Annotated in this window: 55 protein-coding genes and 3 tRNA genes (1 of these 58 only partly in view); 18 read left to right on the forward strand and 40 right to left on the reverse strand. The window is 66.6% G+C overall.

The window, feature by feature from the left end:
- The coding region (locus tag MKD50_RS26215) for an acetyl-coenzyme A synthetase N-terminal domain-containing protein (protein ID WP_305882092.1) at positions 1-238 on the reverse strand (238 nt) is incomplete at its 3' end.
- A gap of 309 nt (positions 239-547) precedes the next feature.
- On the opposite strand from MKD50_RS26215, the gene MKD50_RS26220 reads away from it, so the two are divergent.
- From MKD50_RS26220 to murI, 4 genes are all read left to right on the forward strand, one after another.
- Positions 548-1,507 carry a DMT family transporter gene (locus MKD50_RS26220; protein ID WP_252669347.1) on the forward strand — a complete coding sequence of 320 codons (960 nt, stop codon included), beginning with the start codon at positions 548-550 and terminating at the stop codon, positions 1,505-1,507.
- Between the two features lie 100 nt (positions 1,508-1,607).
- Entirely contained in the window at positions 1,608-2,156 is a 549-nt protein-coding gene (locus MKD50_RS26225) for a TIGR00645 family protein (RefSeq protein ID WP_062800812.1), read from the forward strand.
- Positions 2,157-2,356: 200 nt separating this feature from the next.
- Entirely contained in the window at positions 2,357-3,880 is a 1,524-nt protein-coding gene (locus MKD50_RS26230; RefSeq protein ID WP_252669349.1) for a fumarate hydratase, read from the forward strand.
- A gap of 100 nt (positions 3,881-3,980) precedes the next feature.
- Positions 3,981-4,790, forward strand: coding sequence for a glutamate racemase (murI, locus tag MKD50_RS26235; RefSeq protein ID WP_115703864.1), 810 nt, complete (start codon positions 3,981-3,983; stop codon positions 4,788-4,790).
- A gap of 25 nt (positions 4,791-4,815) precedes the next feature.
- Here murI and MKD50_RS26240 read toward each other — a convergent pair whose 3' ends face one another.
- Positions 4,816-7,128, reverse strand: coding sequence for an AAA family ATPase (locus tag MKD50_RS26240; RefSeq protein WP_240072345.1), 2,313 nt, complete (start codon positions 7,126-7,128; stop codon positions 4,816-4,818).
- Positions 7,129-7,613: 485 nt separating this feature from the next.
- Here MKD50_RS26240 and MKD50_RS26245 point away from each other — a divergent pair, with 485 nt between their 5' ends.
- The 4 genes from MKD50_RS26245 to MKD50_RS26260 all read left to right on the forward strand — a co-directional run bounded on the left by MKD50_RS26245 (position 7,614) and on the right by MKD50_RS26260 (position 10,079).
- Complete coding sequence (locus MKD50_RS26245) at positions 7,614-8,270, forward strand: energy transducer TonB (RefSeq protein ID WP_252669351.1); 657 nt, start codon at positions 7,614-7,616, stop codon at positions 8,268-8,270.
- Between the two features lie 63 nt (positions 8,271-8,333).
- The gene (locus MKD50_RS26250) at positions 8,334-9,062 is read left to right on the forward strand and encodes a MotA/TolQ/ExbB proton channel family protein (protein WP_112773984.1); all 729 of its coding nucleotides are present in this window, start codon (positions 8,334-8,336) and stop codon (positions 9,060-9,062) included.
- Positions 9,063-9,083: 21 nt separating this feature from the next.
- On the forward strand, positions 9,084-9,497 hold the full coding sequence (locus MKD50_RS26255) for an ExbD/TolR family protein (RefSeq protein ID WP_112773983.1): 414 nt from the start codon (positions 9,084-9,086) through the stop codon (positions 9,495-9,497).
- Positions 9,498-9,749: 252 nt separating this feature from the next.
- On the forward strand, positions 9,750-10,079 hold the full coding sequence (locus tag MKD50_RS26260; RefSeq protein ID WP_111517573.1) for a hemin uptake protein HemP: 330 nt from the start codon (positions 9,750-9,752) through the stop codon (positions 10,077-10,079).
- A gap of 270 nt (positions 10,080-10,349) precedes the next feature.
- On the opposite strand, the gene MKD50_RS26265 is transcribed toward MKD50_RS26260, so the two are convergent.
- The 4 genes from MKD50_RS26265 to MKD50_RS26280 all read right to left on the reverse strand — a co-directional run bounded on the left by MKD50_RS26265 (position 10,350) and on the right by MKD50_RS26280 (position 13,621).
- Positions 10,350-10,757: a heme-binding protein gene (locus tag MKD50_RS26265; protein ID WP_062800826.1), complete on the reverse strand. Its 408-nt coding sequence runs from the start codon at positions 10,755-10,757 to the stop codon at positions 10,350-10,352.
- A gap of 162 nt (positions 10,758-10,919) precedes the next feature.
- Positions 10,920-11,177 (reverse strand): hypothetical protein, encoded by a 258-nt coding sequence (locus tag MKD50_RS26270; RefSeq protein ID WP_115703870.1) that lies wholly within the window; start codon positions 11,175-11,177, stop codon positions 10,920-10,922.
- 265 nt (positions 11,178-11,442) lie between these two features.
- Positions 11,443-11,799: a hypothetical protein gene (locus MKD50_RS26275; RefSeq protein WP_111517571.1), complete on the reverse strand. Its 357-nt coding sequence runs from the start codon at positions 11,797-11,799 to the stop codon at positions 11,443-11,445.
- Between the two features lie 715 nt (positions 11,800-12,514).
- Positions 12,515-13,621 carry a YeiH family protein gene (locus MKD50_RS26280; protein ID WP_252669353.1) on the reverse strand — a complete coding sequence of 369 codons (1,107 nt, stop codon included), beginning with the start codon at positions 13,619-13,621 and terminating at the stop codon, positions 12,515-12,517.
- Positions 13,622-13,720: 99 nt separating this feature from the next.
- On the opposite strand from MKD50_RS26280, the gene MKD50_RS26285 reads away from it, so the two are divergent.
- The gene (locus tag MKD50_RS26285) at positions 13,721-14,662 is read left to right on the forward strand and encodes a LysR family transcriptional regulator (RefSeq protein WP_115703874.1); all 942 of its coding nucleotides are present in this window, start codon (positions 13,721-13,723) and stop codon (positions 14,660-14,662) included.
- 10 nt (positions 14,663-14,672) lie between these two features.
- Here MKD50_RS26285 and MKD50_RS26290 read toward each other — a convergent pair whose 3' ends face one another.
- From MKD50_RS26290 to uvrC, 6 genes are all read right to left on the reverse strand, one after another.
- Entirely contained in the window at positions 14,673-15,905 is a 1,233-nt protein-coding gene (locus tag MKD50_RS26290; RefSeq protein WP_252669356.1) for a cation:proton antiporter domain-containing protein, read from the reverse strand.
- Between the two features lie 349 nt (positions 15,906-16,254).
- Positions 16,255-16,328: transfer RNA gene (locus MKD50_RS26295), tRNA-Cys, on the reverse strand.
- 116 nt (positions 16,329-16,444) lie between these two features.
- A tRNA-Gly gene (locus MKD50_RS26300) sits at positions 16,445-16,520 on the reverse strand.
- Between the two features lie 60 nt (positions 16,521-16,580).
- Positions 16,581-16,656 (reverse strand) — tRNA-Gly (locus MKD50_RS26305).
- Between the two features lie 171 nt (positions 16,657-16,827).
- On the reverse strand, positions 16,828-17,427 hold the full coding sequence (pgsA, locus tag MKD50_RS26310) for a CDP-diacylglycerol--glycerol-3-phosphate 3-phosphatidyltransferase (protein ID WP_115703878.1): 600 nt from the start codon (positions 17,425-17,427) through the stop codon (positions 16,828-16,830).
- Between the two features lie 117 nt (positions 17,428-17,544).
- On the reverse strand, positions 17,545-19,563 hold the full coding sequence (uvrC, locus tag MKD50_RS26315; protein ID WP_252669394.1) for an excinuclease ABC subunit UvrC: 2,019 nt from the start codon (positions 19,561-19,563) through the stop codon (positions 17,545-17,547).
- 172 nt (positions 19,564-19,735) lie between these two features.
- Here uvrC and earP point away from each other — a divergent pair, with 172 nt between their 5' ends.
- Together earP and efp are read left to right on the forward strand one after the other, a co-directional pair.
- A complete protein-coding gene (earP, locus tag MKD50_RS26320) occupies positions 19,736-20,899 on the forward strand; it encodes an elongation factor P maturation arginine rhamnosyltransferase EarP (RefSeq protein ID WP_252669357.1) in 1,164 nt (387 codons plus the stop codon).
- Between the two features lie 204 nt (positions 20,900-21,103).
- The gene (gene efp, locus MKD50_RS26325) at positions 21,104-21,664 is read left to right on the forward strand and encodes an elongation factor P (protein ID WP_010814696.1); all 561 of its coding nucleotides are present in this window, start codon (positions 21,104-21,106) and stop codon (positions 21,662-21,664) included.
- Positions 21,665-21,751: 87 nt separating this feature from the next.
- Here the strand turns inward: efp and nagZ are convergent, their stop codons facing one another.
- From nagZ to MKD50_RS26440, 23 genes are all read right to left on the reverse strand, one after another.
- The gene (gene nagZ, locus MKD50_RS26330; protein WP_252669359.1) at positions 21,752-22,801 is read right to left on the reverse strand and encodes a beta-N-acetylhexosaminidase; all 1,050 of its coding nucleotides are present in this window, start codon (positions 22,799-22,801) and stop codon (positions 21,752-21,754) included.
- Between the two features lie 14 nt (positions 22,802-22,815).
- Positions 22,816-23,238, reverse strand: coding sequence for a holo-ACP synthase (gene acpS, locus MKD50_RS26335; RefSeq protein WP_111517564.1), 423 nt, complete (start codon positions 23,236-23,238; stop codon positions 22,816-22,818).
- Positions 23,235-24,017, reverse strand: coding sequence for a pyridoxine 5'-phosphate synthase (gene pdxJ / locus MKD50_RS26340; RefSeq protein ID WP_252669361.1), 783 nt, complete (start codon positions 24,015-24,017; stop codon positions 23,235-23,237). The genes acpS and pdxJ overlap by 4 nt, the downstream gene beginning before the upstream one ends.
- A 38-nt stretch (positions 24,018-24,055) precedes the next feature.
- The gene (gene recO / locus MKD50_RS26345; protein WP_240072354.1) at positions 24,056-24,943 is read right to left on the reverse strand and encodes a DNA repair protein RecO; all 888 of its coding nucleotides are present in this window, start codon (positions 24,941-24,943) and stop codon (positions 24,056-24,058) included.
- A gap of 54 nt (positions 24,944-24,997) precedes the next feature.
- Positions 24,998-25,933, reverse strand: a complete 936-nt coding sequence (gene era, locus MKD50_RS26350) for a GTPase Era (RefSeq protein ID WP_115703889.1) — start codon at positions 25,931-25,933, stop codon at positions 24,998-25,000.
- Positions 25,930-26,700, reverse strand: coding sequence for a ribonuclease III (gene rnc / locus MKD50_RS26355; protein ID WP_012353305.1), 771 nt, complete (start codon positions 26,698-26,700; stop codon positions 25,930-25,932). The genes era and rnc overlap by 4 nt, the downstream gene beginning before the upstream one ends.
- A gap of 1 nt (position 26,701) precedes the next feature.
- Complete coding sequence (locus MKD50_RS26360; RefSeq protein WP_252669363.1) at positions 26,702-27,097, reverse strand: DUF4845 domain-containing protein; 396 nt, start codon at positions 27,095-27,097, stop codon at positions 26,702-26,704.
- A gap of 46 nt (positions 27,098-27,143) precedes the next feature.
- Complete coding sequence (gene lepB, locus MKD50_RS26365) at positions 27,144-28,043, reverse strand: signal peptidase I (RefSeq protein ID WP_240072355.1); 900 nt, start codon at positions 28,041-28,043, stop codon at positions 27,144-27,146.
- Positions 28,044-28,139: 96 nt separating this feature from the next.
- Positions 28,140-29,933 carry a translation elongation factor 4 gene (gene lepA, locus MKD50_RS26370; protein ID WP_115710143.1) on the reverse strand — a complete coding sequence of 598 codons (1,794 nt, stop codon included), beginning with the start codon at positions 29,931-29,933 and terminating at the stop codon, positions 28,140-28,142.
- Positions 29,934-30,126: 193 nt separating this feature from the next.
- Positions 30,127-30,432, reverse strand: coding sequence for a glutaredoxin family protein (locus MKD50_RS26375; protein ID WP_115703897.1), 306 nt, complete (start codon positions 30,430-30,432; stop codon positions 30,127-30,129).
- A 12-nt stretch (positions 30,433-30,444) separates the two neighbouring features.
- On the reverse strand, positions 30,445-31,932 hold the full coding sequence (locus MKD50_RS26380; protein ID WP_115703899.1) for a DegQ family serine endoprotease: 1,488 nt from the start codon (positions 31,930-31,932) through the stop codon (positions 30,445-30,447).
- Positions 31,933-32,062: 130 nt separating this feature from the next.
- Entirely contained in the window at positions 32,063-33,142 is a 1,080-nt protein-coding gene (locus tag MKD50_RS26385; RefSeq protein ID WP_115703990.1) for a MucB/RseB C-terminal domain-containing protein, read from the reverse strand.
- 8 nt (positions 33,143-33,150) lie between these two features.
- Positions 33,151-33,780 carry a sigma-E factor negative regulatory protein gene (locus MKD50_RS26390; protein ID WP_240074657.1) on the reverse strand — a complete coding sequence of 210 codons (630 nt, stop codon included), beginning with the start codon at positions 33,778-33,780 and terminating at the stop codon, positions 33,151-33,153.
- 118 nt (positions 33,781-33,898) lie between these two features.
- The gene (gene rpoE / locus MKD50_RS26395) at positions 33,899-34,498 is read right to left on the reverse strand and encodes an RNA polymerase sigma factor RpoE (RefSeq protein ID WP_012353313.1); all 600 of its coding nucleotides are present in this window, start codon (positions 34,496-34,498) and stop codon (positions 33,899-33,901) included.
- 56 nt (positions 34,499-34,554) lie between these two features.
- Positions 34,555-35,163: a hypothetical protein gene (locus MKD50_RS26400; RefSeq protein WP_252669365.1), complete on the reverse strand. Its 609-nt coding sequence runs from the start codon at positions 35,161-35,163 to the stop codon at positions 34,555-34,557.
- A complete protein-coding gene (fabF, locus tag MKD50_RS26405; RefSeq protein ID WP_115703905.1) occupies positions 35,144-36,376 on the reverse strand; it encodes a beta-ketoacyl-ACP synthase II in 1,233 nt (410 codons plus the stop codon). The genes MKD50_RS26400 and fabF overlap by 20 nt, the downstream gene beginning before the upstream one ends.
- Before the next feature lie 190 nt (positions 36,377-36,566).
- Positions 36,567-36,806, reverse strand: coding sequence for an acyl carrier protein (acpP, locus tag MKD50_RS26410; RefSeq protein ID WP_008644813.1), 240 nt, complete (start codon positions 36,804-36,806; stop codon positions 36,567-36,569).
- Positions 36,807-36,975: 169 nt separating this feature from the next.
- Positions 36,976-37,725 (reverse strand): 3-oxoacyl-ACP reductase FabG, encoded by a 750-nt coding sequence (gene fabG / locus MKD50_RS26415; protein WP_092309615.1) that lies wholly within the window; start codon positions 37,723-37,725, stop codon positions 36,976-36,978.
- A 16-nt stretch (positions 37,726-37,741) separates the two neighbouring features.
- Positions 37,742-38,671 (reverse strand): ACP S-malonyltransferase, encoded by a 930-nt coding sequence (gene fabD / locus MKD50_RS26420; protein ID WP_252669367.1) that lies wholly within the window; start codon positions 38,669-38,671, stop codon positions 37,742-37,744.
- Between the two features lie 83 nt (positions 38,672-38,754).
- Positions 38,755-39,735, reverse strand: a complete 981-nt coding sequence (locus MKD50_RS26425) for a beta-ketoacyl-ACP synthase III (RefSeq protein WP_115703908.1) — start codon at positions 39,733-39,735, stop codon at positions 38,755-38,757.
- Between the two features lie 52 nt (positions 39,736-39,787).
- Positions 39,788-40,867, reverse strand: a complete 1,080-nt coding sequence (gene plsX / locus MKD50_RS26430; protein WP_115703910.1) for a phosphate acyltransferase PlsX — start codon at positions 40,865-40,867, stop codon at positions 39,788-39,790.
- 165 nt (positions 40,868-41,032) lie between these two features.
- On the reverse strand, positions 41,033-41,212 hold the full coding sequence (gene rpmF, locus MKD50_RS26435) for a 50S ribosomal protein L32 (protein WP_010814675.1): 180 nt from the start codon (positions 41,210-41,212) through the stop codon (positions 41,033-41,035).
- Between the two features lie 119 nt (positions 41,213-41,331).
- Positions 41,332-41,922 (reverse strand): DUF177 domain-containing protein, encoded by a 591-nt coding sequence (locus tag MKD50_RS26440; RefSeq protein ID WP_252669369.1) that lies wholly within the window; start codon positions 41,920-41,922, stop codon positions 41,332-41,334.
- Between the two features lie 194 nt (positions 41,923-42,116).
- Between MKD50_RS26440 and MKD50_RS26445 the strand changes: the two genes are divergently transcribed.
- A complete protein-coding gene (locus MKD50_RS26445; RefSeq protein WP_252669371.1) occupies positions 42,117-42,716 on the forward strand; it encodes a Maf-like protein in 600 nt (199 codons plus the stop codon).
- A gap of 25 nt (positions 42,717-42,741) precedes the next feature.
- Positions 42,742-43,473 carry an SAM-dependent methyltransferase gene (locus MKD50_RS26450; protein WP_252669373.1) on the forward strand — a complete coding sequence of 244 codons (732 nt, stop codon included), beginning with the start codon at positions 42,742-42,744 and terminating at the stop codon, positions 43,471-43,473.
- Positions 43,474-43,545: 72 nt separating this feature from the next.
- On the opposite strand, the gene MKD50_RS26455 is transcribed toward MKD50_RS26450, so the two are convergent.
- The 4 genes from MKD50_RS26455 to MKD50_RS26470 are packed head-to-tail and all read right to left on the reverse strand — an operon-like array spanning position 43,546 to position 46,842.
- Positions 43,546-44,736: a S49 family peptidase gene (locus MKD50_RS26455; protein ID WP_252669374.1), complete on the reverse strand. Its 1,191-nt coding sequence runs from the start codon at positions 44,734-44,736 to the stop codon at positions 43,546-43,548.
- Positions 44,737-44,759: 23 nt separating this feature from the next.
- Positions 44,760-45,158, reverse strand: a complete 399-nt coding sequence (locus MKD50_RS26460; RefSeq protein WP_115703920.1) for a Rieske (2Fe-2S) protein — start codon at positions 45,156-45,158, stop codon at positions 44,760-44,762.
- Positions 45,151-45,810: an HAD-IA family hydrolase gene (locus tag MKD50_RS26465; protein ID WP_252669376.1), complete on the reverse strand. Its 660-nt coding sequence runs from the start codon at positions 45,808-45,810 to the stop codon at positions 45,151-45,153. The genes MKD50_RS26460 and MKD50_RS26465 overlap by 8 nt, the downstream gene beginning before the upstream one ends.
- A gap of 30 nt (positions 45,811-45,840) precedes the next feature.
- Positions 45,841-46,842: an RluA family pseudouridine synthase gene (locus tag MKD50_RS26470; protein ID WP_115703924.1), complete on the reverse strand. Its 1,002-nt coding sequence runs from the start codon at positions 46,840-46,842 to the stop codon at positions 45,841-45,843.
- A gap of 795 nt (positions 46,843-47,637) precedes the next feature.
- Here MKD50_RS26470 and MKD50_RS26475 point away from each other — a divergent pair.
- The 5 genes from MKD50_RS26475 (at position 47,638) to MKD50_RS26495 (ending at position 54,546) form a co-directional block, all read left to right on the forward strand.
- Complete coding sequence (locus tag MKD50_RS26475) at positions 47,638-50,760, forward strand: Rne/Rng family ribonuclease (protein WP_252669378.1); 3,123 nt, start codon at positions 47,638-47,640, stop codon at positions 50,758-50,760.
- Positions 50,761-50,998: 238 nt separating this feature from the next.
- The gene (moaA, locus tag MKD50_RS26480; RefSeq protein WP_115703928.1) at positions 50,999-52,123 is read left to right on the forward strand and encodes a GTP 3',8-cyclase MoaA; all 1,125 of its coding nucleotides are present in this window, start codon (positions 50,999-51,001) and stop codon (positions 52,121-52,123) included.
- Positions 52,124-52,144: 21 nt separating this feature from the next.
- The gene (gene mobA, locus MKD50_RS26485) at positions 52,145-52,744 is read left to right on the forward strand and encodes a molybdenum cofactor guanylyltransferase MobA (RefSeq protein ID WP_115703930.1); all 600 of its coding nucleotides are present in this window, start codon (positions 52,145-52,147) and stop codon (positions 52,742-52,744) included.
- Positions 52,745-52,772: 28 nt separating this feature from the next.
- Complete coding sequence (gene moeA, locus MKD50_RS26490) at positions 52,773-54,071, forward strand: molybdopterin molybdotransferase MoeA (protein ID WP_252669380.1); 1,299 nt, start codon at positions 52,773-52,775, stop codon at positions 54,069-54,071.
- Positions 54,072-54,264: 193 nt separating this feature from the next.
- On the forward strand, positions 54,265-54,546 hold the full coding sequence (locus MKD50_RS26495) for a hypothetical protein (RefSeq protein WP_018005172.1): 282 nt from the start codon (positions 54,265-54,267) through the stop codon (positions 54,544-54,546).
- 78 nt (positions 54,547-54,624) lie between these two features.
- On the opposite strand, the gene MKD50_RS26500 is transcribed toward MKD50_RS26495, so the two are convergent.
- Positions 54,625-55,542: the 3' portion of a DNA recombination protein RmuC gene (locus tag MKD50_RS26500; RefSeq protein WP_252669383.1), read on the reverse strand. Its footprint extends 582 nt past the window's final position; 918 of the gene's 1,500 nt are visible here — the last part of the coding sequence; the start codon falls outside the window, past its right edge; the stop codon is at positions 54,625-54,627.

Below are 55,542 nucleotides of genomic sequence, written 5' to 3' on the forward strand. Positions count from 1 at the left end.
GGCCATCCTCGAACCACTTGTAGAACGGCGCGTTGCTCTCGTCCAGCACCTTGGTGAAGGGCTTGTTCCAGTGCAGCAGCTCACGGGCGTGGCGTGCCCAGAAGCCTTCGTAGTCGCGTTCGGCTTCCTCGCACAGCGCGCGGTAGGCGTCCATGCTGGGAATCGCGGCCTGGCTGGCGAACGACTCGGGCGGGTTGAACACGCGATGCTCCTGCATCACCGATTCGATGGCGGACATGGACTGGTCTCCTGATTTTGGACTGGCTTTCGCTGCCACGTTACGCCCGACGGCTTACTTAAACCTGACGATAAATCCCTGCAGCCGGCAGGATCAGGCGCTGCAACGTGTTGCATTGCAGCGGGAAGAATCGGGGGCGCGCCGCGAAAGTGCAGCCTTCTCCATTAGGCTAGCACAGCTATAATGCCGCGAGCCTGATACCTGAATGCGACGCCAGCCCTTGCCGCGCGGCGTCGCACCGACCAGCGCGGACACTTGCCCGTGCACCCCGCCAGCCTGTCGACCGGAAGATCCCCAAGGCAAGTACCCGTGCCCGCCAACGCTGCTGTCTTCACTCCCGTCTACGTGCTGTTCCTGATCGCCTCGATGGCGCTGGTCGGCAGCAACGTCGGACTCGGCAAGTCGATCATCGCGCATGTGCCGGTGCTGCTTTTCGCGCTGCTGCGGTTCGTCATCGCCATCGTCTGCCTGGCGCCGTGGTACCGGCCCGCGCGCATGCGCCGGGTCTCGCGCGGGGAATGGCTGAACCTGTTCCTGCAGGCGTTCTTCGGCACTTTCCTGTTTACGCTGCTGATGCTCAACGGCGTGCGCCTGACCAGCGCCATGGCCGCGGGCGTGATCACCAGCACCATCCCGGCCACCGTGGCGCTGCTGTCCTGGCTGCTGCTGCGCGAACGGCTGTCGCGGCGCACGCTGGTGTCGGTGCTGCTGGCGGTGGCCGGCATCGCGGTGCTCAACATCGCGCGCGGCGATTCCCACGGTGCCGGCGCAGGCAGCCAGGCATGGCTGGGCAACCTGATGATCATGGGCGCGGTGGTGTGCGAATCGATCTACGTGATCCTGTCGCGCCGGCTCACGCAGACGCTGGCCGCGATCGAGATCTGCGCCTACACGCACCTGATCGGCGGACTGCTGATGCTGCCGCTGGGACTGGTGCCGCTGCTGACCTTCGACGCCGCCGCGGTGCCCGCGCAGACCTGGCTGATGGTGCTGTGGTACGCGCTCTCGGCCAGCGTGTTCTCGTTCTGGCTGTGGATGAAGGGCATCCGCCATGTGCCGGCGCAGTTGGCCGGGGTCTTCACCTCGGTGCTGCCGGTGGCCGCGGCCACTTACGGCATTGTCTTCCTGGGCGAGCAGCCGGGCTGGCCGCACGGCGTGGCGCTGGCGTGCGTGCTGGCGGGGATCGCGCTGGCAAGCTGGCCGGGCCGGATCACGCGCGGCGCGTGGCGCGCCAAGGCGGCAGGAACCGAGCCGGGCGCGCGGGCCTGAGCGGCCTGGCGTGGCCGCGGTTACCGCTGGTAACACAGCGTTGCCATGGTCGCTTGGTACAATCCACGCCGATTTTCAACTCCGCCGACCCCGCCCCGCCATGGCTTCCAACCCGATTCCCGAGCAGCAGCCCCAAACCCTGCGGCCGATCCCGAGCATCATCTTCGCGTCGCGCTGGCTGCAACTGCCGCTGTACCTGGGCCTGATCGTGGCACAGGGCGTCTACGTCTACCATTTCCTGATCGAGGTCTGGCATCTGCTCGCCCATGTGACCGAGTTCGACGAGAACAAGATCATGCTGGTGGTGCTCGGGCTGATCGACGTGGTGATGATCTCCAACCTGCTGATCATGGTGATCGTGGGTGGCTACGAAACCTTCGTCTCGCGGCTTGGCATCGACAACCATCCCGACGAGCCCGAATGGCTCGACCACGTCAACGCGGGCGTGCTGAAGGTCAAACTTTCGATGGCGCTGATCGGGATTTCGTCGATCCACCTGCTCAAGACCTTTATCGACGCCGAACAGCGCTCGACCCATACCATCATGTGGCAGGTGGCGATCCACCTGGCGTTCCTGCTGTCGGCAGTGGCGATGGCATGGGTGGACCGCATGGTCACCCACCCTGCCGGCGCGCACGCCAAGCACTGATAGCGACCCGCAGGGCCGACCTGCTTGCTTCGCTAACGACCGCGGCCATGTGCCGCGGTTTTTGCTTTTGGGCCGGCGCGGTCGCCGGCAGCGGCGTTTGCGCCACATTACGGGCTGTGGACGGCTGTATGCAGACGGGCAGAGCGCCGCCGCTCAGTGTATGATTTCGGGCTGTGTTTCACCGCTGCCCACCCCACAAAATGACCGTCATCAAGCAAGAAGACCTCATCCAGAGCGTCGCCGACTCCCTGCAGTACATCAGCTACTACCACCCGATGGACTACATCACCAGCCTGGGCCGCGCCTATGAGCTGGAGCAGAGCCCGGCGGCCAAGGACGCGATTGCGCAGATCCTGACCAACAGCCGCATGTGCGCGGAAGGCAAGCGCCCGATCTGCCAGGACACCGGCATCGTCACGGTCTTCGTCAAGGTGGGCATGGACGTGCGCTGGGACGGCGCCACCATGGGGCTCACCGACATGATCAACGAGGGTGTGCGCCGCGGCTACACGCATCCCGACAACGTGCTGCGCGCCTCGATCGTCAGCCCGCCCGAAGGTGGCCGCAAGAACACCAAGGACAACACCCCGGCCGTGATCCACTATGAAGTGGTGCCGGGCAACACCGTCGACATCCAGGTCGCGGCCAAGGGCGGCGGCTCGGAGAACAAGTCCAAGTTCGTGATGCTGAACCCGTCGGACTCGATCGTCGACTGGGTGCTGAAGACCGTGCCGACCATGGGCGCCGGCTGGTGCCCGCCGGGCATGCTGGGCATCGGCATCGGCGGCACCGCCGAGAAGGCAATGGTGATGGCCAAGGAATCGCTGATGGAATCCATCGACATCCAGGACATCATCGCGCGCGGCCCGAAGGACTGGGTCGAGGAACTGCGCGTCGAACTGTACGAGAAGGTCAACGCGCTGGGCATCGGCGCGCAAGGCCTGGGCGGCCTGGCCACCGTGCTGGACGTCAAGATCATGGCCTGCCCGACGCACGCCGCGTCCAAGCCGGTGGCGATGATCCCGAACTGCGCCGCCACCCGCCACGTGCACTTCACGCTGGACGGCAGCGGCCCGGCCAAGCTCGAAGCCCCGGACCTGTCGCAATGGCCGAAGGTCGAGTGGGCGCCCAACACCGAGACCTCCAAGCGCGTCGACCTGGACACGCTGACGCCGGAAGAAGTCGCCTCGTGGAAGCCGGGCCAGACCCTGCTGCTCAACGGCAAGATGCTGACCGGCCGCGACGCCGCGCACAAGCGCATCGCCGACATGCTGGCCAAGGGCGAGAAGCTGCCGGTGGACTTCAAGAACCGCGTGATCTACTACGTCGGCCCGGTCGATCCGGTGCGCGACGAGGCGGTCGGCCCGGCCGGCCCCACCACCGCCACGCGCATGGACAAGTTCACCGAGATGATGCTGGCCGAGACCGGCCTGATCTCGATGATCGGCAAGGCCGAGCGCGGCCCGGTGGCGATCGAGGCCATCAAGAAGCACAAGTCGGCCTACCTGATGGCCGTGGGCGGCGCCGCCTACCTGGTGGCCAAGGCGATCAAGCAAGCCAAAGTGGTCGGCTTCGAAGACCTGGGCATGGAAGCGATCTACGAGTTCGACGTCAAGGACATGCCGGTGACGGTGGCCGTGGACAGCGAAGGCACCTCGGTGCACAAGACCGGCCCGGCGGAATGGCAGGCCAAGATCGGCAAGATTCCGGTCGCGGCGCTGTAAGCAGCCACGCGCCGAGACGGTAGAATCTGCCGTCGCACTCGAAAAGCCGGGTTCCGACCCGGCTTTTTTCTGCACTGTTTCCTGTCATCCTCGCATCCCCGTGAACCCCGCACCCATCGGCGTCTTCGATTCCGGCCTCGGCGGCCTGTCGGTGCTGCGCGAGATTCGCGCGCTGCTGCCGCACGAGCCGCTGTTGTACCTGGCCGACTCGAAGTACGCGCCCTACGGCGAAAAGCCCGAACGTTTTGTCGAAGCGCGCACGCTGCAGGCCTGCGAGTGGATGATCGGCCAGGGCTGCAAGGCGCTGGTGATCGCCTGCAACACGGCTACGGGTCATGCCGTGGCGTTGCTGCGCGAGCGGTTGCCGGTGCCGATCATCGGCGTCGAACCCGGCCTGAAGCCCGCCGCCGCGGCCAGCCGCAGCAAGGTGGTCGGCGTGCTGGCGACCGCCAATACCCTCAAGAGCGCGAAATTCGCGCGGCTGCTGGCATCGCTGGACGGCGAAAACCGCTTCCTGTGCCAGGCCGGGCTGGGACTGGTGACGCTGATCGAGCAAGGCCAGACCGACGGGCCCGCCGTGCGCGAGCGCCTGGAGGCCTACCTCGCGCCGATGCTGGATGCCGGCGCCGATACCCTGGTGCTGGGCTGCACCCACTACCCCTTCCTGGCAGGCGCGATCCGTGCCATCGCCGGCGATCGGCTGGCGCTGGTCGATACCGGCAGCGCGGTCGCGCGCCAGCTGGCGCGCAAGCTCGACGAGCATGCGCTGGCAGCGCCGCCCGATGCCGCGGGGCGTGACCGCTTTCTCTCCACCAAGGACGCCGCGCACCTGCGCGCGATGGTGGCCGCGCTACTGCAGTTGCAGGCCGATGCGGAGACCGTGGTGATCGAGCCGGCGCCGGCGTTCTGACCGGCGCCCTCGGTTACCCCTTCGGTCAGCGCAGGAAGCCCAGCGGCCGGTGCTCGCGCACCTCGGGCTTGATCGCGTGCTCCTGGCGCAGCTGCGCCAGGAATTCGTCGGGCGTCAGCGCCTCGCCCAGCAGCACGCACTGGCGCTTGACCGTGGCAAAGTCGCCGGGCGTCAGGCAGTCCATCGCATCCAGGTCCGCGCGCATGGCGTCGGTCAGTCCGGCGGCATCGCCGTCGAGCGCCTCGTCGATAAACATCGCCACGCGCTGCGCGGGCTTCAGCGCCAGAAAGCGGATCTTGAACGAGAAGCGCCGCAGCGCGGCCTCGTCGATGCGGTCGAACAGGTTGGTGGTGCAGATGAAGATGCCGTTGAAGCGCTCCATGCCCTGCAGCATCTCGTTGACCTCGGAGATCTCGTAGTTGCGCACCGCCTGCTGGCGGCTCTGCATGAAGCTGTCGGCCTCGTCCAGCAGCAGCACCGCGCCGTCCTCTTCCGCGCGCGCGAACATCGCGGCGATCTGCTGCTCGGTCTCGCCCACGTACTTGCTCATCAGGTCCGAGGCACGCCGGATCATCAGCGGCAGGTCCAGCCCGGCGGCGATATGCTCGGCCAGCGCGGTCTTGCCGGTGCCCGGCGGACCATAGAAGCACAGCGTGCCGCGCTGGCGCACGCGCAGCGCGTCGACGATCTTGACCACGTCGTAGCGGGTCTCGAGGTGCAGGTTCTCGAGCCGGTAGTGCGTGACCACCGGGCGCGCCTCGGCCTCGGGGCGCAGGCCCATGGCGCGGTCGGCATGTTCGAGCTGGCGCAGGATCAGCGCCTCCACCGGTTCTTCCGCCGGGTCTTCCAGATTCGGCCGCGCCAGTTCGACAAAGCGCGCGGCCGACTGCACCTGCGCCGGCGTCAGCGTCTTGCGCGCGGCCAGCCCTGCGATAAAGGCGTCGCTGACATCCAGCCCGCCCAGGTGCTTGCGGATGATGTTCTCGCGCACCAGCGGCGGCGGGATCTTCAGCTCGAGGTGGAACTGGAAGCGGCGCAGGTAGGCCGGGTCGATCTGCCGGATCGAATTGGAGATCCAGATCACCGGCACGGGATTCTGCTCCAGCGTCTGGTTGACCCAGGCCTTGCCATTGACCGATGCGCGCGTGTCTTCCTGGCCGAACAGGCTCATCAGCTCGCGCGCGCTGCCGGGAAAGACGTCTTCCACTTCATCGAACAGCAGCGCGGTATGGGCGCGCCCGCGCAGGAAGGCCTGCGAAACCTGCAGCGAGCGGTAGCGGTCCTTGCCCGACAGGCTGTTGCCGTCGCGATCGAGGCAATCAACCTCATACAGCTCGCAGCCGGCCTCGCGCGCCAGCAGCCGCGCGAATTCGGTCTTGCCGGTGCCGGGCGGACCGTAGATCAGCACGTTGACGCCGCTGGCGTGCTGGCGCGTGGCATTGGCCAGCATGGCGCGCAGGTAGCGCGCGTCGGTCTCCACATGCGGATAGTCGGCGGTGGTCAGCGTGGGCGGCGCCGCCGGGCGGGTGAAGACCGCCATCATCTCGGCCTCGTTGGCGTAGTTGCCGAGCAGCACATGCAGCAGCCGGTCCGACAGCCGCATCAGGTCGCCCAGGTCGGTCACGCTGTTTTCCGGCAGCGGCTGCTCGATCAGGTTCAGGGTTTCCAGCCGCGAGCCGGGCCGCAGCGACGCCGCCACATCGGCCGCGCCGGCGCCGGTCAGGCCGGCCAGGATCTGGAACGCCTCCTGGCTGTGCGCGACCTTGCAGTCGACCATCACCGCGCGCAGGTCGCGCTTGTACTTGGCCAGCGCGGCATACAGCAGCAGCTTGCGCTCGTGGTCGGGCAGGTCCAGCACGTGGCTGAGCATGTCGATATTGCGCACCAGCAGCACGCGCTCGCCCTCGAGCCGCTGGGCGATCGCCGCGGCCGACGCGTCGAACACCGCGAACATGTCCTTGGCGTGGTGCTTGACGTACTCGTCGAGGTAATAGAACAGCGCGCTTTCGTCGAAGGCGCTGTTCCACTGGCCGTGGCGGTCGAGGAATTCTTCAGGGGTCAGGCGTGCCGTGCCCTTCCAGGCGGGCATGTCGGCGCAGCGCGCGGCCAGGAAGCGCTGCACGCGCAACACCACGCCGTAGGGCCACACCATCTCCTGCGCGCTGACGGTCAGGACATCGTTGATATTGCTGCGCAGGTTGAAGCGCGGCCCCAGCGCGCAGACCACGCGCAAGGCAAACTGCGCGCACATCCAGTCCAGCGCCGAACTGGACGAGGCGCCGGGCATGGAGCGCAGCAGCGTCGATCGGTCATCTTCAGCAAAACGTGTGAAGTCCATGGACGGGTCCCCGAGCGCGCGATGCGCAATGGCGGGCCGCGACAGGCGCACCGCCACGTCTGCAGTGTCTTCCTATGCTAGCGCGCTTTGCCGCCCTGCGGGCGCGCCCGTGCGCGGCCGGCGCCGGCCAGGGTGGCCTGGGGCACCGAAACGCGGCGCGGTGCGATGGCGTGCCAGCACGCATGATTCAACCGTATTGCCCCTTCCGATTTGCCGCCGGGACTTGCCGGTATAACGCGCGCGGGCGGAAAATTCCAGTTGCGACGCACAAATCACAACAAATAAGAATCATTATCGTTTATACTCAGCAGCTGACACGCTGCCCCAGAGTGGCGCTCCCACGGCAACCAAGTTGAAGGAGCGTTTATCATGGAATTGCTGCTTAGCCTGCTGGTCGGTTGCGGCATCTCGCTGATCCTGTTCTACCGCAAGTGACGGCGCACGGCCGCCGAGGTTCCCCGCCGGCAGACTTTTGTTGTTGACACATGTTCGACCAACGCTTCTTGAAGATTACGCTCGCCGTCCTGCTGTTCCACGTCGGCCTGCTTTACCTGATCCAGAGCGGCCTGGGCCGCAAGCTCACCGAGGCCGTGATCGCGCCGGAGATCATTGCGCGCATCATTCCGCTCGAACCGCCCAAGCAGGAGGCCCCGCCGGAGCCGCCCAAGCCGAAGCCCAAGCAGGAAACCCCGCCCAAGCAGGTCAAGGTGACCACGCCCAAGCCGACGCCGCCTCAGCCCAAGCCGGCGCCGCAGCCGGTCGCCGACCTGCCGCCGACGCCTTCGGCGCCGGAAGCACCGCCCGCCCCGCCGGCGCCCCCGGCACCGCCGGAGCCCGCGCCGGCACTGGTATCGGCCGCGCCGCGTGCCGTCGGCATCGGCGAGATCCAGTGCACGCCGCCGCAACCGAAGTATCCTTCCCAGTCGCGCCGCATGGGCGAGACCGGCAAGGCCGTGGTGCGGCTGACCACCGACGAAAGCGGCAAGGTCGTCAAGACCGCCGTGGTGTCGTCGAGCGGCTCGTCGCGCCTTGACCAGGCCGCGGTCGAAGCCGTGCAGGCCATGCGCTGCAAGCCCTATATGGACAACGGCCGCGCCGTCGCCGTCACGGCGCAGCAGCCGATCGGCTTCGAGCTGAACTGACCGCCCCAGATTTCCGATCTCTGATCTGACCTAAACCAAGCGAACTCACCAGGAAACCAACACATGCAGGACCTCGGACTCACCCACCTCTGGTCGCAAGGCGACTTCGTCATGCGTGCGACCGCCATCATTCTGCTGATCATGTCGCTCGCCTCATGGATCGTGATCCTGACCAAGGCGTGGGATCTGGTGCGCCTGAAGAAGATGGCGCAGGGCGCGGAAAAGCGCTTCTGGCACTCGGACGATTTCGACCACGCGCTCGAAACCCTGGGCGCCGGAGATTCGAACCCGTTCCGCACGCTGGCCATCGCCGGCAAGGAAGCTGCCCAGCACCACCGCGCCAGCCAGCCGCAGCTGCACGACGTGATGGATATCTCCGACTGGCTGACCCGCTCGCTGAAGAGCTCCATCGATGAATCGGTGGCGCGCATGCAGTCGGGCCTGGCCGTGCTGGCATCGGTGGGCTCGACCGCGCCGTTCGTCGGCCTGTTCGGCACCGTGTGGGGCATCTACCACGCGCTGATCGGCATTGGCGCCTCGGGCGTGCCGACCATCGACAAGGTTGCCGGTCCGGTGGGCGAGGCGCTGATCATGACCGCCTTCGGCCTGGCCGTGGCAATCCCGGCCGTGCTGGGCTATAACGCCCTCACCCGCGGCAACAAGTCGGTGATCTCGAAGCTCAACCGCTTTGCCCACGACCTGCATGCGTACTTCGTCACTGGCGCGCGCGTGCGCCCCACCGGCGCCCGCGCCGAGGACGGCACCGTGCGCCTGGCCGCGGCACAGCGCTAAACCGCTAGCAAGGAAGTCATCATGGCATTCGGCACTCTCGAAGGGGACGACGACGAGGTGATGAGCGAAATCAACATGACGCCGCTGGTCGACGTCATGCTGGTGCTGCTGATCATCTTCATCATCACCATTCCCGTGATCAACCACGCGGTGAAGATCGACCTGCCGCGCGCCACCAACTCGCCGAACGACCCGAAGCCGCAGAACATCAACGTCTCGATCGACGCTAGCGGCAAGGTCTTCTGGAACCAGGTGGAAGTGGACCAGGCCACGCTGGAAAGCAATATCGCGCTGGCCGCGCAGCAGCAGCCGCAGCCTGAGCTGCATCTGCGCGCCGACCGCGAGGTGCGCTACGAGCGCGTGGCCGAAGTCATGGCCGCCGCTCAGCATGGCGGCCTGGGCAAGATCGGTTTCATCACCGAACCCAAGCAGTAAGCCGGCGCCTGCCGGCGCCTTCTAACGATAAAGGGCACCTTCGGGTGCCCTTTTGTCATGGTTGCCGACAGCTTGCTCGCAGTTGCCGCTGGTGCCGCGACATCAGCGGCAGCCGTTGCCCGAATCTTAGCGAGAGGCTATTGTAATGATAACAATTCTCATTTAATATCATTTCATTGACTGCGACGGGCGCGGCACGATCGCCCCCTTTGCACTCCCTTTACTCTCCTATCGCTGAACCGGAGCCAGATGATGAGCACACTATCCCTGCCGCTGTCGCAACCCCGTGAAGTCACCCGCCGCCGCCTGTCGCTGCGCCGCGTCGACGTGGCCGCGCAACCGCGCCGGGATGCCGGCGCCAAGACCGCCCCGTCGGCGATCGCCTCGGTCAAGTCCGCAGTGGCCGCCCTGCCCGCGCGCCTGGAAGCGCTGGTGCGCGACAGCCTGAGCTCGGCGCCCGCCGGCGAGCCGGTGGCGCTGGAAGCCATCATGCGCGGTGCCAGCACGTTGCCGATCCTGCACAACGGCGAGGTCTACACGCTGCGCGTGACGCGCTATGGGAAGCTGATCCTGACCAAATGATGCAGCCCCACGGCGATTCCGCGGAAAGACAGACCAGGGGAAGCCATTCGAAACCCGCGCCAGGCGCGGACGCCACCAACGTGGCAGCAAAGACTTTTGTGGGGATCACCTCGAAACGAGGTGTTGGGCAGTAGCCAGGTATGCGTGCCGCGGGCGGGAGTCAGATCCCACGCCAGGCCGGCCGTACCCAGCCATGCCCTCTTTTATGCCGCCCCGCAGGCCGTGCCTGCGGGGCCTTTTTATGCACCGGCGCCAGCGCCGGCGCGTGCCTTACAGGCCCAGCGCGGCGATGCCGGCACGCGCGACCTGCGCGTCCTCGGTCGACTTCACGCCCGACACGCCGACGGCGCCCACCACCTGCTCGTTGCAGACGATGGGCACGCCGCCCTCCAGCATGCCCTGCAGCACCGGCGCCGTCATGAACGAGTAGCGGCCGTTGTTGATCATGTCTTCATAGACCTTCGACTCACGGCGGCCCAGCGCCGAAGTACGGGCCTTCTCGCCGGCGATATAGGCCGAGATCGGGGCGGCGCCGTCCAGGCGCTGCATGGCCAGCATATGGCCGCCGTCGTCGACCACGACGATCGACACGGCCCAGTGATGGTTCTTTGCCTCGGTTTCCGCTGCGGCCATGATCTTCTTCACATCGTCTGCCGTCAGAACCGTCTTTTGCTGCATGCCACTCTCCTGGTCATTGATTTGGATTGAGGCCGAAGTATAGCGCCGCACCTGCGCCACCGTCATGGCAGGCGGGCCGCCACGGCACGGCCGACCATGCGCACCACGGCAAAATGGCCCGCGAGCGGGCCATTGGTCATGCGCACACTGCCGCGGTGCGGGTCAGGCGCCGTCGGTGAAGGAATCGGGCTTGCCCTGCCTGGCGCCGTCGGTGTACGGGTCGGTCTTGCCGACACGCGCGCCGTCGGTGAACGGATCCGGCTTGCCAAGCTTGGCACCATCGGTGTACGGGTCGACTGCGCCGACCTTGGCGCCGTCGAGATACGGGTCGACCTTGCCGACCGCGGCGAACGAGGCGGTGGACGCAGTGCCCAGGACCGCCAGTGCGGCGGCGGCAATCACGGCTTGTTTGATCTTCATGAGATTCCCCTTGCTTCTTGGTTGGTCACGGCATCGCTGGCCAGGTGTATCGGCGTCATCGCGATGTCACACAAGTAGTTTAGGGAAAACCCTTATCGTGATGCAGGTGATGCTTTGAGCAGTCTGTTCAAATATTTTGACCACGATCAAATTACGTCACGCCTGCCGGAACCAGCCCGGCACCGCTATGTCGCAATGCAGCGCCAAAAGGAAAGGGCCCGCAATTGGGCCCTTCCTTTTGGACAAGCTGGATCGAAGACAACGCTTAATCGCGCCACCTGCCGTGACCGTGACCATGCCCGTGGCCATGGCCGCGGTGATAGCCCGGCGGGCCATAGTAGCCGCGGTGACCGCCGTAATAGCGGGGCGGACCATAGTAGCCGGGACCGTAGTAGACCGGACGCGGTCGAACCACCACGGGCGGCGGACCATAATAGACCGGAGCCGGCGCCACCACGACCGGAGGCGGGCCATAATAGGCCGGAGCGGGCGGATAATACGCCGGCGCACCGATCACCACGCCCGGAACGCCGACGGACACGCCAACGCTGACATGGGCCATGGCTGCGCCAGACGCCAACCCGGCGGCAATACCGAATGCTGCAAGCCACCAACGTTTCATATCCGCCTCTCAAAGTGGGATTTCTCGTAACTGATATTGTAGGGGTTCGGAAATTTCCAGGTGCAACCGCGCACACGACATTGTTACCAGCCGTAACAGTGTCGTCACTTTTCGCTTGAGGCTGGTCTGAGGTGTCGGCGCGCTCGCGACCCTGCTCTTTCGTCTAAGCCGTAGCTTGCATCCGGGATGCGGAGCCACCACAATATCGGGCTTGCCGCGCGCTGCAGCAACCGGGGCCGGCCTGGCGCCGATCGGGACCAGACGCAGCGCTCGCGCCCGAGTGGTGAAATCGGTAGACACAAGGGACTTGAACAATTTGAGCCTTCGGGGGGAAACGCCCGAAGTGACGCCCGTCAAAGTCGGCGAACGCCCTGGATGCATGGCATCCGAGCCAACGCCGAGCCAAGCCCATCCGCATGGTTGGGAAGGTGTAGAGAGCAGACGGCGGGCACCTACGGCCGCAAGGCTATGGTGAAGGCGTGCTCCAGCCCACGAACAGCGCCAGCGCTGGCGGCGAAAGCCGAAGTGGGAAGAAAATCCCTCGCCGCAAGGCGTGCCGGTTCGATTCCGGCCTCGGGCACCAATCCACGGTTGCCGCCATTTTCGTGGCGGCGACATCCTGCGGGCCGCTGCTCACTGCTGGCTGCCGCCAGAATTGCAGCACGACAAAAAGGGGGCCATCGCCCCCTTTTTAGCCTGGCTCCTGACTGCGCCGTCACGCCATGGCGTAGCACATCAGCGCCCCCACCCCCATCAGGAATACGAACAGTACCCCGGCCAGGGCCAGCGGCTTGCGGCCGGCGCGCACCAGGTCGCCGATGCGGGTGTGCAGGCCGATCGCCAGCATCGCGCAGGCCAGCAGCCAGTTGTCCAGCGCAATCAGCGGCGCCTTCCAGGCAGCAGGCACGGCGCCGGCGGAGTTGACCGCCATCACGGCGACAAAGCCCACCGCGAACCACGGCACCGACTTCATGATGCCGCGCAGGCGTCCGGCCCCGACGCCGGACTGGGCCGGTTGCGACCCACCTTGAGGCCACAGCGCCATCACCAGCAACAGCGGGCCCAGGGCCAGCACGCGCACCATCTTGGCCACCACGGCGGCGTCGGCGGTCGGCTCGCTGATCATCTTGCCGGCGGCGATCACCTGCGCCACCTCGTGCAGCGTCGCCCCGGTGAAAATGCCGAACATGCGCTCGGTCACGGCCCAATGCCAGTGGCCAGTGGCCAGTTCGTACAGGTAGGGATAGAGCAGCATGCCGACGGTACCGAACAGCACCACCGTCGCCACCGCCACCGCAGTCTGCTTGTCATCGGTGCGCACCACCGACGACACCGCGATGGCCGCGGCCGCGCCGCAGATGGCGCTGCCGGAACTGACCAGGATCGCCTCGCGGCGGCTCAGGCCGAAGAAAGCCGTGCCGACCCAGGTTCCGAACAGCAGCGTGGCGACCAGCATGGTCAGAGGCACTGCGATCCCCGGCAAGCCGAGCGCGACGATGGAGGCGAAGGTCAGGCGCAGCCCGTACAGCGCCACGCCCAGCCGCAGCAGGTAGTGCCGCGCCACCTGCATGCCGGGTGCCAGCGGCGCCAGCCAATGGCGCGGCAGCGTATTGGCCGCGACCATGCCGGCGCACATGGCCAGCGTCAGCGCGCTGAGCCCGTAGCGCGCTACCGCCGGATGCTCGGCCAGCGCAATCGCCAGCCAGGCGATGCCGCCCAGCGGGAGCAGCGTCAGCAAGCGCTGCGACCAGGGCGGCGGCAAGGCCGGCGCGGAGGCTGGCGCGGTGGCCGGAGTAGTGCGGGGGCTGGAGACGGAAGACATGGCAGGCTCGGGTTGGTGTGCTTTAGTGACTCAAGCGTAATGGCGCCCACCTAACCCGTAAAACGGGTAATATCGTTATGCGTTATTGATATTTTCGATATGGACCTTCACCCCTCCCCGCCAGCCGCGCCCCGCCCGGAGCAGCGCCCGCTGCGCCTGACGCTGCGCCAGTTGTCTGTCTTCGTGGCGGTGGCCCAGCATGGCAGCACCATGGCCGCGGCACAGGCGCTGGCGATGTCGCAGTCCGCTGTCAGCGCCTCGCTGGCCGAGCTGGAGCGCGCGCTGGACAGTCCGCTGTTCGACCGCATCGCGCGCCGCCTCAGCATCAATGAAACCGGTCGGCAGTTTTTTCCGCGCGCGCTGTCGCTGCTGGACCAGGCGCAGGAACTGGAGCGTTTTGCCGGGCAGACCGGGGTCCAGTTGCGCATCGCAGCCAGCAACACCATCGGCAGCTATATGCTGCCGCCGCTGCTGGCAGGATTCCGCCACTCGCGCAGCGGCCCGTGCACGCTCGACCTGCGCATCGGCAATACCCGCGAGGTGCTGCAGTCGCTGCTGCAGTTCGAAGCCGATATCGGCCTGGTCGAGGGCGCCAGCCATGAACGCGACCTGCGCAGCGTGCGCTGGTGCGACGACGAGATGGTGGTGATCGTCGGCCCCACCCACCCGCTGGCCGCAGCGCCCCATGACCTGGTGGCACTGCGCGATGCCGAGTGGATCGTGCGCGAGCCCGGCTCGGGCACGCGCGAGGTGATCGAGGAGCGGCTGGTGCCGCTGCTGGGCGAACTGCGCTTCGCGCTGGAGCTGGGCAATGCCGAGGCCATCAAGCGCGCGGTGATGAGCGGCTTCGGCGTCAGTTGCCTGTCGCTGCACGTGGTGCGCGACGAACTCGAGCGCGGCACGCTGGTGGCGATCCGCGACGGCCTGCCGCGCATCGTGCGCCCCCTGCAACTGGTAGTGCACCAGGACAAGTTCCCGACCCAGGGGCTGCTGGCATTCACCGAATACCTGCGCACCATGGCGCCGCGCACCGGCGCCTGAAGCCAGCCGCTCAGGCCGGCTGGGGATCCGCGCCGCGGCTGCGGCGCGCGGTGTACAGGTCGAGCATATGGAACAGCACGGGATTGAGCATGATCGACAGCAGCGCGCCGGCCAGGATCAGCGCCTGGCCGCGCTCGGGCAGGATTTTCAGATAGACCCCCAGGCTGGCGAGGATGAACGAGAACTCGCCGATCTGCGCCAGGCTGACCGCGATGGTCATGCCGGTCTGCCCCGAATGCCCGAAGGCACGCACGATCCCCAGCGCCGCCAGCGACTTGCCGACTACGATAATAAACACCGTCGCCAGCACGCCCCACGGGTCGTTCACCAGCACCATCGGGTCGAACAGCATGCCCACCGAAACGAAGAACAGCACCGCGAAGGCGTCGCGCAGCGGCAGCGATTCCTCGGCCGCGCGGTGGCTGAACTCGGATTCGGCCAGCACCATGCCCGCAAAGAACGCGCCCAGCGCGAACGACACGCCGAACAGCGCATAAGCGCCATAGGCCACGCCCAGCGCCGTCGCCAGCACGCCCAGGCGGAACATCTCGCGGTTGCCGGTCCAGACGATGCGCTCGAGCATCCACGGGATAAAGCGGCGGCCGATCACCAGCATCACCGCGACGAACGCAGCCACCTTGCCCAGCGTGGCGAAGATCGCCAGCACCACCTCGCCAGTTCCCGGGGCGCCATCGGCGGAAGCCGCGCCCGCGCCCGCCAGCAGGCCCGCCATGGCCGGCAGCAGCACCAGCGCCAGCACCATCGCCAGGTCTTCAACGATCAGCCAGCCGACGGCGATGCGCCCCTGCGGCGATTCCACCAGGTCGCGCTCCTGCAACGCCTTGAGCAGCACCACGGTGCTGGCCACCGACAGCGCCAGCCCGTACACCAGCCCCTGCCCCCACGACCAGCCGAAGCCCCACGACACCAGCATGCCCATCAGCGTGGCGATGCCGATCTGCACCACCGCGCCCGGAATGGCGATGCGCTTGACCGCCATCAGGTCCTTGATCGAGAAATGCAGGCCCACGCCGAACATCAGCAGGATCACGCCCAGCTCGGCCAGTTCCGGCGCCAGCGCCTGGTCGGCGGTGTAGCCGGGGGTATGCGGCCCCACCACGATGCCCGCGCACAGATAGCCGATCAGCGGCGGCAGGCGCAGCCGGCTGGCGACCGCGCCAAGGATAAAGGCCAGGACGATACCGCCGACGATGGTACTGATAAGCGGGGTGGCGTGATGCATGCGTGCGGGATTCCTCGTGTCAGGGGCTGAACGGCTAACCCGCTCCCTTGCCCTGGCAAGTGGCACAGCGCATCCGGCGCGCACCAGCGGTCAGCGCGGGACAGTCGCCGCAACCCTCGGCAGCAGCATCGGAACGGGGAAGAACGGGAAATGCCGCAGCGGCCCCGGACACGCCGGCGGCGCGTCACGGATCGGGGATGGCGATTGACTTGCTGCCCCGCGAACCAGGCCGCGGAGCCCCCCGAAAAGCGTACGACAGGAGTAATGTAACATGCCCGCCACGTCCGGGCGGGCGCAGCCAGCCCGGGAAAACAAAAACGGCGCCAAAAGGCGCCGTTCTGCTTGCAACTGGAGGCGGAGGTCGGAATCGAACCGGCGTACACGGCTTTGCAGGCCGCTGCATAACCACTCTGCCACCCCGCCAGGTGACGTGCTGCTGGATTGTATCCGCATTCCGCCAACGCTGCCGCATCGATGCGGCATGCCGGTTGCGGCGATTCAACCCAAACAAAAAGGGAAGCGCTGCTTCCCTTTGGGGATGGAGCGGGAGACGAGTCTCGAACTCGCGACCTCAACCTTGGCAAGGTTGCGCTCTACCAACTGAGCTACTCCCGCATACAACTTTGACTGCCGGCCCCGCACCGCTATGACCGCGCTGCCGGACCTGATTTGACCTGGAGCGGGAGACGAGTCTCGAACTCGCGACCTCAACCTTGGCAAGGTTGCGCTCTACCAACTGAGCTACTCCCGCAGGGCACTGCTAAAATCGATTCAAGGTGTTTTATGCCGCAACACGCCGATATCTCACAACATCTTGCGCTAAACCCACCTTATCTCGCTGCTTTCGCTTGCGTCGTCAGCAACGAGAATGAGATTATGCAAAGAACTGCCCTCTGCGTCAACCACTTTTTCGAATTTCTTTTCATTTGGGCGCACCTGCGCGCGCCACCACGTTGCTGCGTTCGCGGATCTGCGGCCAGGCCAGCTTCATGTAGTAGATCATCGACCACAGCGTCAGCACCGCCGCCAGATAGATCATCCAGGTGCCAAGCAGATGGGCATCAAAGCCGAACAGGCGGTCGCTGAACAGCAGCAGCGGAATCGCCACCATCTGCACGGTGGTCTTGAGCTTGCCGAGGAAATTCACTGCGACGCTCTTGGAGGCGCCGATCTGCGCCATCCACTCGCGCAGCGCCGAAATCGTGATCTCGCGCCCGATGATGATCAGCGCGATCAGGTCGGTGACCCGGTCCAGCGCCAGCAGCGACAGCAGCGCCGCGGTCACCATCAGCTTGTCGGCGACCGGATCCAGGAACGCGCCGAACGACGAGGTCTGGTTCCAGCGCCGCGCAAGGAAGCCGTCCAGCCAGTCGGTCACCGCGGCGATGATGAAGAACGCCGCCGCGGTAACGTTCTTGGTATGCATCGGCAGCCAGGCGTCGGGCAGGTAGAAGACCCCTACCACCAGTGGAATCATGGCGACGCGAAGCCAGGTCAGCAAGATCGGGATATTGAAGGGCATGGAACTCGGACGGCGGGGGGACGGTAACCAATCCTGCGATTGTCGCCGATTTCCGGGCCAATCGAGCATTTCCGGCGATTGGCGTGCCAGTCCGCCGCCGGTCACGGGCGGGCGCGGTCAGTGCAGCTGCCGGTAGATTTCCTCGGCAAGGCCGCGTGAAATGCCCTCGACGCTGGCCAGCTCGTCGATGCTGGCGGCCATCACGCCGCGCAGGCCGCCGAAGCGGGTCAGCAGCTTCTGACGCCGGCGCGCGCCGATGCCCTCGATTTCTTCCAGCCGCGAGGTGGTGCGCGTCTTGGCGCGGCGCGCGCGCATGCCGGTGATGGCAAAACGGTGCGCCTCGTCGCGGATCTGCGCCACCAGCATCAGCGCGGCACTGCCCTGGCCCAGTTCCAGCGCGGGGCGGCCATCGGCAAACACCAGCGTCTCCAGTCCCACCTTGCGGCCCTCGCCCTTGGCGACGCCGACCAGCAGGCCGATATCCAGACCCAGCTCCTCGAACACCTGCCGCGCCACCTCGACCTGGCCCTTGCCGCCGTCGATCAACACGATTTGCGGCACCATCGCCGCGGCTTCACTGCCACCCTCGATGCCGCCGTCTTCCTGGATCTGTTCGACCAGCTTCTGGTAGCGCCGCGTCAGCACCTGTCGCATCGCCGCGTAGTCGTCGCCCGGAATGATGTCCTGGATGTTATAGCGACGGTATTCGCTGTTCTGCATGTCGTGGTGGTGGTACACCACGCACGACGCCTGCGTGGCCTCGCCGGCGGTATGGCTGATGTCGAAGCACTCGACGCGCAGCAGCGCCAGGTCTTCCAGGTCCAGCCCGATGGTTTCCGCCAGCGCGCGCGTGCGCGCTTCCTGGCTGCCCTGCTCGGCCAGGCGGCGCGACAGCGCCAGCGCCGCGCCCTGCTGCGCCATCTCCAGCCAGATCTTGCGCTGGCCCTGCGGCTGCCGCACCAGCGCGACCTTGCGCCCGGCGTGCAGCGCCAGCGCCTCGAGCACCGCGCCATCGTCCGGCACATGGCTGACCACGATGATGGGCGGCGCCGGCTGCTCCAGGTAGTGCTGCACCATGAAGGCCGACAGCACGCGCGTGGCGATGCGGTCCACCGTCAGCGGCAGCGCGGCGTCCGGGGCGCCGGACTCGTCGGTGGCCTCGTCGGGGCCATCCTCGGCGCGCTCGTCAGCATCCTCGACGATCATCGCCGCCTCGTCCGCATGGGCCGGGAAGTAGGCCTTGTCGCCCAGGTGCCGCCCGCCGCGCACCATCGCCAGGTTGACGCAGGCGCGGCCACCTTCGACCGCAACCGCCAGCACGTCGATGTCGCGCGCCTGGCCGCCCACCTCTTCCACCGCCTGGCGCTTGAGCACGGTCGACAGCGCCGCGATCTGGTCGCGCACCGCCGCCGCCTGCTCGAATTCCAGGCGCTCGGCGTGCTGCTCCATCTTGCCCTGCAGGCCTTCCAGCACCTCGCTCTGGCGCCCTTGCAGGAAGCTCGCCGCGTTGCCGACATCGCGCGCGTAATCCTCTTCGCTGATGGCATTGACGCACGGCCCGGTGCAGCGGTGGATCTGGTGCAGCAGGCACGGCCGCGTGCGGTTGTTGAAGACGGTGTCCTCGCAGGTGCGCAGCTGGAACACCTTCTGCAGGATCTGCATGCTCTCGCGCACTGCATAGGCGCTGGGGAACGGGCCGAAGTACTGGTGCTTGCGGTCGGTCGCGCCGCGGTAGTACGCCATGCGCGGGAAGCGGTGCCCGGTCAGCTTCAGGAACGGGTACGACTTGTCGTCGCGGAACAGGATGTTGTAGCGGGGCGCCAGCGCCTTGATCAGGTTGTTCTCGAGCAGCAGCGCCTCGGCCTCGGTGCGCACCACCGTGGTCTCGATGCGCGTGATGCGCGACACCATCATCGCGATGCGCGGCGACAGCTGAGTCTTGTTGAAGTAGCTCGACACCCGCTTCTTCAGGTCGCGCGCCTTGCCCACATAGAGCACGTTGCCGTTCGCGTCGAAATAGCGGTAGACGCCGGGCAGGCCGGGCAGGCGCGAGATGACCGGGCGGGCGTCGAAGGGCTCGGCCGGGGCCTCGGCCGGGGTTTCAGCCTGTGCTTCGGCTGGCGCAGCGGGAGGCATCTCGGCGTGCGACTCGGCCGGTACCTCGTCGGCGGGTTTCTGAGAATCGGGTTGCTGGTCTGACATGTGGGGACGGTGACCGCTGCGGACCGGCGCACGTCAATGCCGCGCGGCCTCTAAAATCGCAAGTTTAGAGCAATTCAACCGGGCGCCGCGCCGACCTCCACCTCTCATGCCTATCCGCTCCTGGGACATCTTCTGCACCGTGATCGACAACTTCGGCGACATCGGCGTCTGCTGGCGGCTGGCCCGCCAGCTGGCGCAGGAGCACGGGCACGCGGTGAGGCTGTGGGTCGACGACCTGGCCAGTTTCACCCGGCTGGCGCCGGAACTGAACACCACCGCGGCAGTCCAGCACGTCGCCGGCGTGGAAATCCGCCCCTGGCATCCGGCCGCCGCGCCCGGCCAGGCCGACGGCACCGCCGGCGCCACGCCGCACGATGCCGTCATCGAAGCCTTCGCCTGCCACTTGCCGCCAGCGTTCCTCGAGCGCATGGCGGCGCGCGTGCCCAAGCCCGCGTGGATCAACCTGGAGTACCTGAGCGCCGAAGCGTGGGTGCGCGAACATCACGCGATGCCGTCGCCCCACCCCCGCCTGCCACTGGTCAAGCACTTCTTTTTCCCCGGCTTCGAGCCCGGCACAGGCGGGCTGCTGCGTGAAGCGATGCTGGGCGCGCAGCGCGCCGCGTTCCTGGAGGGCGCGGCGGCGCAGGCGTCACTGTGGCATCGACTTGGCGTCACGCCACTGACCGATGCACTGCGCGTGAGCCTGTTCGCCTACCGCAACCCCGCGCTGCCGGCGCTGCTGGAGCAATGGCGCGACGGCACCGAGGCCGTCCATTGCCTGGTGCCGGCCGGGCTGGCGGCCAGCCAGGTGGCGCAGTGGCTCGGCGCCCCGCTCGAGCCGGGCCGGCCGGTCGCGCGCGGCAGCCTGTGCGTGCAGGCCGTCCCGTTCGTGCGGCAGGAACACTATGACGAACTGCTGTGGGCCTGCGACCTCAACTTCGTGCGCGGCGAAGACTCCTTCGTGCGCGCGCAGTGGGCGGCGCGTCCGCTGGTCTGGCACATCTATCCGCAGGACGACGAGGCCCACCGGGTCAAGCTCGATGCCTGGCTGGGGCTCTTCTCGAAGAGCGGCGTGGCGCCGGCAGCGGCCGCCGCGCTGGCCGATTTCTGGCACGCCTGGAACGGCTACGGCAATGCGCCCGAGTGGCCGCGGCTGCGGGCGCAGCTGCCGGCCCTTGCGGCAAGCGCGCCGCGCTGGGAGCGGCGTTTGCAGCATCCAGGCGACCTTGCCGCCAACCTGGTGGCGTTTTGCGAAAATCAGGTAAAATAACCGGTTGATCCAAATGGCGACCGGGCCGGAGAACCAGGGTCTTGCCGGGCGTGAACCACCACGCGGGGCAATGGCCTAAAGCAAGCTGGGCACGGGGTCGCGAGCGCGTGGATCCGGGCTCTCGCGGGCTTACCGCGGGCACGCCGGCAGCGCGCCTTCGCCATTCCAAATTCCTAGACTTTATTTTTCAGGAAATCAGTTCAGATGAAAATCGCACAGGAACTCCGCGTCGGTAACGTGTTCATGATCGGCGGCGATCCGATGGTCGTGCAGAAGGCCGAGTACAACAAGTCGGGCCGCAACGCCGCTGTGGTCAAGATGAAGTACAAGAACCTGCTGACGGACGCACCGGGCGAATCGGTGTTCAAGGCCGACGACAAGTTCGAAGTGGTGGTGCTCGAGCGCCGCGAATGCACCTACTCGTACTTCGCTGACCCGATGTACGTGTTCATGGACGCCGACTACAACCAGTACGAAGTCGAGAAGGACAGCATGGGTGACTCGCTGAACTACCTCGAGGACGGCATGAACGTTGAAGTCGTGTTCTACAACGACAAGGCCATCTCGGTCGAAATGCCGACCACGCTGGTCCGCGAGATCGTCTACACCGAGCCGGCCGTCAAGGGCGACACCTCGTCGGGCAAGGTGCTCAAGGGCGCCAAGATCAACACCGGCTTCGAACTGCAAGTGCCGCTGTTCTGCAACATCGGCGACAAGATCGAAATCGACACCCGCACCGGCGAATACCGCAGCCGCGCCAACTAAGGCGCCGGTCTGGCCCCGCTTCAACGCGGGGCGTGCAAACAAAATGGCAGCCTCGGCTGCCATTTTTGTTTGCGCACTTCACGCCGTTCAGGCGATCAGCTCGTGTTCCTTCAGCGTGCGCAGCGCGGCGCGGTACTCACCTTCCTGCTGCAGCTTGTTCCAATCGAGCGGCTTGCGGCGCGCGAACAGCTTGCGGATGCGGCGCTGCGAGGCCTTGCCGATCTCGACGTCCAGTTCGCTCAACAGCTGGTCGGCGCGGTCCGGGTGGTTACAGATCAGCACCATATCGCAGCCCGCGCTCAGCGCGGCGCGCGCGGCCTCGGTGACGGTGCCGGCGACGCTGGCACCTTCCATGCTCAGGTCGTCACTGAAGATCACGCCCTCGAAGCCCAGTTGCGCGCGCAGCACGTCCTGCAGCCAGTAGCGCGAGAAGCCGGCCGGGCTGGGGTCGACCTTGGGGTAGATCACGTGCGCCGGCATCACCGACGACAGCGACAGGCCCAGCCATTCATATGGGCGCGCATCCTGGCCCAGGATCTGGTCCAGCGTGCGCTCGTCGACCGGGATCGCCACGTGCGAATCCGCCTCGACGTAGCCGTGGCCGGGAAAATGCTTGCCGCAGTTGCTCATGCCCGCCAGCAGCAGACCGTGGTTCAGGTGGCCGGCAAGCATCGACACCACGCGCGGGTCGGCGTGGAAGGCGCGATCGCCGATCACGGCGCTGCGGCCGTAGTCGAGATCCAGCACCGGGGTGAAACTCAGGTCGATATCGCAGGCGCGCAGCTCGGCGGCCAGCACGTAGCCGCAGGCGACTGCCGCCTTGGTCGCGGCCAGCACATCGCGCTCCCATAGCTCGCCCAGGCGGTGCATCGCCGGCAGGTGGGTAAAGCCGTCGGTCTTGCAGCGCTGCACGCGGCCGCCTTCATGGTCGATGCAGATCAGCACGTCGTCGCGCACCGCGCGGATCGCGCGCGTCAGCGCCTGCAGTTGGGCGCGCGACTCGAAATTGCGCGCGAACAGGATCACGCCGCCGGTGAGCGGATGCGCGATGCGGCGCGCGTCTTCCGCGTCGAGCTGCTTGCCGACGACATCGAGGACCACCGGGCCCGGCCGCTTGCCGGAATTCTTCTTGGACATGGAAGGGGTTGGGTTCACAAGGCTGTAGGTTGAGACGCCGCCGCGCCGCTGCGCTCTGCAATGGCGAAGGCGACTGCGTAATCATGTTCATCACTGACACTGACCCGCACGACCAGCCCGCGTTCCGCCAGCCACGCAGCCAGCTCGCCATGGCACACCGCGGTGGGCTCGCCGGACGGCAGGTTCATCAGTTCCATCGCGCGCCACGTCATCGGCCAGCGCATGCCCAGGCCGATCGCCTTGGAGAACGCCTCCTTGGCCGCGAAGCGCGTCGCCAGGAACGCCAGGCCGCGCTTTTCCGAACGGGCCTTGCGGGCGTGATACTTGGCCAGCTCGTCGGGGCCCAGCACCTTTTCGGCGAAACGGCCGTTGGTGCGCGTCATCACGCCCTGCACGCGCGCGATCTGGATGATGTCGGTGCCGATGCCGTAAATCACGCCGGGGTGCCCCCGGCCGGATATTGCGTGCCCAGGCGCGCGGCCACCATGATCGCCTTCATCTCGCGCACCGCGTTCTCCCAGCCCGCGAATACCGCATGCGCGACGATGGCATGGCCGATGTTCAGCTCCTTGATGCCCGGCAGCGCCGCAATCGGCTGCACGTTGGTGTAGTGCAGCCCGTGTCCGGCATTGACCACCAGGCCATGCTTCTGCCCGGCATCGGCGCCGTCGGCGATGCGGCGGAACTCGGTCGCCTGCTCGTCAGCGGTATGCGCGTCGGCATAGCGGCCGGTGTGCAACTCGATCACGGGCGCGCCGCAGGCCGCGGCCGCGGCGATCTGGTCCACGTCCGGATCGATGAACAGCGACACGCGGATGCCGGCAGCGGCCAGCTGCGCGCACGCCGCTTTCACCTGCTCGAAGCGGCCGGCCACGTCCAGCCCGCCCTCGGTGGTCACCTCTTCGCGGCGCTCCGGCACCAGGCACACGTCCTGCGGGCGGATCTCGCAGGCGATGTCGAGCATCTCCTGCGTGATCGCGCATTCGAGGTTCATGCGCGTGGCCAGTTGCGGGTGCAGCGCGCGCACGTCGGCATCGCGGATATGGCGGCGGTCTTCGCGCAGGTGCAGCGTGATCAGGTCGGCGCCGGCCTGCTCCGCCAGCAGCGCGGCGCGAATGGGATCGGGGTACACCGTGCCGCGCGCATTGCGCAGCGTGGCCACGTGGTCGATATTGACGCCAAGGTCGATGACGCCCGGATTTGCGTGGAAGATCATGCGAGCAGGTGCAGGAGTAAGTCAGAGGTTTTTGTCGGTTACAGATACTGCAGGTCGATCAGTATCTGGCGCGTCTTCAGCGGCGCGCCTTGCAGATAATAATGCAGCAGGAAACGCATCAGCGCGCGGCTTTGCGCGGCGGTCTGCGCGCGGCTGTAGTCGTCCTGCGCCATGTCCAGCAGGGTCTGGCCCGAGACCACCGGCCACGTCGACGGATCGCTCGGCTGGGCGCGGCGCACGCCGCGCTCGGGCTGGTAGACATAGTCATGGCCCGGCAGCACCCGCTCGCCGGTGCTCAGGCACTGGTCGAACGCCACTGCGAAACCGGTTTCCTGCAGCAGCACGCGCTCGAAGCCGCGCAGCACCAGGCCGGCCGGCTCACCATGCGCCAGTCGCGTCAGCGTCGACAGGTAATGGCGGAACAGCACCGGATGCGCGTCCTCGCGCGGGCAGAAGCGCATCAGCAGTTCGTTCAGGTAGAACGCCGACAGCAGCGCGTCGCCGGCCAGCGGCGGCATGCCGCCGACCCACTCCGCCTTGGTCAGGGTCTTGACCTCGCCCCGGCCGCTCCATGACACCGAGACCGGATGGAAGTGCTGCAGCACCGCGCGCAGCGCCGAGTGGGGCCGCTTGGCGCCCTTGGCCACCATCGAGATGCGGCCGTAGTCGCGCGTGAACAGGTCCAGGATCAGGCTGGTCTCGCGGTACGGCCAGGCGTGCAGCACGAAGCCGGGCTGCTCGGCCACGCGCGATTCGGGCCGCGCCGGCACGATGCGCATGGCGCGATCCATCATCGCGCGCGCGGCGGCGTCGGCCATGCCTGGAAGCGCGCCGCTGTCGAGCAGTTCGGCGGCCTCGTCGACCACGGGGTCGGCGCGCCGGGCCTTGGGGGCAGGCGCGCGCGCGATGTCAGCGGTCTTGCTCACGGGGCGCTCGCTGAGGGCTCGCTGTCGGGTTGGGCGTCGGGATCGTTGCCGGGCTCACTCGTAGCCGTATGCGCGCAGGCCGGCTTCGTTGTCGGCCCAGCCGCTCTTCACCTTGATCCACATTTCCAGGTAGACCTTGCCGTCGAACAGCTTTTCCATGTCGAGGCGGGCCTCGGTCGAGATCTGCTTGAGCTTGCTGCCCTTGTTGCCGATGATCATGGCCTTGTGCGCATCGCGCTCGACCAGGATGGTGGCAAAGACGCGGCGCAGGCGTCCTTCGGTCTCGAACTTGTCGATGATTACGGTGCTGGTGTACGGGAGCTCGTCGCCGGTCCAGCGGAACACCTTCTCGCGGATGATTTCCGATGCCAGGAAGCGCTCGCTGCGATCGGTCATGGCGTCGGCGTCGTACATCGGCTCGCCCTCCGGCAGGTAAGGCCGGATGATCTCGAACAGCCGCGCGATATGGTCGCGGGTCTTGGCCGACATCGGCACCACTTCGCGGAACGGGAACAGCTGCCCCATCTTTTCCAGGAAGGGCATCATAACTTCCGAGCGGTTCTCGCCGATGCGATCGAGCTTGTTGGTCACCAGCAGCACCGGCGTGTTCTTCGGCAGCAGCGACAGCACCTTCTCGTCGTCGGCGCCGTAGTAACCGGCCTCGACCACGAACAGCACCAGGTCCACCGACGACAGCGTGGACGTGACCGCCCGGTTCAGCGAACGGTTCAGCGCGCTGGCGTGGCGGGTCTGGAAGCCCGGCGTGTCGACGAACACGTACTGCGCGTCATCGGTGGTCTGGATGCCGACGATGCGATGCCGCGTGGTCTGCGCCTTGCGCGAGGTGATGCTGATCTTCTGGCCGACCAGCGCGTTCATCAGCGTGGACTTGCCCACGTTGGGGCGGCCGACGATGGCCACGGTGCCGCAGCGGAACGCCGCGGCCGGGGGATCCGCCGCGTCTTGCTGCGGATGGGTAGATTCGGTCATTCCTTCAACCTGAGAGACAGCTGCGGGTCCTGCGGCTGGGGTTGCTTGCGGGTCTTGCCGGTACGCTCGGCGCGGCTGCGCTTGAGCAGCTGCGGCACCAGCTTCTGGACTTCATCGAGCGCCAGCTTGGCGGCGGCCTGCTCGGCGGCGCGCCGCGACGCGCCGGTGCCGAACACCCGGACTTCCAGTTTAGGCACGGTGCACTCGACTTCAAACTGCTGGCTGTGCGCGGCCCCGTGTGTGGCGATTACGTTATATTGCGGCAGGGCAATCTTGTGGCCCTGCAGGTATTCCTGCAGCAGGGTCTTGGCATCCTTGCCCAGCGTGCGCGGGTCGACCTGCTCCAGGATCGGGATATAGAGCTTGCGGATCAGCGCCCGCGCGGCATCGAAGCCGGCGTCGAGGAATACCGCGCCGACGATGGCTTCGAGCGCATCCGCCAGGATCGAGGGGCGGCGAAAGCCGCCGCTCTTCAGCTCGCCCTCGCCCAGGCGCAGGGTATCGGACAACTGCAGCATCTGGGCGATCTCATACAGCGCCTGCTGCTTGACCAGGTTGGCCCGCACCCGCGACAGGTCGCCCTCGTCGAGCTTGCCGAACATGCCATAGAGCATGTCAGCCACGGCGCAGTTGAGCACCGAGTCGCCGAGGAACTCCAGGCGTTCATTGTGCTGGGCGCTGTGGCTGCGGTGCGTCAGCGCCTGTTGCAGCAATTCGGGCTTGCTGAATCGGTAGCCGAGTCGTTGCTGCAAGGCGTCAAGGTTCATATCAATGCTGCGTTCCTGAATAGGTAATCAACAGGCTCAGGGGTCCGTAGACTGGCACCTCGGTGCGGTACGAGAAATCGACCGACTGGATGGTGCCGTTATCGTCTTCCCGGATCAGCAGGTCTTCGCCCTTGACCGCGGTAATGCGGTCGATGGCGGCCTGCTTTTCGAAGAATTCGACCACTTCACGTTTGTTGGCGGCGCGCTGCTTGGCATAGCCCGCGGCGCGCTTGACCGAAAAATATTCCACCAGGCTCGGGATCGCGCGCAGCGCCGGCAAGGCCACGCCGACCACGAACACCACGATCACCAGCAGCGTCCACACGGAAAACCCGCCGGCATCAACCCGGCGCCGTGCCGGACGGTTCCCTGCCCCCACCTTCCCAAATCGACCCATCGCGCCTGCCCTCGTTTTGTTGAGTGTTCTTGCGCCGCGGAGATGCTTATTTAAACGATCCCACGCGTCCGAAATTGCCCAGGTTCATCCAGATCACGAACGCCTTGCCGACGATGTTCTGGTCCGGCACGAAACCCCAGTAACGGGAGTCGAGGCTGTTGTCGCGGTTGTCGCCCATGACGAAATAGTGACCTGCAGGTACCTTGCAAGTCACGCCCTGTTGATTGTAGGTGCAGTTGTCCCGGTACGGAAAATCCGGATCCGCGCCGGCGATAAAGGCCGGCCGGTCGGCGTCGTTCAGGATGCCATGGTCGACGCCGCCCGGCAGCTTTTCGCGGAAATGGCGTGAATAGGCCAGGCGCTCCTCGTCGAGGAAATCCGGCAGCGCGGTGTACTCGGCCGGCTTGCCGTTGATGGTCAGGCGCTTGTTGGCGTACTGCACCACGTCGCCCGGCACGCCGATGACGCGCTTGATGTAGTCGAGCGACGGGTCCTTCGGGTAACGGAACACCATCACGTCGCCGCGCTGGGGCTCGCCCATGTCCATGATCTTCTTGTTCACCACCGGCAGGCGGATGCCGTACTCGTACTTGTTGACGAGGATGAAGTCGCCGATCAGCAGCGTCGGGATCATCGAGCCGGACGGGATCTTGAACGGCTCGACCACGAACGAGCGCAGCACGAACACCGCCAGGATCACCGGGAAGAAGCTGGCCGAATACTCCAGCCACCACGGCTGGCGCAGCTTTTCCTCGGCCAGGCGCTTGCGCGTGGCGTCGGCATCGGCCGCACCGAAGCCGCCTTGCAGGCGGCCCTGCTGCGAATCGAACTCGGCCAGCGCAAGCCGCGCCGAAGAGCGGCGCTGCCGCTCGAACACGAGCTTGTCGGCCACCCACGCCACGCCCGTAATCACCACCAGCACAAAAAGGATCAGTGCAAAATTCATGACGGCTTCTGGTTCTTGGAAATCCTGGTACAGCCTGTTCTGTCCCCACGCCGGCAAGGGTGCGGGGGCGTCGCCCCTGCCACTGCCCGCGGCAATTTACTTGTCGTCGACTTGCAGGATGGCCAGGAAGGCCTCTTGCGGAATCTCGACGGTACCGACCTGCTTCATCCGCTTCTTGCCTGCCTTCTGCTTTTCCAGCAGCTTCTTCTTGCGCGAGATATCGCCGCCGTAGCACTTGGCCAGCACGTTCTTGCGCAGCGCCTTGACGTTTTCGCGCGCGATGATGTTGGAGCCGATGGCGGCCTGGATCGCCACGTCATACATCTGGCGCGGAATGATCTCACGCATCTTCGCCGCGACTTCGCGCCCGCGGTATTGCGAATTGGAGCGGTGCACGATCACCGACAGCGCGTCGACCTTGTCGCTGTTGATCAGGATATCGACCTTGACCACGTCGGACGGCCGATATTCCTTGAACTCGTAGTCCATTGACGCATAGCCGCGCGACACCGACTTCAGGCGGTCGAAGAAATCCATCACGATCTCCGCCATCGGGATCTCGTAGGTCAGCTGCACCTGCTTGCCGTGGTAGCTCATATTGATTTGCGAGCCGCGCTTCTGCGTGCACAGCGTAATCACCGAGCCGACATATTCCTGCGGCATATACAGGTTGACGGTGACAATCGGCTCCAGGATCGCCTCGATCTTGCTCGGGTCGGGCATCTTCGCCGGATTTTCGACGGTCATCATGGTGCCGTCGCGCATCTCGACCTGGTACACCACCGTCGGCGCGGTCGTGATCAGGTCCATGTCGAACTCGCGCTCGAGGCGCTCCTGCACGATCTCCATGTGCAGCAGGCCGAGGAAGCCGCAGCGGAAGCCGAAGCCCAGTGCCTGCGACACCTCCGGCTCGAACATCAGCGAAGCGTCGTTCAGGCGCAGCTTTTCCAGCGATTCACGCAGCGCCTCGTATTGGTTGGCTTCCACCGGATACAGGCCGGCAAACACCTGCGGCTTGACTTCCTTGAAGCCCGGCAGCGGCGCTTCGGCCTTGCGCTGCACGGTGGTGATGGTGTCACCGACCTTGGCCGCCTTCAGTTCCTTGATGCCGGCGATGACAAAGCCCACCTGCCCGGCGGTCAGCGCGTCGCGCTGGATCGACTTGGGCGTGAACACGCCCACCTGCTCGACCAGATGCTGCGCGCCGGTGGCCATCAGCAGCACTTTGTCCTTGGTGCGCAGCGTGCCGTTGACCACGCGCACCAGCATCACCACGCCGACGTAGTTGTCGAACCACGAGTCGATGATCAGCGCCTGCAGCGGCGCGTCGGCGTCGCCCTTGGGTGGCGGCACCTTGGCGATCAGGGCCTCGATCACGTCCTGCACGCCCTGCCCGGTCTTGGCCGAGCACGGCGTGGCATCCTGCGCGTCGATGCCGATGACGTCCTCGATCTCCTGGATCGCGCTGTCCGGGTCGGCCTGCGGCAGGTCGATCTTGTTCAGCACCGGCACCACTTCCACGCCCAGCTCGATCGCGGTGTAGCAGTTGGCGACGGTCTGCGCCTCAACCCCCTGCGAGGCGTCGACCACCAGCAGCGCGCCTTCGCAGGCGGACAGCGAGCGGCTGACTTCATAGCTGAAGTCGACGTGTCCCGGGGTGTCGATCAGGTTCAGGTTATAGATCTTGCCGTCGCGCGCCTTGTAGCTCAGCGCGGCGGTCTGCGCCTTGATGGTGATGCCGCGCTCTTTCTCGATATCCATCGAGTCGAGAACCTGCGCTTCCATCTCCCGATCCGACAGCCCTCCACAAAGCTGAATGATCCGGTCGGCCAGGGTGGACTTCCCATGGTCGATGTGGGCAATGATCGAGAAATTACGGATATGGTCCATCTAGTGTTCAGGAAGCGCCGGCTGAAAGCCCGGGCGGCAACAAGCGTGAGCGGCCGGGCGCCGCGCGCCGCAAGGCGTGCGCGGGCATACCGCGGGTTCGGGGGTGCAATTTTTGCGCCAATCCGCAATTTTACCGGATTTTCAATGACTTCCGGGTCGTCAAATGGTGACGTGGCGCGGATGCCGGCAGCGTTCAGCGGTCGGTGCGGCCCGCGCCATGTGCGGCAAGCCAGACCCTTGTCGCCGCCTCGTCAAGGAAATAGTGACAAAGGGGCGCGGCATTCGCCGACGAGTCTGCCGGCAAGTCCGCCGGCGTGCCGGGCATCAGCACCGGTACCAGCTCGCCAAAGCGCGCCTCCAGCGCGACATCGGCGTCGACATCGACTTCATGAAGGATGAAAGAAAAATCGCGCCGGAGCGGCTCCAGCGCGACTTTCATGTCTTCGCACAAGTGGCAGTACGCCCGGCCGTACAGCGTCAGCGCGGGCGTCGCGGCCATGGCTAGTCGAGATCAGCGCGTCGAGGCGGCGCCGGGCCGCAGCGTCAGCACCTGGGTGGCGTCGCCGCGCCGCACGAATACCGCGGCGATCCGACTCTTGTCCAGGCCGCGCACCAGTTCGTTGAACTGGCGCGCATTGGTCACGTCGGTGTCGCCCAGGCGCAGGATGATGTCGCCTGGACGGATGCCGGCACGCAACGCCGGGCCATCGGCCAATTCGACCTCGACGCCGGACTTGAGCTTGAGCTCTTTCAGGCGCGCCTCGGGCAGGTCGCTGACCACCAGGCCCAGCGCATTCGGCTTGCCGGCCTGCGGCGCGCTGTCGTCCTTGGGCGCCGCCCCGCTGCGGGCGCGGGCCTTGCCGTCCGGCTCCAGCTCGGCGACGGTGATGCTGACCTCGCGGGTCGCGCCCTTGCGCCACAGCTGCAGCGGCACGCGCGTGCCGGGCTTGGTCTCGCCCACCATGCGCGGCAGGTCCGAGGCCCGCTCGATATCGCGGCCATTGAACTTCAGGATGATGTCGCCCGCCTCGATGCCCGCCTTCTCGGCGGGACCGCCCGGCTCGACGCTGCCGACCAGCGCACCGCGCGCGCGGCCCAGGCCCAGCGAATCGGCAACCTCCTTGGTGACGTCGCCGATCGCCACGGCAATGCGGCCGCGCGTCACGCGCCCGGAAGACTTGAGCTGCTCCGACACGCGCATGGCTTCGTCGATCGGGATCGCGAACGAAATCCCCATGTAGCCGCCGCTGCGGCTGTAGATCTGCGAGTTGATGCCGATCACTTCGCCGCGCAGGTTGATCAGCGGCCCGCCGGAATTGCCGGGATTGACCGCGACGTCGGTCTGGATGAACGGGAGGTAGTCGCCGGTGTCACGGCCCTTGGCCGAGACGATGCCGGCGGTCACGCTGTTGTCCAGACCGAACGGCGAGCCGATCGCCAGCACCCACTCGCCGGCGCGGACCTTGTTGGAGTCGCCCAGCGGCAGGCGCGGCAGCCCGCTGGCCTCGACCTTGAGCAGCGCTACGTCGGTGCGCTTGTCGGAACCGATGAGCTTGGCCTTGAACTCGCGCTTGTCCGGCAGCGTCACGTAGATGGTCTCGGCGTCGGCGACGACGTGCGCGTTGGTCATCACATAGCCATCCTGGCTGATGATGAAGCCCGAGCCCACGCCTCGGCTCTGCTCTTCCTGCTGCGGCGGCTGGCCGCGGCGCGGCGGGGTGCCGGGCGCAGGGGCGCCGGGCATCGGCACGCCGAAGAAGCGGCGGAAGAATTCGGCCATCTCGTCGTCGCTGCCCGGCGCGCCGCGCTGGCGCACCAGTTCGGTGGTGCGGATATTGACCACGGCCGGGCTGGCCTTCTCCACCAGGTCAGTGAAGTCGGGCAGGTTGTAATTGGAGGCAGCGGCCTGGGCGTGGCTGACTTCGGCAACGGTCGGGCCGAGCAGCATCATGGCAGCCATGACCACGGCCCGCGCCAGGGCTGGAGATCTGAACATCATCGACAACTCCCGGGATTCAGCGAAAAGAAGAAAAACCGACTGGATGTGATCCCGTGGCGGGGGACCCCTGCGCAGGTTTCATGGAGCCGGCCCCGGACGACATCCGGACGCCGGCTGCACCTGCTCACGCTCAGTGTACCGTCTTGGGCGGACGGTACTCTACGGCCGTCGCAAACTGGCGCACGGTGCTCGCCGGCACCTCGCCCACCACGGTGATCCAGAAATCGGCAACCCGGCGCACCACGACCTGGGTCGCGCCGAGCGCGGCCACGCCTTCGCGGCGCGCGCGTTGCTCGGAAACCGGCTCAATGAAGACCGACAGGCCGGTCAACCCATCGCTGTAGACCACCTGCAGCACTTCGAACACCTGCCCGCGGGCATTGCCCGGGGTCGGCGCGCGTAGCTCGCCGAGCGGGCGGCGAACCTCGCGGATCTTCTGGAAACCCTTGAGCGGCACCGCGATCGACCAACCCTCGTCGGCGATGCTGGTCGGCTGGTAGGTCACCTCATAGTGATTCCAGCTGCTGGAATTCTTGATCGCGCCAAGGATGCGTTGCTTCTCGGACGGGACGCCGATCTGCACCTGCGAGAACGCCACCTGTTCCAGCACCTTGCCGCCGTCGCCGATGGTCTGAGCGCGCATCAGCAGGCCGGAGTTTTTCTCCGCCCACAGGCGCACCGCGTAGCGCGCGGCATCGTGCGGTTCCAGCGCAAAGACCTCGCACTCCATGCCGGCGACGCGCTCGGCGGGCATCTTGCGCATGTCGTACAGATCCAGCACATCGTTCTTGTTGGTGGCGAGCAGCGCCGGGAAGCGGTCCTTGGCTTCCTGCTTTTCCACCACCACCAGCTTGGCTTCAGGGATCAGGCTGTGCACCACGTCGTTTTGGCGCAGCACTTCGCGCGGCTTGCCGTCGAGGGTTTCCAGCCGTTCGTATTCGTTGTGAACGAGGTCGCTGTAATGCTGGATACGCGAGGCGTGCATGACGCTGCCGCGCTGATAAATCAGCGTGCCGACATAGTTCTCGCGCTGTGCGGCTTTATGGATCTTGTTGAGCCAGGCAGTGGCGTCGCGTCGGTTCAGCGTATTGTCCGAAGGCTGCGCGGTGGCCGCGGCAGCGCTCAGACACAAGGCCAGAAAAAAGGACCTACGCAGGGCCCTAATTCTCTGCGCGCCCGCTACATGGGCGGACGAACCTCCTTTATGCATGTCCGGCATTATTCCTGCGTATTTTCCTGAGTGAAGTTTGCACCGTTGGCAACCGTGCGCATGGTCGGCACGAAAGCATCCGTTGCCACTGAAGTGCGATGCGCACGCAGGTATTCGTCCAGGCGCGGGTCGCGGATCATCTGCGGCGCGTCCGCGGCGACCGTGACGATGCCGGCGGCCTGGCCAGCGGCCGGCTGCTCGGCACGGGCCACCACGGCGTCAGGCGTTCCGAGCGTGGCCGGACCGCGCATCTGCGGCACCACTACCCAGCTGACCGCGGCCACGGCGGCGGCAATGGCGGTGCCCGGCATCACGCGGCGCACCCACGACGGACGGACCAACAGGCGATGGCGGGCGCGGGCCTGCGCCACCGCCGGCACCAGCACGTGCGGCTCGGCTTCCAGGCGCGCGGAGAAACGCGAGAGGAAATCGGCGGTGGAGCCCGCCTGCGTCAGATCTTCGGACCGCAGTGCGTCGCCGATCAACTGGTACGTAGTCCAGTCGGAAATGCCGGCCTCGCTCTTCGCGAGATCCAGCACGGCATCGACTTCGTGCGGCGCCAGTTCGCCATCCATCAATACGGAGATCTGCTCCGCTGCTTCCACTACATGAACCGACTGCTTATGAGCCTGACCCATTTCCCACCCCAAGACATTCCATTGAACACCGATAATCCCGTTACTGCTGTCGCTTATCGATGCAGGAATAGGCTGCAACGCTGGCCGCACGACATTCTTCTACCACCTGGACCGCCACTTACCACCGCTTGCCCTCTGCCGTTCCCAGCAGCGGGCGCAATCGTTCGGCAATCGCCTCGCGCGCACGGAAGATCCGCGAGCGCACCGTGCCGATCGGGCATCCCATCGCTTCCGCGATTTCCTCGTAGCTGAGGCCCTCGATCTCGCGCAGCGTGATGGCGGTCCGCAATTCTTCCGGAAGTGCTTCCATCGCGCGGTTCACCGTCTCGGCGACCTGCCGCGTGTGGAGCATCGACTCCGGCGTATTGATATCCCTTAGTTGTTCACCGTCCGCAAAAGTTTCAGCCTCTTCCGCATCGATATCGCTGGACGCTTCCGGGCGGCGGCCCTGGGTGGCCAGGTAGTTCTTGGCGGTGTTGACGGCGATCCGGTACAGCCACGTGTAGAAGGCCGACTCCCCGCGGAACTGGGGCAAGGCGCGGTATGCCTTGATGAAGGCATCCTGCGCCACATCCTCGACTTCAGCGGGATCCCGGACCAGGCGCGAAATCAGGCGAATGATCTTCCGATGGTATTTGGTCACCAGAAGTTCAAAGGCCCGCTTGTCGCCCTGCTGGACGCGTTCAACTAGGAGCTGATCGGCTTCGCGTTCGCTCACGTATGGCTCACCTGCAGTGTATCTCTTGGTTTGGTCGTCACGACAAACGTTGTATTTTACCTACGATTCTCAGCCCGCCCGGTGAAGCAACGCGCATCCTGTGACCGCAAGCTAACAAAATCGTTCCCTGTCCGGGCATCAGGTTGCACCCGCAGTGCAACTCGCGCGGACCGTCGCAGCCATCGCGCCAGTTCGGGGCCGGCTGCCTGCCAGGGAAGCAGAATGACGCCGGGCAGCTCCGGGCGGGCGGGGGCAAGGCACACCACCGTGGCGCCTCCGATCTGCCAGCACTGCCGCACGACGGCCTCGCGCCGCGCGCCGCGTGGCGCTTCCAGCCAGACCCGCAGGGGTCCTTCGACGTCGGCGTCCTGCACGGCCGCACAGGTCCAGCGCAGGCCGCGCCACCATGCCGGCCAGGGGCGCAGTGTCGCCGCTGCGGCCAGTGCGAGGCCCATGCCCGCGGCGAGGTGCCACCAGAGCAATCCGGCCTGGCTGCCGGCGATGGCGTCGGCCAGCGCGCGCGCCAGCAGCGCGAGCGCCAGCAATTCGCCGGCACAAAACACGAACAGGGCCCACCCCAGCGGGTGGACCCTGCCATGGCGCAGCCCCTTATGGAACCCCTTAAGGGCCCGCCTCAACCACGGATCAGGCGCGGCGGAAAACAAGCGTGCCGTTGGTGCCGCCGAAACCGAAGTTGTTCTTCACCGCCACGTCGATCTTCATCTCGCGCGCCGTGTTGGCCACGTAGTCCAGGTCGCACTCGGGATCCTGGTTGTCGATGTTGATCGTCGGCGGCGAGACCTGGTTGTGCAGCGCCAGCACGGTGAAGACCGATTCCAGGCCACCGGCGCCGCCCAGCAGATGGCCGGTCATCGACTTGGTCGAGTTCACCACCATCTTGTAGGCCTGGTCGCCGAACGCCGCCTTGATCGCATCGGACTCGTTCTTGTCGCCCAGCGGCGTGGAGGTGCCGTGCGCGTTCAGATAGTGCACCTGGTCGGTATTGATGCCGGCATCCTTGAGCGCATTGACCATGCAGCGGCGCGGGCCGTCCATGTTCGGTGCGGTCATGTGGTAGGCGTCGCCGCTCATGCCGAAGCCGATCAGCTCGGCATAGATGCGAGCGCCGCGCGCCTTGGCCGACTCGTACTCCTCCAGCATCATCACGCCCGCGCCCTCGCCCAACACGAAGCCGTCGCGGTCCTTGTCCCACGGACGCGAGGCCGCTGCCGGATCGTCGTTGCGGGTCGACAGAGCGCGCGCGGCGGCGAAGCCACCGATGCCCAGCGGCGACACGGTCGATTCGGCGCCGCCCGCCAGCATGGCGTCGGCATCGCCGGCCTGGATCAGGCGAGCGGCCAGGCCGATGCTGTGCAGGCCGGTGGTGCACGCCGTCACGGCGGCCAGGTTCGGGCCCTTGATGCCGTGGATGATCGACAGGTGGCCGGCGATCATGTTGATGATCGAGCCGGGCACGAAGAACGGCGAAATCCGGCGCGGACCCCGCTCGCTCAGCACGGCATGGGTATCCTCGATCATCGGCAGGCCACCGATGCCCGAGCCGACCAGCACGCCGATGCGCTCGGCATTGGCTTCGGTCACTTCCAGGCCGCTGTCCTTCAGCGCCTGCGTCCCGGCCGCGATGCCGTAATGGATAAACGTATCCATGTTGCGGGCTTCCTTGGCCGGGATGTAGTCCTCGGCATTGAAACCCTTCACTTCGCCGGCAAAGTGCACGGACAGCGCGGAGTGATCGAATTTGGTGATGGTGGCGATGCCGGACTTGCCGGCTACCAGGTTGGCCCAGCCTTCGGCAACCGTGTTTCCGACCGGAGACACAAGGCCAAGCCCAGTGACGACGACGCGACGACGGCTCACTATGTTTTCCTACGGGTGCGTGAAACGGGAACGGAACGCGGAGTTGCACGCCGCCGGCCCAGCAGGCCGTGCGGCGAAGCTCATTCCATTCTGCTTCTTCGAACAGACGAAAGCCACAGAAAACAGCAAGGCGCGGCCGCAATGGCCCGCCCACCTGCCTTCTGTGGCTCGGAATGCAGAGACGACGGGCTTAGGCCTTGACGTGCGCGGTGGCGTAGTCGATAGCCTGTTGCACGGTCGTGATCTTTTCGGCTTCCTCATCAGGAATTTCCATGCCGAATTCATCTTCCAACGCCATCACGAGTTCAACCGTGTCCAGCGAGTCCGCACCGAGATCGTTCACGAACGAGGATTCGTTCTTGATGTCTGCCTCGGCCACGCCAAGCTGTTCTGCCACGATTTTCTTGACGCGTTGTTCGATATTGTCCATGTAACCCTCCAGGGAAGTTCGACAAAAAGTGGGCGCATTTTAGCAGGTTTGGGACAACAGAAATGCTGCCTGCCAAGCTTTGCAAGAATCGCGCCCGATTGGTTCGGAAAACTACGACTTCCGGCAGCTTCTTCAGGCTTCTTGGCCGAAAAAACGCGCCGGGAAACCATTAATTCATGTACATCCCGCCGTTCACATGCAGGGTGGTGCCGGTGATGTAGGCGGCTTGCGGACCGGCCAGGAAGGCGACCGCGTTGGCGATATCCTCGGGCTGCCCCAGGCGGCCCAGCGGGATCTGCGTCTTGAGCGAAGCATGCTGCTCTTCGGACAGCGCCTTGGTCATGTCGGTGTCGATAAAGCCCGGCGCGACGCAGTTGACGGTCACGTTGCGGCTGCCGATTTCGGCGGCCAGCGAGCGCGTCATGCCGGCCACGCCAGCCTTGGCCGCGGAGTAGTTCATCTGGCCGGGATTGCCGACCGAGCCTACCACCGAGGTAATGTTGATGATGCGGCCCTGGCGCGCCTTCATCATCGGGCGCAGCACCGCGCGCGACAGACGGAACACCGAAGTCAGGTTGGTCTGGATCACGGCAAGCCAGTCCTCGTCCTTCATGCGCATCGCCAGCTGGTCCTGGGTGATGCCGGCATTGTTGACCAGCACGCCGATGCCGCCGTGGCTCTTGACGATCTCGTCGATGAGCGCGTCGCAGGCAGCGGCGTCGTTGACGTTGAGCACGGCGCCCTTGCCCTTCAGGCCTTCGGCGCCGAGGTAGTCGGTGATGCCGGCCGCGCCGGCTTCGCTGGTGGCGGTGCCGATCACAGTGGCGCCTTGCCGGGCCAGTTCCAGCGCGATGGCGCGGCCGATGCCGCGCGAGGCGCCGGTGACCAGCGCAACCTGGTTGTCGAGTAGTTTGGTCATGCGGATGTCCTGTTGCTTACTTCAGCAGTGCCAGCGTGTCCTGCAGCGAGGCCGGATCGAAGATCGCGCCACCGCTCAGGTTGCCGTCGATGCGCTTGGTCATGCCGGCCAGCACCTTGCCCGGACCGCATTCGATCACGTGGGAGATGCCTTCGGCGGCCATCTTCTGCACGCACTCGACCCAGCGCACCGGCGCGGCGGCCTGGCGCACCAGCGCATCCTTGATCGCCTCCGGATCGCTGACGATGGCGACGTCGACGTTGTTCACCAGCGGAATCGACGGAGTCGAAAAAGCCAGGCCGGCCATGCGCTCGCGCAGCCGGTCGGAAGCCGGCTTGAGCAGCGACGAGTGGAACGGCGCCGACACCGGCAGCGGCAGCGCGCGCTTGGCGCCCTTGGCCTTGGCGATTTCGCAGGCCTTCTCGACCGCGCCCTTGTGGCCGGCGATCACCACCTGCGACGGCGCGTTGAAGTTGACGGCCTCGACCACGCCCGCGGCCGACGCTTCGGCGCATGCTGCGCGCACGTCCTCATCCGACAGGCCGAGGATCGCGGCCATGCCGCCCTCGCCCACCGGCACGGCTTCCTGCATGGCCTGCGCGCGGAACCGCACCAGCGGCACGGCGTCGGCAAACGGGATCACGCCCGCGGCCACCAGCGCGGAGTACTCGCCCAGGCTGTGGCCGGCTACCAGCGCCGGCGCCGGGCCACCGGCATCGAGCCAGGCACGGTAGATCGCCACTGCGGCGGTCAGCATCACCGGCTGCGTATTGGTGGTCAGGTTCAGTTCTTCGGCAGGGCCTTCGGCGATCAGGCGGCCGAGATCCTGGCCGAGCGCGGCCGAGGCTTCTTCCATGGTGGCGCGCACCACGGCATTGTCGGCGAAGGCATTGAGCATGCCGACCGACTGCGAACCCTGGCCGGGAAATACGAAAGCGAATTTCATCGGATGGAAACCCTAACAAGAAATCAGGGGCCGGCGCCGCGGCCCATCATGCCTGCTCGGCACGCCCTGGCGCCGGCCGCATATCACATGCGCAGCAGCACCGCGCCCCACGTGAAGCCGCCGCCCACACCTTCCATCAGCACGGTGTGGCCCGGGCGGATGCGGCCGTCGCGCACGGCGACGTCCAGCGCCAGCGGGATCGAGGCGGCGGAGGTGTTGCCGTGCTCGTGCACGGTCGCGACCATGCGCTCGGCCGGCAGGCCCAGTTTCTTAGCCGTGCCCTGCATGATGCGGATATTGGCCTGGTGCGGAATCAGCCAGTCGACCTGGTCGGGCGACACGCTGGCGGCTTCCATGGCTTCGCGCGCCACCTTGTCGAGCACGTTGACGGCGAGCTTGAACACCGCCTGGCCATCCATGTGCAGGAACGGGTTGCCGGTGATGTTGCCGCCGGCGACGTTGCCCGGCACGCACAGGATGTCGACATGGCTGCCGTCCGAATGCATCGCGCTGGACAGGATGCCCGGCTCGTCGGACGCCGACAGCACCACCGCGCCGGCACCGTCGCCGAACAGCACGCAAGTAGTGCGGTCGTTGAAGTCGAGGATGCGCGAGAACACTTCGGTGCCGATCACCAGCACGTTGCGGTGCGAGCCGCTGCGGATGAACTTGTCGGCGGTGGCCAGCGCATACACAAAGCCGGAGCACACCGCCTGCAGGTCGAAGGCCGGGCAATGATTGGTGATGCCCAGCTTTTCCTGCACGATACAGGCGGTGCTGGGGAACACGAAATCCGGCGTCGAGGTGGCGACGATGATCAGGTCGATGTCCTGGCGGTCGATGCCGGCGGCCTCGATGGCCTGCTCGGCAGCCTTGACCGCCAGCGCGCTGCTGGTCACATCGGGCTCGGCCCAGTGGCGCGCCGAGATGCCGCTGCGCGAGACGATCCACTCGTCGCTGGTCTCGATGCCTTTCTCGGCAAGCTGCGCGGCCAGCTCATGGTTGGTCACGCGCCGCGGAGGCAGACAGCTCCCGGTACCGATGATTTTTGCGTACTTGGTCATGTATTGTCGGATCGTATGGCCCGCCGGCACGCTCGACCGGCGCGCGTGGCGTTCAGGCGACGTGGGTGCTGGGATGCGCGCCAGGCGCCTCTGTCTCCGGGGCGGGCTGGGCACCGCCTGCGGCGCTGGATTTATCGGCAAAGGCCCGGGTGATGCGGGCGATCACGCCATTCTTGGCGGCATCATACCCGCGTTTGATGGCCCACTCAAAAGAATGGGCATCGGCCGAGCCGTGGCTCTTGATCACCAGCCCGCGCAGTCCCAGCAGCGACGCGCCGTTGTAGCGCGCCGGGTCGAGCCGCTTGGCCAGGCGCGACAGCACCGGCATGGCGACCGCGGCCAGCAGCTTGGTAAACCACGAGCGGGTGAATTCTTCCTTGATCATGCTGCCGATCATCTTGGCCAGGCCCTCGGTGCTCTTGAGCGCCACATTGCCGACGAAGCCGTCGCAGACCACGATGTCGGTGGTGCCCTTGAAGATGTCGTTGCCTTCCACGTTGCCGTAGAAGTTCAGCTCCGAGGCGCGCAGCAGTTCACCGGCGCGTTTGACCACCTCGTTGCCCTTGATGACTTCCTCGCCGATGTTCAGCAGGCCCACCGTGGGGTGTTCCTTGTGGTCGACGACAGCCACCATGGCCTCGGCCATGCGCGCGAACTGCAGCAGGTGCTCGGGCTCGCAGTCGGCGTTGGCGCCGAGGTCCAGCACCGTGGTGCCCCAGCCCTGCTGGTTGGGAATGGTGGTGGCGATGGCCGGCCGCTCGATGCCTTCGAGCGTCTTCAGCACGTAGCGCGATACCGCCATCAACGCGCCGGTGTTGCCGGCGGAGATGCAGGCGCCCGCCAGGCCTTCCTTGACCTGGGTGACGGCAACGCGCATCGAGGAGTCGCGCTTCTTGCGCAGCGCCACCTCGACCGGGTCATCCATGGTGATGACCTCGGTGGCCTCGACGATGCTGACGCGCGGATGGTCCAGCGCGTGCAGCTTTTTCAGCTGCGTCCGGATGGCATCGGGCAAGCCGACCAGCACCATCTCGGCATCGTCGTGGCGGGAAAGAAAACTGATCGCCGCGGGCACCGTCACGGAAACCCCGTGATCGCCGCCCATGCAGTCGATAGCGATTTTGATCGTCATTGTTCCTGGTACGGATAGCGCGGCGGCGCACGCCACGCCCGGCGGGAATCCCGAGCGCCCAACAAAAAAGCGGCAACGATCTTGCCGCTTTTTTGTGTCTGACCGATTATTGTCCGACCCACAGGCATGCGCGAGCGAGACGCAACGTCACGCCTAGCGAAGCTATCAGTCGTTCTTGGTCTTGATGACCTTGCGACCACGGTAGTAGCCGTTCGGGCTCACGTGATGGCGCAGGTGGGTTTCGCCGGTGGTCGGCTCGACTGCCAGCGGCGCGGCCGACAGGTGGTCGTGCGAACGGTGCATGCCGCGCTTGGACGGCGACTTCTTGTTCTGTTGAACAGCCATGATGACTCCTTCGAGAATTTTTCAATATTAACACACGCATCCCGCCCAAGGCGTAGCCGGGGCCCGGCCGGATGCTTCAGATTCACCTGCAAGACCCTGCAGGCCGCGCGCTGGCGGCTTCAGTGCCGGGTCTTCAGGCCGGCCAGCGCCGCGAAGGGCGAAGGCCGCTTTTCTTCCTCAGGCTCAGCTTCAGGCTGGGCCTCGCCGTCCGATCCGGTCACGAGGCTTTCGTGCACCGTCGGGCAGACGTCATGCTTGGGTGCCACCGGCAACGCCAGCAGCACTTCATCTTCCATCAGTTCCAGCAGCGCAAACCGCTTCGAGCCGGCGATCACGTCGACTTCGTCGTCGTCCATCGGCGCGGCGTCGGCCGCTTCTTCGCTTTCCACTACCTCGAAACGCGTCGCGGTGTCGATCGGCTGGGCATAGGGCGCCAGGCAGCGCTGGCAATCCAGCCACATCCGGCCCTGCACCGTCACGTCAAGGAACAGCCGCTGAGCCACCGGGGCGCCGGGCTCGGCCGCCTCTTCGCGCACGAAGCCGGTGGCCGTATAGGCGAAGGTCTCATCGGGTGCCGAGGCTGGCGCTTGCGCGGCGGTCTCGGCTAAGATGCGCGGCAAATCCCGCACCGCCACCTCGCCGGCCAGGCTTTCACCCTTTCGGCACAAGGCGAAGAGGTCAAGCGCGCGCAGGTCGGTCGGCTGGGTCATGTGCGGGGCTCCTGTCGCAAATCAATGACGGGTTCGCCACATTCCCTACCTGACGGATTGCGGGCCGCGCACATTGGCGGCACTGCGCCCGGGTGCGGATGCGGCTAAACGCGCGATTATACGGTGTAAACCTTCCTGAGGTCAAAGGCCTTGCTTCGAAAGCCACACGGCTTCCTGCCCTGATTCTATTACTTATGTCTCCAGACCCACGCCCCCGGCTGATCCTCGGCTCCGGCTCGCCCTACCGCCGCGAACTGCTGGAGCGGCTGCGCATTCCTTTCGAAGTCGCGGTGCCGGACATCGACGAAACCCCGCTGGCCGGCGAAGCGCCCGAGACCACGGCGCTGCGGCTGTCGCAGCGCAAGGCCGAGGCCATCGCGGCCCGCCACCCGGGCGCCCTGGTGATCGGCTCCGACCAGGTGCTGACGCTGGGTGGCGCCCAAATGGGCAAGCCTGGCACGCACGACAACGCGGTGGCGCAGCTACGCCGCATGCGCGGGCGCACCGCCACCTTTCACTCGGCACTGTGCCTGCTGGATTCCCGCACAGGGACCGCGCAACTGGCCGACGTGCAAACCCACGTGACGATGCGCGACCTCAGCGACGCCGAAATCGAGACCTACCTGCAGCTGGAGCGCCCCTACGACGTGGCCGGCAGCGCCAAGTCCGAGGGGCTCGGCATCACGCTGCTGGCGCGGGTCGAGTCCGACGACCCCACCGCGCTGGTCGGCCTGCCGCTGATCGCGCTGACCGGCATGCTGCGCCAGGCCGGCTACCCTCTCCTTTCCGCATGAACCGCACTTACCGCACCCACCCACGATGAGCGGCACCCTCTACCTGATTCCCAATACCCTCGGCAAGCGCGACGAAGCCGACCCGCTGGCCGACGTGATCCCGGCGGGCGTACAGCAGATCGCGGCCAGGCTGGACTACCTCGTCGCCGAGAACGCCAAGACCGCGCGCGCCTTCCTGAAAAAGCTGGGCGAAACCACGCCGCTGGCGCGACCGATCCAGCAGATCGAGATCCAGGAACTGAATGTCAATACGCGCGCCGACGCCCTGGCGGCGCTGCTGGCGCCGCTGCAGGCCGGCCGTGACGGCGGCCTGCTGTCGGAGGCCGGCGTGCCGGCGGTGGCCGACCCGGGCGCCGATCTGGTGCGGCTGGCGCATGCGCGCGGCATCCGCGTGCGGCCGCTGGTGGGGCCGAGCTCGATCCTGCTGGCGGTGATGGGCTCGGGCCTGAACGGCCAGAGCTTTGCCTTCAACGGCTACCTGCCGGTCGATGCCAACGAGCGCGCGCAGCGGCTGCGCGAACTGGAACAGCGCTCGCGCAAGGCCAGCCAGACCCAGGTCTTCATCGAAACGCCATACCGCAACGGCGCGCTGCTGGAAGCCATGCGCCAGCACTGCGCCGGCAACACGCTGCTGTCGGTGGCGGTGGACCTGACCCTGCCCGGCGAGACCATCGTCACGCTGCCGCTGTCGGACTGGAACGTGGAGCGGATCGCGCTGCACAAGCGTCCGGCGATCTTCTCGCTGCTCGCCCTCTAGGGCAAACCGCTGCACGGAAATGACAAAGGGGGCGCTTGCGCCCCCTTTGTTCACTCGCTGCCGCGCCAGGCTTCAGCGCATGCCCTGCATGCCGGTGCTCCACAGCATGGTCTTCATCGCCGCGGTGCCCACGGCCGCGCCGAAGCGCTTGGCCACGCGCTCGGCGATGTTCTCCTTGACCGTGTAGTCGACGATGTCCTCGGCCTTGAAGAGGTCGCGCGCCACGTACTCGGCACTGCCCAGGCCGTCGGCCAGCCCCAGCGCGACGCTGCGCTCGCCCGACCAGAACAGGCCGGAGAACAGTTCCGGGTCATCCTTGAGTCGGTCGCCCCGGCCTTCCTTGACCACGTCGATGAACTGCTGGTGGATCTGCTTGAGCATGGCTTCGGCAAAGGCCTTCTGCTTCGGCACCTGCGGCGAGAACGGGTCAAGCATGCCCTTGTTCGCGCCCGAGGTGTAGAGCCGGCGCTCTACGCCCAGCTTGTCCATCAGCCCGGTAAAGCCGAAGCCGTCCATCAGCACTCCGATCGAGCCGACGATGCTGGCCTTGTCGACATAGATCTTGTCGGCCGCCGCCGCCACGTAATAGCCGCCGGAAGCACAGATTTCCTCGACCACCACATACAGCGGCTTGGACGGGTAGAGGCCGCGCAGGCGGTGGATCTCGTCGTTGATAATGCCGGCCTGCACGGGCGAGCCGCCGGGCGAGTTGATCTTCAGGATCACGCCGGCGGCATTGCTGTCGGCAAAGGCCGCCTGCAGCGAGGCGTTGATCGCTTCGGCGCTTGCCGGCGTGCCGGCGGCGATTTCGCCTTCGAGTGTGACCATCGCGGTGTGGCGGCCCGAGGCACTGATGGCGCCGTCACCCTTGAAGTCGAACACCGCGAACAGGACCAGCGCCAGCAGGCCCAGGGTCACCAGACGGAAGAAGATACGCCAGCGCCGCGCCGCCCGCTGCTCGCGCAGCGAGGCGGTCAGCACTTTTTCCAGCACATCGCGCTCCCAGCCTCCGCTCCCCTGCCCGCCCACCCGTCCACCGCTGGTGGCACCGGCCAGACGCGCCTTGCGCTCGCGCGCTTCGCGCCGCGCGGCGTCATCGCCCGCGCGGAGTTCGTCTTCCAGTGGAAAATCGGCATGCGGCGCGGTCACCAGGCGCTCGGACTCGGTCGCCGGGGCAGGTCCGGCCTCGCCGGCGGGCTTGCGCGGGTCCGGCTGCCCCGGTTCTTGGGGTTCATCCGGGGGCGGCTTCTGTTGTTCTGTCATGCAAATCGCTCGTGGAAATCCATTCAGGCGCCGCCGGAAGGCTCGGGCGCGCGGTACGGGGCCCGCGGCAGCCAGTAGACCTGACCATCGTGTTCCTCAACCTGCAGCTTCGCCAGGGCGGCTCCGCGGCAGGGACCGCCGACACACTTGCCGCTATCCGGCGCGTATACCGCGCCATGAGTGGCGCACATCAAGTATAGGCCCGAGGCATCGAAGAAGCGGCCCTCCTGCCAGTCCAGCTCCATCGGCACATGCGCGCACTGGTTCAGGTAGGCATGGGCAACGCCGTCGAAACGAACCACAAAGGCGCCGATCTCGCGCTGGTCGAGCGCCACCGAGAAGCGCACGCCGAGACCGCCCTCCTGCAATGCCTCGGCGGCGCACAGCCGCACCGGCGCCTGGCCGCAGGCCATGTCAGGCATGGGCCAGCAGCCACTCGGTCAGGTCGGCGATCGAACTGGCGCAGTGCACCGGCGCCATGGCGCGCAGCGACTCGGCCGGATGCGCCCCGTAACAGACTCCCAGGCCCTTGGCGCCGGCGTTGGCCGCCATCTGCAGGTCATGGGTGGTATCGCCGATCATCACCGTGCGCTCCACGTCCTGGCCCAGTTCGCGCGTCAGCTCGTGCAGCATGGCCGGATGCGGCTTGGAGAAGGTCTCGTCGGCACAGCGCGTGGCGTCGAACAACGCGGTCAGGCCGGTGGCTGTGAGCACGCGCTGCAGGCCGACGCGGGTCTTGCCGGTGGCCACGCCGAGAAAATAGTGTTCCGCGCGCAGCGTCGCGAGCATTTCGCGCACGCCGTCGAACAGCACCAGATCGGCGTCGCGAGTCAGGAAATGGTAACGGTAGCGCTCGGCAAGCCGCGGATAGTCGACGGGATCCAGCGTCGGCACTGCATACGACAGCGCATCCTTCAGCCCCAGCCCGATCACGTGGCTGGCGGCGCTGTCGTCCGGCACCGGCAGGCCCAGGTCCCGGCTGGCGAGCTGGATGCACTTGGCGATGGTCGGGGTCGAGTCCATCAGCGTCCCGTCCCAGTCGAAAACGATCAGGTCAAATTGTTGCCTGGCCATGGAAGTCCTTGTGGCGTTTGAGGCACTACCCTACTCCGGGGCGTGCAGCTCACGCAATTGTTGCAGGAATCCGACGCATTCGTCCGGCAGCGGCGCCTCCACGGACAGCGGCTCGCCGGTGCCAGGGTGGATAAACACCAGCCGGTGCGCATGCAAGAACATGCGCTTGATGCCCGGCCTGGCGCCGGAACGCGCCAGCGACTTGTTCAGGGTGAAATCGCCGTATTTTTCGTCACCCACGATCGGGAAACCCGAGTGCGCCAGGTGGACGCGGATCTGGTGCGTGCGGCCGGTCTTCAGCTCGGCCTCCAGCAGCGTGAAACCCGGGAAGGCTTCGATCCGGTTGAACACGGTATGCGAGGCCAGCCCGTCGGCCTGGACCCGCACCCGCCGTTCCCCGTCCGGCGTGCTGTATTTATATAGCGGCAGCTTCACGTGCTGACGGGCGTTGAGAAATTCGCCGGCGACGCAGGCGAAATAACGCTTGTCCATGGTGTTGCCGCGGATCTGCTCATGCAGGTGGACCAGCGCCGAGCGCTTCTTCGCCAGCACCAGGATGCCGGAGGTTTCGCGGTCCAGTCGGTGCACCAGTTCCAGGAACTTGGCCTGCGGCCGCGACCGGCGCAATTGCTCGATCACCCCGAAGGCGACGCCCGAGCCGCCGTGCACCGCGACGCCGGCCGGCTTGTTGATGACCAGCAAGTGCGCGTCTTCGAACAACACCGGGAATTCCCCGGCCGGCACCGGAGCCGCGCCGGATTGCGCCGTATTCGCCACACGCATCGGGGGAATGCGCACCACATCCCCGGACTGCAGCCGATAAGTGGCATCGATACGCCCCTTATTGACCCGAACCTCGCCCGAACGGAGCACCCGGTAAATATGGCTCTTGGGGACCCCCTTGGCCACCTTCAACAGGAAGTTGTCGATGCGCTGGCCTTCGGAGCCTTCGTCAATCGTGACATACGCCACCTGTGGGCTGGCCGGCGCAGCTTCGGCAGCCTTTTCAATTTGATGGCGTAACTCATTCATTTTCAATATAATTTCCTCGCTGTTCCGGCTCGTGGCCGGCAGCGCAAGACCTGTGTAAGCGATGGATCTTCGAGTTTTATTCGATTTTTCGCATTCTACACTTGGGGTTGCCGTCGACCCCGCCCGTCTCCCGCAATTCGCGTTACGCCAAGCGCCAGACGGGCAAATGGCAGCAAAAAAGCAGCACGCACGGTGCCGCCGGCATGCAGGAAGTCGCCCAAAGGTGGCTTCGGCACGGGCAGGCGGTGACGTGGGAACTGAGTGTTCAGGTAAAACAGAATTTAAGGGCGGATGCCGCAGCCGGCATCCGCTTCGGTGAGAGAAGTCCCGCCCGCACCGGGAAACGGTGCCGGCCGGCAGGTTGACCTGCCGCCTGACTGGAAGTTACCGGCGCCCGGTCGCAGAACTCCAAGAAGTAGTAGGTGCGCCCGCCAGGAGAAGTCAGGCAGCAACGGCAACCATGCCGTGTCCGAAAAATTTGCTCTTTGACGCGTCTAGGCCTTCCGCGGCCGGCCGCGATGCCGCCGGCGCTGGTTGCGCCGGCGCCCAGCATCGCCTCCGGTATGGGAATGCGCCGGATGTCTGCGCAAGAGCAGCCTCCGGTGTTCTCTCCTGCCCTGCGGTCGTTACCCCGACGTCATCGCTCTCTTTCACCCGCGCCCAGCCGCTCGCATGTCTTGCGCAGCGGCGCTTTCCGGCAATTCTCGCGCCTCGCTCGCTCCCTCGCGTGCTCCATGGATCGCCGCGGACACCGCCCAGACGGTGCCACCCGCGACACTGGAGTGAGGTATTGCGATGAAACGCATGCTGTTCAACGCGACGCAACAGGAGGAATTGCGCGTCGCCATCGTCGACGGTCAGAAACTGATCGATATCGACATCGAGACTGCCGGGCGCGAACAGCGCAAGGGCAACATCTACAAGGGTGTCATCACCCGCATCGAACCTTCGCTGGAAGCTTGCTTCGTCAACTACGGCGAAGAGCGCCACGGCTTCCTGCCGTTCAAGGAAGTCGCGCGCGCCTTCTTCAAGGAAGGCATCGACGTGCGCAACGCGCGCATCCAGGACGCCCTGCATGAAGGCCAGGAACTGATCGTCCAGGTCGAGAAGGAAGAGCGCGGCAACAAGGGCGCGGCCCTGACCACCTTCATCTCGCTGGCTGGCCGCTACCTGGTACTGATGCCGAACAACCCGCGCGGCGGCGGCGTGTCGCGCCGCATCGAAGGCGAAGACCGCCAGGAGCTGCGCGAGACCATGGCGCAGCTGGCCGTGCCGGAAGGCATGAGCATCATCGCCCGCACCGCCGGCATCGGCCGCTCGGCCGAGGAACTGCAGTGGGACCTGAACTACCTGCTGCAATTGTGGAAGGCCATCGACGGCGCCGCCGGCGACAACAAGGCGCCGTTGCTGATCTACCTGGAATCGAGCCTGGTGATCCGCGCGATCCGCGACTACTTCCAGCCGGATATCGGCGAGATCCTGATCGACACCGACGAGATCTACGAACAGGCCCGCGCCTTCATGAGCGTGGTGATGCCTGACAACATGAACCGCGTGAAGAAGTACCGCGACGACGTACCGCTGTTCTCGCGCTTCCAGATCGAACACCAGATCGAATCGGCCTACTCGCGCATGGTGATGCTGCCCTCGGGCGGCGCCATCGTGATCGACCACACCGAGGCGCTGGTCTCGGTGGACGTGAACTCGGCGCGCGCCACCAAGGGCGCCGACATCGAGGAAACCGCGCTGCGCACCAACCTCGAGGCCGCCGACGAGATCGCCCGCCAGCTGCGCCTGCGCGACCTGGGCGGCCTGATCGTGATCGACTTTATCGACATGGAGTCGGGCAAAGCGCAGAAGGACGTTGAAACGCGGCTGAAGGACGCGCTGCGCCACGACCGGGCGCGCGTGCAGATGGGCAAGATCAGCCGCTTCGGCCTGATGGAGCTGTCGCGCCAGCGCCTGCGCCCGTCGCTGTCCGAGGGCTCGCACATCACCTGCCCGCGCTGCAACGGCACCGGCCATATCCGTGATACAGAATCGTCCGCCCTGCAGGTGCTGCGCATCATCCAGGAAGAGGCGATGAAGGAAAACACCGCCGCCATCCACTGCCAGGTGCCGGTGGAGGTTGCCGCCTTCCTGCTGAACGAGAAGCGCCAGGAAATCAACCTGATCGAACTGCGCTTCAAGGTCAACGTGCTGCTGATCCCGAACAAGCACCTGGAAACGCCGCATTACAAGCTGGAGCGCCTGCGCCACGACGACCCGCGCCTGGAAGACAGCACCGCCAGCTACAAGATGGCCGAGGCTGCCGCCAAGGAACTGGAAGCCGACACCAGCTACAGCAGCCGCCGCAAGGAAGAAGCCAAGCCGCGCCAGGAAGCCGCGGTCAAGGGCATCACGCCCGAGCAGCCCGCGCCGGTGTCGGTGCCGCGCCCCGAGCGCGCACCGCGCCCGGAAGCCGCTCCGGTGGCCCCGCCCGTGCCGGCCACCAAGCCGGTGGAAGCCGGTGGCTTTATCGCCTGGCTGAAGGGCCTGTTCGGTGCCCGCCCGGCCACCCCGCCGGTGGTGGTGGAGCCGGCCAAGCCCGCCGCCACCGCGGAAACCCGCAGCGCCGATGGCCGTCGTGAGCGCGGTCCGCGTGGCGAAGGCCGCGGCCAGCGTGGCGAGCGCGCCGAACGCGGCGAACGCACCGAACGCGCTGAGCGTGGCGAGCGCCAGGGCCGCGGCCAGCGTGGTGAACGGGGCGAGCGTGGTGAACGCGCCGAGCGCGGCGAACGCCAGGCCGCAGAGCGCGGCGAGCAGCGCGAAGGCCGCGGCGAACGCCAGGGCCGCCAGCCGCGCCAGCAAGGTGAAGGCCAGGCCACGCCGGCCGTGGCGCGCCAGGCCGAGGCCGTGCCCGCCGAGCGGGCTCAGGGCGAACGCGCCGAGGCGCGCCAGGAAGGCCGTCGCGACCGCAACCAGGAACGCCGCGAGCGCCAGCGCGAACGCCAGCGCGAGCGCAGCGAACTGCGCGAAGCCGAAGCCGGTGAAGCGCCGCAGCCGGAAGCCATCGCTGCGGCCCAGGCCCTGGGCGTGCTGCCTCAGGCCGTGACCGAAGACACCCAGGCCCGCGCCGAACTGCAGGAAGGCGCCGAAGGTGTCGCCGAAAGCCCGGAGACCGCCGAGGGCGAGGAACGCCGCCGCCGCAACCGCCGTGGCCGCAACCGCTATCGCCGTGAACGCGACGAGTCGGTGCAAGGCGTGACAGGTGAAGGCGAAGGCGCCACCGCCGAAGACTTTGCCCCGGCCAGCACCGAAGCCGGCGCGCCGGCCGAGCCCGCGCCGCAGGTAGCCGTGGCCGCGCAAGCCGCACCCGAAGCCGTTGAAGCCGTCCGCATCGCCGTGCCGGCAGACGTGACGCCGCCCCCGGCGGCGGAAGCCACGCCGGCGGCCGAGCCAGGGGTCGCGCCAGTTGCCGAACCTGCAGAAGCTGTCACGCCGGTGGCGGTGGCGGTGACGGAGGCCGTTGCCGCCGAAGCCGTCGCCGAGCCTGTCGTCAGCGCCGCGGTCGAAACCGCTGCCCCGGTCGTGCCGGCCGCTGCCCCCGCCGCGGCACCCGCACCGGAGCCCGTGCTGGCACCGGTCGCGCAAACCGCTCCGGCGGCCGAGCCGGTAGCCCAGGCACCGGCATCGACCGCGGTGGCCGCCGCAGCACCGGCGTCGCTGGAAAACCTGGAGCCGATGCTGGCTACCGCCGGCCTGCAATGGGTCCATACCGACAGCGACAAGCTGCGCTCGGCCCAGGAAGCCGCCGCCCGCATCGTGCCCGCCCCGCGCGTGCCGCGCGAGCGCAAGCCGCTGCCGCCGCTGCCCCAGGGTCCGATGATCCTGGTGGAAACCGGCAGCCGCGAAGTGCAGATGGCATCGCAGCAGTAAGCGACGCCGCTGCGCCGCAGCCAAAGCAGGAAGGGGGACGGCCTGGCCGTCCCCTTTTTTATGGGCCACGGGCGCGTGGCAAGCGCGGTGAATCCCCCTCATCACCGCGGGATGCGGGTGCCCCGCCCCGGCCTCGGCTAGAATGGCAGCAGAATGCATCCGGCCCCCCCGAGCGCCCGCGCCACATCGCTTCTTGCGTTGCCGTGCCGCTCCCCGGACGCCGTGCCACCCACAGGCCATGACCGAATCCGTCATCCCGATTTTCGACCTGCGCGACCATCGTTACCGCTCGATGACGCCCAGCATTCCCGACAACCTGGTTGCACCGACCGGCCTGGTGGCCGATCGCCGCGGCCGGCCGCTGCATGACCTGCGCATCTCGGTGACGGACCGTTGCAATTTCCGCTGCGTCTATTGCATGCCGAAGGAGGTGTTCGACAAGGACTACACCTTCCTGCCGCATTCCGAACTGCTGAGCTTCGAGGAGATCGAGCGCACCGCGCGCCTGTTCGTTGCCCACGGCGTCGAGAAGCTCCGCCTGACCGGCGGCGAGCCGCTGCTGCGCAAGAACATCGAGCACCTGGTCGAGATGCTGGCGAAGATCGAAACCGTGTCGGGCAAGCCGCTGGACCTTACCCTCACTACCAACGCCTCGCTGCTGGCGCGCAAGGCGCGCGCGCTGCGCGACGCGGGCCTGACGCGGGTCAGCGTCAGCCTGGACGCGATCGACGATGCCACCTTCCGCCGCATGAATGACGTCGACTTCGCCGTCGCCGACGTGCTGCGCGGCATCGAGACCGCGCAGGCCGTGGGCCTGGCGCCGATCAAGGTCAACATGGTGGTCAAACGCGGCACCAACGACCAGGAAATCGTGCCGATGGCGCGCCACTTCCGCCACAGCGGCATTATCCTGCGCTTCATCGAGTTCATGGACGTCGGCGCCAGCAACCACTGGCAGATGGACGAAGTGCTGCCGTCGGCCGAAGTGGTGAAGCGCATCGACGCCGAATTCCCGCTCGAGCCGGTACAGGCCAACTATGCCGGCGAAACCGCCGAACGCTGGCGCTACCGCGACGGCGCCGGCGAGGTCGGCGTGATCTCCAGCGTCACCCACGCCTTCTGCGGCGACTGCAGCCGCATCCGGCTGTCCACCGAAGGCCGGCTCTACCTGTGCCTGTTCGCCACCGAGGGCTTCGACCTGCGCGCGCTGCTGCGCGGCGGCTACAGCGACCTGGAAATCTCCAACGCCATCGCGCAGGTATGGCAGGGCCGCACCGACAACTATTCCGAGCAGCGCAGCGACCCGGCCGTGCGCGCGAAGCGCGCCGAGCGCAAGATCGAGATGTCCTATATCGGCGGCTGAACCCGCCGCACAGCGAACTCCATGATTGCACGCGACGACATTACCGGCCTGATTCTCGCAGGCGGCAGGGGCAGCCGCATGGGCGGCACCGACAAGGGCCTGCAGCCGCTGCAGGGCACGCCCATGGCCATGCACACAATGATGCGACTGACGCCCCAGGTGGGCGGGCTGATCATCAATGCCAACCGCAACCTGGCCGCCTATGAGTCCTTCGGCGTGCCGGTCTACACCGACAGCGTGCCCGACTTCGCCGGCCCGCTGGCCGGGATGCTGGCCGGCCTGGAACAATGCGCGACCCCGTGGATGGTGACGGCGCCGTGCGATTCGCCGTTCCTGCCAACCGACCTGGTGGCGCGCCTGGCGCAGGCGATCGAGGCCGAGGGCGCGGAGCTGGCGATTCCGGTGACGCTGGACCAGGACGGCCGGCGCCAGACCCAACCGGTGTTCTGCCTGATGCCGGTCAGTGCGCTCGACAGCCTGGTGGCTTATCTTTCCGGGGGCGGCCGCAAGATCGAGACCTGGGCCGCCTCGCACCGGCTGGCCGAAGTGCTGTTTGACGACGCCGCTGCCTTTGCCAATATCAACACCCTGGATGAACTGCGCGCGCACGAAACGCGCTGAATTCCTGCCCCGCCACCGCCGAGCCGCCATGCCATCGCTGCAATCCGTTATTTCCTGCCTGTCCGACTACGATCCCACCGCGCTGCCGGTGGACCACGCCAACCGCATCATCGGCGAGGTGGTCGAGCCGGTTCGCGGCATCGAGCAGCTGCCGATCCGCAGCGCGCTGGACCGGGTGCTGGCCGAGGACATCGTCTCGACCATCGACGTGCCGGCGCATGACAATTCGGCGATGGACGGCTATGCCTTCCAGGGCGCGGCCCTGGCCGCGGCGCAGACCGCCACGGTCGAGCTCGAGGTGATCGGCAGCGCGCTGGCGGGCGGTGCCGGCGCGCTGGCCCCCACCGCCGTGCAGGCGGTGCGCATCATGACCGGCGCGGTGATGCCGGCCGGCTGCGATACCGTGGTGCCGCAGGAGTTCGTCGAAACCGTCGCCGACGGCGCGCGCATCCGCTTTGCCGCGGACTGCGTCCGCATCGGCGACAACCGGCGCCTGCGCGGCGAAGACCTGGCGCGCGGCCAGGCGGCGCTGCAGGCCGGGCGCATCCTGCAGCCGGCTGACCTCGGCCTGCTGGCGTCGCTGGGCATAGCCGAGGTGCGCGTGCGCAGGCGCCTGCGCGTGGCGTTCTTCTCCACCGGCGACGAACTGCGCTCGATCGGCGAGCCGCTCGACCCGGGCTGCGTCTACGACTCCAACCGCTACACGCTGCACGGCATGCTGCGCCGGATGAACGTGGACCTGCTCGACATGGGCGTGGTGCGCGACGATCCCGACTCGCTCGAAGCCGCTTTCCGCACCGCCTGCGAAAGCGCCGACGCGGTCATCACCTCGGGCGGGGTGTCGGTCGGCGAGGCCGACTACACCAAGCAGATCATGGCGCGCCTGGGCGATGTCACGTTCTGGAAGATCGCCATGCGCCCGGGCCGGCCGATGGCGTTCGGGCGGATCCAGGCCGACGGCGCAGGCGCGCACTCGGCCCTGCTGTTCGGCCTGCCCGGCAATCCGGTGGCGGTGATGGTCACCTTCTACCATTTCGTGCGCGCGGCGCTGCACCGGCTGATGGGTGCGACGGTACCGCCGCTGCCGCTGCTGCGCGTACGCAGCGCGCACGCGATCCGCAAGAAGCCGGGGCGCACCGAGTACCAGCGCGGCATCCTGGCGCGCGCCGGCGACGGCGAGTGGGAAGTGCGCATCACCGGCCAGCAGGGCTCGGGCGTGCTGCGCTCGATGAGCGAGGCCAACTGCTTTATCGTGCTCGGCCACGAGCAGGATTCGATCAAGGCCGGCGATGCGGTCGAGGTAATGCTGTTCGACGGGCTGGTTTGACCGGCACGGCGGGGGCTGCGCGCAACCATTCGCTACACGATCGTAGCAATGTGTCGTTTTTGTGCCGCACATTTGCCACCGCGGCACGGTTGCCGCCAGGCTTTCGGCTGCCCCGCGGCCGCCGGGCTATGCTTGGCATCGGCCAATCGCTACACTTGGCGCACGATTCAGAAACATTCGAGTATCCCCCGTCATGAATCAGGAGATTGCGTACCTCCACCCCGTCAAGACCGCCCGCGCGCTGGTGCTGGTCTACCTGTGCTTCTCGCTGCCGATCGTGTCGCTGGGCCTGTTCGTCACCTTCGTCCGCTATGGTGACCTGCCGGCGATCACCGTCTTCAGCGCGATCATTCTCAATGCGCTGATCGGCTTCGGCCTGCTGTGGCTCGCCTGCAAGGCCTACAACTGGGTGGCTGCCCGCTTCGGCGGCATCGAGGTCCACGTGCGCGAACTGTCTCCCGAAGAAGACCGCTGAACGGCGCACCGCCATCTCCGGCCGGGCGCCACGCCGGCCGCCTCTCTCCAGCTTCTTCCCGCCTGCCCTGCCGCGCGCTCAGGCCTGGCTGTTCTCCGCGTTATTGGTATTTTCCGGCGTGCCATCCGCCGCCGCATCCAGCCCGAGGCCTAGCAGCTGCTGCGCTGCCTCACCCGGCAGCGCTTCCACTGTGCGCAGCTTGCGCGCCATCTGCCGCGTGCGCACCTCCGCCTGCTCGATATTGCGCGCGGCGCGCTCGAGCGTATCGCGGGTCTTGGCCAGCACGTCGCCGAACTTGCCGAATTCGGTCTTGACCGCACCCAGCACTTCCCACACCTCGCTCGAGCGCTTTTCCAGCGCCAGCGTGCGGAAACCCATCTGCAGGCTGTTCAGCAGCGCGGTCAGCGTGGTGGGACCAGCCACGGTCACGCGATAGTCGCGCTGCAGCTGGTCGGTCAGGCCGGGACGGCGCAGCACTTCGGCGTAAAGCCCTTCGGTCGGCAGGAACAGGATGGCAAAGTCGGTGGTCTGCGGCGGCGCCAGGTATTTTTCGGCAATGGTCTGGGCCTCGCGCCGCAGTGCCGTTTCCAGTTCGCGGCCGAACGCCAGCACGCCGTCCGGATCACCGCGCTCCTGCGCGTCGACGAGGCGCTCGTACTGTTCCTTGGGAAACTTGGCGTCGACGGGCAGCCAGACCGGCGCATGGTCCCCACCCGCCGCCTTGCCGGGCAGGCGGATGGCAAACTCCACGCGCGCGCCCGAGTTGCGCACGGTCTCTACGTTCTTGCCGTACTGCTCCGGCGTCAGCATCTGCTCCAGCAGCATCTCCAGCTGCACCTCGCCCCAGGTGCCGCGGGACTTCACGTTGGTCAACACCTTCTTCAGGTCGCCCACGCCCTGCGCCAGCACCTGCATTTCGCCCAGGCCGCGATGCACCTGCTCGAGGCGATCCGACACCAGCCGGAACGATTCGCCCAGGCGCTGCTCCAGCGTCGC

Source organism: Cupriavidus mimosae (assembly GCF_023952485.1).
In the GTDB taxonomy this organism is placed as follows: Bacteria; Pseudomonadota; Gammaproteobacteria; order Burkholderiales; family Burkholderiaceae; genus Cupriavidus; species Cupriavidus taiwanensis_C.

What these genes read in the sequence shown, in the direction of transcription:
- MKD50_RS26225 (WP_062800812.1), top strand. Translation starts at nt 1,608, where the DNA reads ATGGCTTCCAACCCGATTCCCGAGCAGCAGCCCCAAACCCTGCGGCCG.
- MKD50_RS26230 (WP_252669349.1), top strand. Translation starts at nt 2,357, where the DNA reads ATGACCGTCATCAAGCAAGAAGACCTCATCCAGAGCGTCGCCGACTCC.
- MKD50_RS26240 (WP_240072345.1), bottom strand. Translation starts at nt 7,128, where the DNA reads ATGGACTTCACACGTTTTGCTGAAGATGACCGATCGACGCTGCTGCGC.
- MKD50_RS26245 (WP_252669351.1), top strand. Translation starts at nt 7,614, where the DNA reads ATGTTCGACCAACGCTTCTTGAAGATTACGCTCGCCGTCCTGCTGTTC.
- MKD50_RS26250 (WP_112773984.1), top strand. Translation starts at nt 8,334, where the DNA reads ATGCAGGACCTCGGACTCACCCACCTCTGGTCGCAAGGCGACTTCGTC.
- MKD50_RS26255 (WP_112773983.1), top strand. Translation starts at nt 9,084, where the DNA reads ATGGCATTCGGCACTCTCGAAGGGGACGACGACGAGGTGATGAGCGAA.
- MKD50_RS26260 (WP_111517573.1), top strand. Translation starts at nt 9,750, where the DNA reads ATGAGCACACTATCCCTGCCGCTGTCGCAACCCCGTGAAGTCACCCGC.
- MKD50_RS26265 (WP_062800826.1), bottom strand. Translation starts at nt 10,757, where the DNA reads ATGCAGCAAAAGACGGTTCTGACGGCAGACGATGTGAAGAAGATCATG.
- MKD50_RS26270 (WP_115703870.1), bottom strand. Translation starts at nt 11,177, where the DNA reads ATGAAGATCAAACAAGCCGTGATTGCCGCCGCCGCACTGGCGGTCCTG.
- MKD50_RS26275 (WP_111517571.1), bottom strand. Translation starts at nt 11,799, where the DNA reads ATGAAACGTTGGTGGCTTGCAGCATTCGGTATTGCCGCCGGGTTGGCG.
- MKD50_RS26280 (WP_252669353.1), bottom strand. Translation starts at nt 13,621, where the DNA reads ATGTCTTCCGTCTCCAGCCCCCGCACTACTCCGGCCACCGCGCCAGCC.
- MKD50_RS26285 (WP_115703874.1), top strand. Translation starts at nt 13,721, where the DNA reads ATGGACCTTCACCCCTCCCCGCCAGCCGCGCCCCGCCCGGAGCAGCGC.
- MKD50_RS26290 (WP_252669356.1), bottom strand. Translation starts at nt 15,905, where the DNA reads ATGCATCACGCCACCCCGCTTATCAGTACCATCGTCGGCGGTATCGTC.
- pgsA (WP_115703878.1), bottom strand. Translation starts at nt 17,427, where the DNA reads ATGCCCTTCAATATCCCGATCTTGCTGACCTGGCTTCGCGTCGCCATG.
- uvrC (WP_252669394.1), bottom strand. Translation starts at nt 19,563, where the DNA reads ATGCCTCCCGCTGCGCCAGCCGAAGCACAGGCTGAAACCCCGGCCGAG.
- earP (WP_252669357.1), top strand. Translation starts at nt 19,736, where the DNA reads ATGCCTATCCGCTCCTGGGACATCTTCTGCACCGTGATCGACAACTTC.
- efp (WP_010814696.1), top strand. Translation starts at nt 21,104, where the DNA reads ATGAAAATCGCACAGGAACTCCGCGTCGGTAACGTGTTCATGATCGGC.
- nagZ (WP_252669359.1), bottom strand. Translation starts at nt 22,801, where the DNA reads ATGTCCAAGAAGAATTCCGGCAAGCGGCCGGGCCCGGTGGTCCTCGAT.
- pdxJ (WP_252669361.1), bottom strand. Translation starts at nt 24,017, where the DNA reads ATGATCTTCCACGCAAATCCGGGCGTCATCGACCTTGGCGTCAATATC.
- era (WP_115703889.1), bottom strand. Translation starts at nt 25,933, where the DNA reads ATGACCGAATCTACCCATCCGCAGCAAGACGCGGCGGATCCCCCGGCC.
- rnc (WP_012353305.1), bottom strand. Translation starts at nt 26,700, where the DNA reads ATGAACCTTGACGCCTTGCAGCAACGACTCGGCTACCGATTCAGCAAG.
- MKD50_RS26360 (WP_252669363.1), bottom strand. Translation starts at nt 27,097, where the DNA reads ATGGGTCGATTTGGGAAGGTGGGGGCAGGGAACCGTCCGGCACGGCGC.
- lepB (WP_240072355.1), bottom strand. Translation starts at nt 28,043, where the DNA reads ATGAATTTTGCACTGATCCTTTTTGTGCTGGTGGTGATTACGGGCGTG.
- lepA (WP_115710143.1), bottom strand. Translation starts at nt 29,933, where the DNA reads ATGGACCATATCCGTAATTTCTCGATCATTGCCCACATCGACCATGGG.
- MKD50_RS26375 (WP_115703897.1), bottom strand. Translation starts at nt 30,432, where the DNA reads ATGGCCGCGACGCCCGCGCTGACGCTGTACGGCCGGGCGTACTGCCAC.
- MKD50_RS26380 (WP_115703899.1), bottom strand. Translation starts at nt 31,932, where the DNA reads ATGATGTTCAGATCTCCAGCCCTGGCGCGGGCCGTGGTCATGGCTGCC.
- MKD50_RS26385 (WP_115703990.1), bottom strand. Translation starts at nt 33,142, where the DNA reads ATGCATAAAGGAGGTTCGTCCGCCCATGTAGCGGGCGCGCAGAGAATT.
- MKD50_RS26390 (WP_240074657.1), bottom strand. Translation starts at nt 33,780, where the DNA reads ATGGGTCAGGCTCATAAGCAGTCGGTTCATGTAGTGGAAGCAGCGGAG.
- acpP (WP_008644813.1), bottom strand. Translation starts at nt 36,806, where the DNA reads ATGGACAATATCGAACAACGCGTCAAGAAAATCGTGGCAGAACAGCTT.
- fabG (WP_092309615.1), bottom strand. Translation starts at nt 37,725, where the DNA reads ATGACCAAACTACTCGACAACCAGGTTGCGCTGGTCACCGGCGCCTCG.
- fabD (WP_252669367.1), bottom strand. Translation starts at nt 38,671, where the DNA reads ATGAAATTCGCTTTCGTATTTCCCGGCCAGGGTTCGCAGTCGGTCGGC.
- MKD50_RS26425 (WP_115703908.1), bottom strand. Translation starts at nt 39,735, where the DNA reads ATGACCAAGTACGCAAAAATCATCGGTACCGGGAGCTGTCTGCCTCCG.
- plsX (WP_115703910.1), bottom strand. Translation starts at nt 40,867, where the DNA reads ATGACGATCAAAATCGCTATCGACTGCATGGGCGGCGATCACGGGGTT.
- rpmF (WP_010814675.1), bottom strand. Translation starts at nt 41,212, where the DNA reads ATGGCTGTTCAACAGAACAAGAAGTCGCCGTCCAAGCGCGGCATGCAC.
- MKD50_RS26440 (WP_252669369.1), bottom strand. Translation starts at nt 41,922, where the DNA reads ATGACCCAGCCGACCGACCTGCGCGCGCTTGACCTCTTCGCCTTGTGC.
- MKD50_RS26445 (WP_252669371.1), top strand. Translation starts at nt 42,117, where the DNA reads ATGTCTCCAGACCCACGCCCCCGGCTGATCCTCGGCTCCGGCTCGCCC.
- MKD50_RS26450 (WP_252669373.1), top strand. Translation starts at nt 42,742, where the DNA reads ATGAGCGGCACCCTCTACCTGATTCCCAATACCCTCGGCAAGCGCGAC.
- MKD50_RS26455 (WP_252669374.1), bottom strand. Translation starts at nt 44,736, where the DNA reads ATGACAGAACAACAGAAGCCGCCCCCGGATGAACCCCAAGAACCGGGG.
- MKD50_RS26460 (WP_115703920.1), bottom strand. Translation starts at nt 45,158, where the DNA reads ATGCCTGACATGGCCTGCGGCCAGGCGCCGGTGCGGCTGTGCGCCGCC.
- MKD50_RS26465 (WP_252669376.1), bottom strand. Translation starts at nt 45,810, where the DNA reads ATGGCCAGGCAACAATTTGACCTGATCGTTTTCGACTGGGACGGGACG.
- MKD50_RS26470 (WP_115703924.1), bottom strand. Translation starts at nt 46,842, where the DNA reads ATGAATGAGTTACGCCATCAAATTGAAAAGGCTGCCGAAGCTGCGCCG.
- MKD50_RS26475 (WP_252669378.1), top strand. Translation starts at nt 47,638, where the DNA reads ATGAAACGCATGCTGTTCAACGCGACGCAACAGGAGGAATTGCGCGTC.
- moaA (WP_115703928.1), top strand. Translation starts at nt 50,999, where the DNA reads ATGACCGAATCCGTCATCCCGATTTTCGACCTGCGCGACCATCGTTAC.
- mobA (WP_115703930.1), top strand. Translation starts at nt 52,145, where the DNA reads ATGATTGCACGCGACGACATTACCGGCCTGATTCTCGCAGGCGGCAGG.
- moeA (WP_252669380.1), top strand. Translation starts at nt 52,773, where the DNA reads ATGCCATCGCTGCAATCCGTTATTTCCTGCCTGTCCGACTACGATCCC.
- MKD50_RS26495 (WP_018005172.1), top strand. Translation starts at nt 54,265, where the DNA reads ATGAATCAGGAGATTGCGTACCTCCACCCCGTCAAGACCGCCCGCGCG.